Annotated in this window: 52 protein-coding genes (1 of these 52 running past the window's edge); 35 read left to right on the top strand and 17 right to left on the bottom strand. The window is 50.3% G+C overall.

Annotated elements, in window-relative coordinates; translation table 11 throughout:
* Nucleotides 1-2,087, top strand: the 3' portion of a protein-coding gene (ileS, locus tag Q1A54_RS15135) for an isoleucine--tRNA ligase (protein ID WP_299989921.1). It extends 1,267 nt beyond the left edge of the window; 2,087 of the gene's 3,354 nt are visible here — the last part of the coding sequence; its start codon lies beyond the left edge, outside the window; it ends in the stop codon at nucleotides 2,085-2,087.
* A gap of 94 nt (nucleotides 2,088-2,181) precedes the next feature.
* Complete coding sequence (locus Q1A54_RS15130; RefSeq protein ID WP_196116499.1) at nucleotides 2,182-2,802, top strand: lipoprotein signal peptidase; 621 nt, start codon at nucleotides 2,182-2,184, stop codon at nucleotides 2,800-2,802.
* Nucleotides 2,803-2,880: 78 nt separating this feature from the next.
* Here Q1A54_RS15130 and Q1A54_RS15125 read toward each other — a convergent pair whose 3' ends face one another.
* Nucleotides 2,881-3,543, bottom strand: a complete 663-nt coding sequence (locus Q1A54_RS15125; RefSeq protein ID WP_299989917.1) for an HAD family phosphatase — start codon at nucleotides 3,541-3,543, stop codon at nucleotides 2,881-2,883.
* Nucleotides 3,544-3,650: 107 nt separating this feature from the next.
* Here Q1A54_RS15125 and Q1A54_RS15120 point away from each other — a divergent pair, with 107 nt between their 5' ends.
* The 8 genes from Q1A54_RS15120 (at nucleotide 3,651) to Q1A54_RS15085 (ending at nucleotide 13,979) form a co-directional block, all read left to right on the top strand.
* On the top strand, nucleotides 3,651-5,495 hold the full coding sequence (locus Q1A54_RS15120) for an ABC transporter ATP-binding protein (protein WP_299989914.1): 1,845 nt from the start codon (nucleotides 3,651-3,653) through the stop codon (nucleotides 5,493-5,495).
* Nucleotides 5,496-5,838: 343 nt separating this feature from the next.
* Nucleotides 5,839-8,097, top strand: coding sequence for a ribonuclease R (rnr, locus tag Q1A54_RS15115; protein WP_299989912.1), 2,259 nt, complete (start codon nucleotides 5,839-5,841; stop codon nucleotides 8,095-8,097).
* 7 nt (nucleotides 8,098-8,104) lie between these two features.
* The gene (locus Q1A54_RS15110) at nucleotides 8,105-9,079 is read left to right on the top strand and encodes a polyprenyl synthetase family protein (RefSeq protein WP_299989909.1); all 975 of its coding nucleotides are present in this window, start codon (nucleotides 8,105-8,107) and stop codon (nucleotides 9,077-9,079) included.
* A gap of 216 nt (nucleotides 9,080-9,295) precedes the next feature.
* Nucleotides 9,296-9,925, top strand: a complete 630-nt coding sequence (locus tag Q1A54_RS15105) for a rhomboid family intramembrane serine protease (protein WP_196116478.1) — start codon at nucleotides 9,296-9,298, stop codon at nucleotides 9,923-9,925.
* Nucleotides 9,926-10,026: 101 nt separating this feature from the next.
* Nucleotides 10,027-10,500, top strand: coding sequence for a fasciclin domain-containing protein (locus tag Q1A54_RS15100; RefSeq protein ID WP_299989905.1), 474 nt, complete (start codon nucleotides 10,027-10,029; stop codon nucleotides 10,498-10,500).
* Between the two features lie 121 nt (nucleotides 10,501-10,621).
* A complete protein-coding gene (locus Q1A54_RS15095) occupies nucleotides 10,622-11,053 on the top strand; it encodes a hypothetical protein (protein WP_299989902.1) in 432 nt (143 codons plus the stop codon).
* A 190-nt stretch (nucleotides 11,054-11,243) separates the two neighbouring features.
* Complete coding sequence (locus Q1A54_RS15090) at nucleotides 11,244-13,022, top strand: SLC13 family permease (protein WP_299989898.1); 1,779 nt, start codon at nucleotides 11,244-11,246, stop codon at nucleotides 13,020-13,022.
* Nucleotides 13,023-13,190: 168 nt separating this feature from the next.
* Nucleotides 13,191-13,979, top strand: coding sequence for a DUF2490 domain-containing protein (locus tag Q1A54_RS15085; protein WP_299989895.1), 789 nt, complete (start codon nucleotides 13,191-13,193; stop codon nucleotides 13,977-13,979).
* 50 nt (nucleotides 13,980-14,029) lie between these two features.
* Here the strand turns inward: Q1A54_RS15085 and Q1A54_RS15080 are convergent, their stop codons facing one another.
* A complete protein-coding gene (locus Q1A54_RS15080; RefSeq protein WP_299989892.1) occupies nucleotides 14,030-15,886 on the bottom strand; it encodes an ABC transporter ATP-binding protein in 1,857 nt (618 codons plus the stop codon).
* A gap of 164 nt (nucleotides 15,887-16,050) precedes the next feature.
* Between Q1A54_RS15080 and Q1A54_RS15075 the strand changes: the two genes are divergently transcribed.
* The 3 genes from Q1A54_RS15075 (at nucleotide 16,051) to Q1A54_RS15065 (ending at nucleotide 20,243) form a co-directional block, all read left to right on the top strand.
* Entirely contained in the window at nucleotides 16,051-18,690 is a 2,640-nt protein-coding gene (locus Q1A54_RS15075) for a DUF3857 domain-containing protein (protein ID WP_299989890.1), read from the top strand.
* Between the two features lie 140 nt (nucleotides 18,691-18,830).
* Nucleotides 18,831-19,763, top strand: coding sequence for a hypothetical protein (locus Q1A54_RS15070; RefSeq protein WP_299989887.1), 933 nt, complete (start codon nucleotides 18,831-18,833; stop codon nucleotides 19,761-19,763).
* 27 nt (nucleotides 19,764-19,790) lie between these two features.
* Nucleotides 19,791-20,243, top strand: a complete 453-nt coding sequence (locus Q1A54_RS15065) for a hypothetical protein (protein WP_299989884.1) — start codon at nucleotides 19,791-19,793, stop codon at nucleotides 20,241-20,243.
* 611 nt (nucleotides 20,244-20,854) lie between these two features.
* Here the strand turns inward: Q1A54_RS15065 and Q1A54_RS15060 are convergent.
* From Q1A54_RS15060 to Q1A54_RS15050, 3 genes are read right to left on the bottom strand one after another with little or no spacing between them, the layout of a single operon-like run.
* Nucleotides 20,855-21,904 (bottom strand): glutathione synthetase, encoded by a 1,050-nt coding sequence (locus Q1A54_RS15060; RefSeq protein WP_299989882.1) that lies wholly within the window; start codon nucleotides 21,902-21,904, stop codon nucleotides 20,855-20,857.
* Nucleotides 21,905-21,929: 25 nt separating this feature from the next.
* On the bottom strand, nucleotides 21,930-23,804 hold the full coding sequence (locus Q1A54_RS15055; RefSeq protein WP_299989879.1) for a tyrosine/phenylalanine carboxypeptidase domain-containing protein: 1,875 nt from the start codon (nucleotides 23,802-23,804) through the stop codon (nucleotides 21,930-21,932).
* Nucleotides 23,789-24,598 (bottom strand): N-formylglutamate amidohydrolase, encoded by an 810-nt coding sequence (locus Q1A54_RS15050; protein ID WP_299989877.1) that lies wholly within the window; start codon nucleotides 24,596-24,598, stop codon nucleotides 23,789-23,791. The genes Q1A54_RS15055 and Q1A54_RS15050 overlap by 16 nt, the downstream gene beginning before the upstream one ends.
* 232 nt (nucleotides 24,599-24,830) lie before the next feature.
* On the opposite strand from Q1A54_RS15050, the gene Q1A54_RS15045 reads away from it, so the two are divergent.
* From Q1A54_RS15045 to Q1A54_RS15025, 5 genes are all read left to right on the top strand, one after another.
* Entirely contained in the window at nucleotides 24,831-25,013 is a 183-nt protein-coding gene (locus Q1A54_RS15045) for a hypothetical protein (RefSeq protein WP_196116437.1), read from the top strand.
* Nucleotides 25,014-25,076: 63 nt separating this feature from the next.
* Entirely contained in the window at nucleotides 25,077-26,654 is a 1,578-nt protein-coding gene (locus Q1A54_RS15040; protein ID WP_299989874.1) for a rhomboid family intramembrane serine protease, read from the top strand.
* An 83-nt stretch (nucleotides 26,655-26,737) separates the two neighbouring features.
* The gene (locus tag Q1A54_RS15035; protein WP_196116435.1) at nucleotides 26,738-26,947 is read left to right on the top strand and encodes a hypothetical protein; all 210 of its coding nucleotides are present in this window, start codon (nucleotides 26,738-26,740) and stop codon (nucleotides 26,945-26,947) included.
* A 6-nt stretch (nucleotides 26,948-26,953) separates the two neighbouring features.
* Nucleotides 26,954-27,325 carry a hypothetical protein gene (locus Q1A54_RS15030; RefSeq protein ID WP_299989871.1) on the top strand — a complete coding sequence of 124 codons (372 nt, stop codon included), beginning with the start codon at nucleotides 26,954-26,956 and terminating at the stop codon, nucleotides 27,323-27,325.
* A 179-nt stretch (nucleotides 27,326-27,504) separates the two neighbouring features.
* Nucleotides 27,505-28,236 carry a head GIN domain-containing protein gene (locus Q1A54_RS15025; protein ID WP_299989868.1) on the top strand — a complete coding sequence of 244 codons (732 nt, stop codon included), beginning with the start codon at nucleotides 27,505-27,507 and terminating at the stop codon, nucleotides 28,234-28,236.
* Nucleotides 28,237-28,308: 72 nt separating this feature from the next.
* Here the strand turns inward: Q1A54_RS15025 and Q1A54_RS15020 are convergent, their stop codons facing one another.
* The 4 genes from Q1A54_RS15020 to recF form a co-directional block, all read right to left on the bottom strand.
* The gene (locus Q1A54_RS15020) at nucleotides 28,309-29,688 is read right to left on the bottom strand and encodes a M28 family metallopeptidase (RefSeq protein WP_299989865.1); all 1,380 of its coding nucleotides are present in this window, start codon (nucleotides 29,686-29,688) and stop codon (nucleotides 28,309-28,311) included.
* Nucleotides 29,689-29,836: 148 nt separating this feature from the next.
* Entirely contained in the window at nucleotides 29,837-30,397 is a 561-nt protein-coding gene (locus Q1A54_RS15015) for an acyl-CoA thioesterase (protein ID WP_196116424.1), read from the bottom strand.
* A gap of 97 nt (nucleotides 30,398-30,494) precedes the next feature.
* Nucleotides 30,495-30,818, bottom strand: coding sequence for a DUF721 domain-containing protein (locus tag Q1A54_RS15010; RefSeq protein ID WP_299989862.1), 324 nt, complete (start codon nucleotides 30,816-30,818; stop codon nucleotides 30,495-30,497).
* Nucleotides 30,819-30,875: 57 nt separating this feature from the next.
* The gene (recF, locus tag Q1A54_RS15005; protein WP_299989859.1) at nucleotides 30,876-31,982 is read right to left on the bottom strand and encodes a DNA replication/repair protein RecF; all 1,107 of its coding nucleotides are present in this window, start codon (nucleotides 31,980-31,982) and stop codon (nucleotides 30,876-30,878) included.
* 132 nt (nucleotides 31,983-32,114) lie between these two features.
* Between recF and pdhA the strand changes: the two genes are divergently transcribed.
* From pdhA to ribH, 3 genes are all read left to right on the top strand, one after another.
* Nucleotides 32,115-33,161 (top strand): pyruvate dehydrogenase (acetyl-transferring) E1 component subunit alpha, encoded by a 1,047-nt coding sequence (gene pdhA, locus Q1A54_RS15000; RefSeq protein WP_299989856.1) that lies wholly within the window; start codon nucleotides 32,115-32,117, stop codon nucleotides 33,159-33,161.
* A gap of 118 nt (nucleotides 33,162-33,279) precedes the next feature.
* A complete protein-coding gene (locus Q1A54_RS14995; protein ID WP_299989853.1) occupies nucleotides 33,280-33,999 on the top strand; it encodes a tetratricopeptide repeat protein in 720 nt (239 codons plus the stop codon).
* 179 nt (nucleotides 34,000-34,178) lie between these two features.
* Nucleotides 34,179-34,655, top strand: coding sequence for a 6,7-dimethyl-8-ribityllumazine synthase (gene ribH / locus Q1A54_RS14990; RefSeq protein ID WP_299989850.1), 477 nt, complete (start codon nucleotides 34,179-34,181; stop codon nucleotides 34,653-34,655).
* A 91-nt stretch (nucleotides 34,656-34,746) separates the two neighbouring features.
* Here ribH and Q1A54_RS14985 read toward each other — a convergent pair whose 3' ends face one another.
* The gene (locus Q1A54_RS14985; RefSeq protein WP_299989846.1) at nucleotides 34,747-35,343 is read right to left on the bottom strand and encodes a DUF3575 domain-containing protein; all 597 of its coding nucleotides are present in this window, start codon (nucleotides 35,341-35,343) and stop codon (nucleotides 34,747-34,749) included.
* A gap of 347 nt (nucleotides 35,344-35,690) precedes the next feature.
* Here Q1A54_RS14985 and Q1A54_RS14980 point away from each other — a divergent pair, with 347 nt between their 5' ends.
* The 11 genes from Q1A54_RS14980 to recJ all read left to right on the top strand — a co-directional run bounded on the left by Q1A54_RS14980 (nucleotide 35,691) and on the right by recJ (nucleotide 48,871).
* Nucleotides 35,691-36,080, top strand: coding sequence for a TraR/DksA C4-type zinc finger protein (locus tag Q1A54_RS14980; RefSeq protein ID WP_007658330.1), 390 nt, complete (start codon nucleotides 35,691-35,693; stop codon nucleotides 36,078-36,080).
* A gap of 12 nt (nucleotides 36,081-36,092) precedes the next feature.
* Complete coding sequence (gene scpB / locus Q1A54_RS14975; RefSeq protein WP_196116414.1) at nucleotides 36,093-36,653, top strand: SMC-Scp complex subunit ScpB; 561 nt, start codon at nucleotides 36,093-36,095, stop codon at nucleotides 36,651-36,653.
* 90 nt (nucleotides 36,654-36,743) lie between these two features.
* Entirely contained in the window at nucleotides 36,744-38,558 is a 1,815-nt protein-coding gene (locus Q1A54_RS14970) for a pseudouridine synthase (protein WP_299989841.1), read from the top strand.
* 3 nt (nucleotides 38,559-38,561) lie between these two features.
* On the top strand, nucleotides 38,562-39,281 hold the full coding sequence (locus Q1A54_RS14965) for a type III pantothenate kinase (protein WP_299989839.1): 720 nt from the start codon (nucleotides 38,562-38,564) through the stop codon (nucleotides 39,279-39,281).
* On the top strand, nucleotides 39,274-40,569 hold the full coding sequence (locus Q1A54_RS14960; RefSeq protein WP_196116408.1) for a hypothetical protein: 1,296 nt from the start codon (nucleotides 39,274-39,276) through the stop codon (nucleotides 40,567-40,569). The genes Q1A54_RS14965 and Q1A54_RS14960 overlap by 8 nt, the downstream gene beginning before the upstream one ends.
* A 94-nt stretch (nucleotides 40,570-40,663) precedes the next feature.
* The gene (gene lptC, locus Q1A54_RS14955; protein WP_196116406.1) at nucleotides 40,664-41,200 is read left to right on the top strand and encodes an LPS export ABC transporter periplasmic protein LptC; all 537 of its coding nucleotides are present in this window, start codon (nucleotides 40,664-40,666) and stop codon (nucleotides 41,198-41,200) included.
* Complete coding sequence (locus Q1A54_RS14950) at nucleotides 41,200-41,373, top strand: hypothetical protein (protein ID WP_155800937.1); 174 nt, start codon at nucleotides 41,200-41,202, stop codon at nucleotides 41,371-41,373. The genes lptC and Q1A54_RS14950 overlap by 1 nt, the downstream gene beginning before the upstream one ends.
* Before the next feature lie 13 nt (nucleotides 41,374-41,386).
* Nucleotides 41,387-42,685, top strand: a complete 1,299-nt coding sequence (locus Q1A54_RS14945; protein WP_299989834.1) for a hemolysin family protein — start codon at nucleotides 41,387-41,389, stop codon at nucleotides 42,683-42,685.
* Nucleotides 42,686-42,759: 74 nt separating this feature from the next.
* Nucleotides 42,760-44,865: a peptidylprolyl isomerase gene (locus Q1A54_RS14940; protein WP_299989831.1), complete on the top strand. Its 2,106-nt coding sequence runs from the start codon at nucleotides 42,760-42,762 to the stop codon at nucleotides 44,863-44,865.
* A gap of 140 nt (nucleotides 44,866-45,005) precedes the next feature.
* Nucleotides 45,006-46,841 carry a tetratricopeptide repeat protein gene (locus Q1A54_RS14935; protein ID WP_299989829.1) on the top strand — a complete coding sequence of 612 codons (1,836 nt, stop codon included), beginning with the start codon at nucleotides 45,006-45,008 and terminating at the stop codon, nucleotides 46,839-46,841.
* Between the two features lie 314 nt (nucleotides 46,842-47,155).
* The gene (gene recJ, locus Q1A54_RS14930) at nucleotides 47,156-48,871 is read left to right on the top strand and encodes a single-stranded-DNA-specific exonuclease RecJ (RefSeq protein WP_299989826.1); all 1,716 of its coding nucleotides are present in this window, start codon (nucleotides 47,156-47,158) and stop codon (nucleotides 48,869-48,871) included.
* Between the two features lie 52 nt (nucleotides 48,872-48,923).
* Here recJ and Q1A54_RS14925 read toward each other — a convergent pair whose 3' ends face one another.
* Together Q1A54_RS14925 and Q1A54_RS14920 are read right to left on the bottom strand one after the other, a co-directional pair.
* Nucleotides 48,924-49,208 (bottom strand): hypothetical protein, encoded by a 285-nt coding sequence (locus Q1A54_RS14925; RefSeq protein ID WP_299989824.1) that lies wholly within the window; start codon nucleotides 49,206-49,208, stop codon nucleotides 48,924-48,926.
* 73 nt (nucleotides 49,209-49,281) lie between these two features.
* Nucleotides 49,282-50,145 carry a GH25 family lysozyme gene (locus tag Q1A54_RS14920; protein WP_299989821.1) on the bottom strand — a complete coding sequence of 288 codons (864 nt, stop codon included), beginning with the start codon at nucleotides 50,143-50,145 and terminating at the stop codon, nucleotides 49,282-49,284.
* Nucleotides 50,146-50,345: 200 nt separating this feature from the next.
* On the opposite strand from Q1A54_RS14920, the gene lptB reads away from it, so the two are divergent.
* On the top strand, nucleotides 50,346-51,077 hold the full coding sequence (gene lptB, locus Q1A54_RS14915; RefSeq protein ID WP_196116392.1) for an LPS export ABC transporter ATP-binding protein: 732 nt from the start codon (nucleotides 50,346-50,348) through the stop codon (nucleotides 51,075-51,077).
* Between the two features lie 113 nt (nucleotides 51,078-51,190).
* Nucleotides 51,191-52,690 carry a GH3 auxin-responsive promoter family protein gene (locus tag Q1A54_RS14910; RefSeq protein ID WP_299990328.1) on the top strand — a complete coding sequence of 500 codons (1,500 nt, stop codon included), beginning with the start codon at nucleotides 51,191-51,193 and terminating at the stop codon, nucleotides 52,688-52,690.
* 105 nt (nucleotides 52,691-52,795) lie between these two features.
* Here Q1A54_RS14910 and Q1A54_RS14905 read toward each other — a convergent pair whose 3' ends face one another.
* From Q1A54_RS14905 to gltX, 5 genes are all read right to left on the bottom strand, one after another.
* A complete protein-coding gene (locus Q1A54_RS14905; RefSeq protein ID WP_299989818.1) occupies nucleotides 52,796-52,999 on the bottom strand; it encodes a hypothetical protein in 204 nt (67 codons plus the stop codon).
* 39 nt (nucleotides 53,000-53,038) lie between these two features.
* Nucleotides 53,039-53,413, bottom strand: a complete 375-nt coding sequence (locus Q1A54_RS14900) for a hypothetical protein (protein ID WP_299989815.1) — start codon at nucleotides 53,411-53,413, stop codon at nucleotides 53,039-53,041.
* A 54-nt stretch (nucleotides 53,414-53,467) separates the two neighbouring features.
* Nucleotides 53,468-54,235 carry a TIGR00266 family protein gene (locus Q1A54_RS14895; RefSeq protein ID WP_299989812.1) on the bottom strand — a complete coding sequence of 256 codons (768 nt, stop codon included), beginning with the start codon at nucleotides 54,233-54,235 and terminating at the stop codon, nucleotides 53,468-53,470.
* Between the two features lie 44 nt (nucleotides 54,236-54,279).
* Nucleotides 54,280-54,648, bottom strand: coding sequence for a hypothetical protein (locus Q1A54_RS14890; RefSeq protein WP_299989809.1), 369 nt, complete (start codon nucleotides 54,646-54,648; stop codon nucleotides 54,280-54,282).
* 135 nt (nucleotides 54,649-54,783) lie between these two features.
* Entirely contained in the window at nucleotides 54,784-56,325 is a 1,542-nt protein-coding gene (gltX, locus tag Q1A54_RS14885) for a glutamate--tRNA ligase (RefSeq protein ID WP_196116385.1), read from the bottom strand.
* A gap of 165 nt (nucleotides 56,326-56,490) precedes the next feature.
* On the opposite strand from gltX, the gene Q1A54_RS14880 reads away from it, so the two are divergent.
* Complete coding sequence (locus tag Q1A54_RS14880; protein ID WP_196116383.1) at nucleotides 56,491-57,513, top strand: YihY/virulence factor BrkB family protein; 1,023 nt, start codon at nucleotides 56,491-56,493, stop codon at nucleotides 57,511-57,513.
* Nucleotides 57,514-57,671 lie beyond the last annotated feature (158 nt).

Below are 57,671 nucleotides of genomic sequence, written 5' to 3'. Positions count from 1 at the left end.
ACGTCCTGATTGCCATCAAACTGAAAGAAGAGGGCAGGGCCTTTAAAGTAGAGAAATACGAGCACACCTACCCGCATTGCTGGAGAACTGATAAGCCGGTGCTTTACTATCCGCTGGATAGCTGGTTCATCAAGACCACTGCTGTAAAGGATAGACTGATTGAGCTCAACAAGACCATCAACTGGAAACCGGAGTCAACAGGTACAGGCCGTTTCGGTAACTGGCTCGAGAATCTGGTGGACTGGAACCTGTCGCGCTCGCGCTACTGGGGTACGCCGCTGCCTATCTGGAGAACAGAGGACGGCGAGGAGGAGATCTGCATTGGCTCTATCCAGCAACTAAGCGACGAGATAGACCGTGCCGTGGACGCTGGCTTTATGGAGGCTTCCGTGGAGATAAACGACCTGCACCGTCCGTATGTGGACAACATCGTGCTGGTGAGCCACTCCGGAAAGCCAATGTACAGAGAGACAGACCTTATCGACGTTTGGTTCGACTCGGGCGCCATGCCTTATGCACAATGGCACTACCCGCTGGAGAACAAGGAAATATTCGAACAGAACTTCCCAGCCGACTATATCGCTGAGGGGGTTGACCAGACACGTGGTTGGTTCTTTACGCTACACGCTTTGGCTGTGATGCTGGAGGATAGCGTGGCTTACAAGAACGTTATCGCAAACGGTCTGGTGCTTGATAAGAACGGCAACAAGATGAGCAAGCGCCTTGGCAACGCCATCGACCCGTTCGAGATGATTGGCAAGTACGGCCCGGACGCTGTGCGCTGGTATATGATTGCCAATGCGCCACCTTGGGACAACCTGAAGTTCAACCCGGAGGGTGTTGTAGAGACCCAGCGCCGTTTCTTCGGCACGCTGCAGAACACGTATTCTTTCTTCGCGCTATACGCTAACCTCGACAACTTCACCTTTGCCGAGGACGAAGTGCCGTTGGAGCGCAGAACCGAAAGCGACCGTTGGATCATCTCGAAGCTGAATACGCTGGTTGCCGAGGTAGACACTTTCTTAGAAGACTACGACCCAACCCGTGCCGCTCGTGCGATACAGGATTTCGTGGTGGATGACCTGAGCAACTGGTACGTGCGCCTGAACCGCAAGCGTTTCTGGAAAGGCGAGTACAACGAAGACAAAATGGCCGCTTACCAGACACTCTATACCTGTCTGGAGACGATTGCCAAACTGGCGTCGCCTATCGCGCCATTCTACGCCGAGCAACTCTACCGCGACCTGAATGCGGTGAGCGGCAAGCACAAAGAGGAATCGGTGCATTTGGCTTACTATCCAGAGGTAGAGCATTCGGCTATAGATAAGGACCTGGAAGAGCGTATGGAGCTGGCTCAGACTATTTCGTCGCTGGTGCACTCACTGCGTAAGAAGCACTTCATCAAAGTGCGTCAGCCGCTGCAGCGTATCCTGATACCTGTGATGAATGACAAGACGCGTCAGCAAATTCAGGCCGTGGAAGACCTGATCATGAGTGAGGTGAACATCAAGCACGTGGAGTACATCGACGATACATCGGGCATTCTCGTGAAGAAAATCAAGCCGAACTTCAAGAAACTGGGTCAGGTCTTTGGTCCGAAGATGAAGCTGGTGGCCGCCGCTGTGCAGCAAATGAACCAAGACGACATCGCCCACCTGGAGCGTGAGGGAGGTATAGAGCTTCAGATAAGCGATGAGGAAACCGCCGTACTGACACCGGAAGACGTGGAAATCTCTTCGGAGGACATCCCAGGCTGGTTGGTTGCCAGCGAGGGCAAGCTGACTGTAGCGCTTGACGTGACCATTACCGAAGAGCTGAAACAGGAGGGTATCGCCCGCGAACTGGTGAACCGCATCCAGAACCTGCGTAAAGACAGCAACCTGGAAGTGCAGGATAAGATTCACATCGTGCTGCAGGCATCTGTAGCTGAGGTAAACGCCGCAGTGGAAAACTTCCGCGACTACATACAGGCCGAAACACAGGCATTGAGCTTGGAACTGGCTGACAACGTGGTAGATGGCACTATCTTGGAGGTAGATAATTACCAAGTGAATATCCGTATCCGCACCGAGGCGGTAGTTGCATAAATCAAAAGCCCTAGCTGTATAAATGGCTAGGGCTATACCTTATACCTTTATCCTGCAGTGACGAATAAACTTACTGCAGCCTAATTGACGAAACATGAAATATTGGAAGTACTACCTGGTGGCCCTGATTGTCATCATCATCGACCAAGCTGTGAAGCTTATCGTGCATTACAACATGGAAATGGGTATGCCAGGCGAAATCGTGCTCCTGGGCGATTGGTTGAAGCTGCACTATACTCTGAACCCGGGTATGGCTTTCGGCGTGCAGCTCGGCTCTGACTATGGCAAGCTGATTTTGTCATTATTCCGCTTGGTAGCGGTATTTGGTATTGCCTATTACATTTATCACCTTGTTCAGACGAAAGCTCCTAAAGGGCTAATCTGGTGTATCGGCCTGATTCTGGGCGGCGCCATCGGCAACTTGATTGACAGTACTTTCTACGGTGTGTTGTTTGATAACCATCCTTATGGATCCCCAACGCCTTGGTTCCATGGGCAGGTAATCGATATGTTCTATTTTGATATCTGGGAAGGTATCGTTCCAAATTGGGTTCCGATTTTAGGCGGCAAACCTATGTCCTTGTGGCCAATCTTTAATGTAGCAGACTCGGCTATCTTCATTGGTGTGCTGATCATCCTCTTTAATCAGAAGCGCTTCTTCGCGCACTATGATGAGCCAGCTAAGCAACCAGCGGCTGAGCAACAGGGATTCTAAGGTATAGGTATAAGTAAACAGAGAGGCGGCTGTTCCATGTGGAGCAGCCGCCTCTTTTTATTGTTACAAAAAGCAAGACTATAAGATACCCAACCGCTCCAGCCTTTCCTTTAAGTCCTCCGGTGAAGTGAAATGAATCGATTCTATCCCTAATTGCTCGGCAGCTTTGATATTGCGCAGGTTATCATCAATGAAAAGTGCTTCGGCTGGCTGCACCTTATACCTGTTGAGCAAGGTATGGTAAAAGCTGTGATTGGGCTTGCGGTCTTTCTCAGTACCGGATACCACGATGCCATCAAACCAACTAAGGAAATCATAACGTTCCAATGCAATTGGGAAGAGCTCTGCTGACCAGTTGGTGAGGGCGTAAAACTTGTGTTCACCACGGTTCTTCATCTCTCGGAAAATCTCGACAGTGCCTTCAATCGGGCCACCCAGCATTTCTTCCCAACGACCGTAGTAGGCTCTGATATGCTCTTCGTGCTCCGGATGCTTTGCGATCAGGTATTCATTGGCTTCCTGTATCGTGCGGCCGCCATCCTGTTCTTCGTTCCACTCAAACGTGCAGACATTCTCCAGGAAGTGCAGCATTTGTGCTTCGTCATCAAAAATCTTACGGTAAAGATGATGGGGGTTCCAATCGATCAATACAGCGCCAAGATCCCAAATGATGGTGCTTTTAGAATTTGTTTCAGTAGATGTACTGTTGCCTGTTAGCGTGTTTTCAGAAGTGTTTTTCATATGTTTTAGCGTCGATCTTAAATGTACTGCGAAAAACGAAAACAAGAAAGATATCGCAATCATTCAAAAAACCTTATTTTTACCAGAAGCACCTTATTCCTATACCTTTGTCTATACCTACGCCTATACTGCAGGTCACGGATCTGAAAACTACTTTCACTACACGCCAAGGTATAGTGCACGCGGTGGAAAGTGTTTCTTTTACAGTAAATGCAGGGGAGGCAGTGGCGATTGTTGGTGAATCGGGATCGGGAAAGACAGTGACGGCATTGTCACTGATGCAACTGCTTGACACGAATGCGCAGGTAGGAGGGAAGGCGGTCTTTCAGTCGCAGTGCCTTGGGGAGGTGGACTTGCTGCAGTTAGCCGAAAAGCAGTTGCAACAAATCCGAGGGCGTGAGCTGGGGATGATTTTTCAAGACCCGATGTCGTCGCTCAACCCCGTCTATACCTGTGGACAACAGGTGGCGGAGGTACTCTTGTGGCACCTTAAAATTTCCAAAAAAGAGGCGAAGGAACGTGTATTGCAACTTTTTGAGCAAGCTAAGCTTCCGAGGCTCGGGCAAATTTACGACAGTTATCCACACCAAATATCCGGCGGACAGAAGCAACGAGTTATGATTGCCATGGCCATGGCCTGTGAGCCCGCTATCCTGATAGCCGACGAGCCAACCACTGCGTTGGACGTAACAGTGCAGGCCCGCATGCTTTCGCTGATCGATGAACTGCGGGTGAAGCAAAACATGGCAGTGCTATTCATTAGCCACGACCTAGGCGTAGTGGCTGAAGTAGCTGACCGGGTGCTGGTGATGTACAAAGGACGTATTGTAGAGCAGGGCAAGGTGCTCGATATCTTTACCAACCCGCAGCACCCCTATACTAAAGGCTTGCTGGCCTGCCGCCCCACACTGAGCATCAAGTCGCAAGCCAAACTGCCGACGGTGGCTGATTTCATGGAGGAAGATGCGCAAGGTAACGTTCGCGAGAAGCAGCCGCAGGTATACGAACCGTCATTGGTGGATGTGGTGAATGCTTATGTAGGAACAGTCTCAGATATAAAACAACAGCGCGACAATAGCCAGAAACCCCCATTGCTGCAGGTGCAAGACCTGCAGGTGCATTTCCCGATAAAGAAAGGAATCTTTTCCCGCACCACAGGTCATGTAAAAGCCGTGGACGGGGTGAGCTTTGAAGTGAAGCACGGCGAAACGATTGCATTGGTCGGCGAGTCGGGGAGTGGTAAGACGACGCTAGGGCGAGCTATACTGCGGCTGGTGGAGCCCACAGTGGGTCGTGTGCTATTCGAAGGTAATGATATTGCCGGAATGAATGCGGAGACCCTGCGCCAAAACCGCCGCCTTTTTCAGATGATCTTTCAGGATCCTTATACCTCACTCAACCCCATGCACACCGTAGGCGAAGCTATCCTGGAGCCCATGCGTGTGCATAAACTGCACGGGAGCGACAAGGAACGCCGTTTGAAGATGGTGGAACTGCTTGAGAAAGTAGGGCTTATGGCCGAGCACGCGCAGCGTTATCCACAGGCCTTTTCGGGCGGGCAGCGGCAGCGCATCGCTATTGCACGGGCCCTGGCACTGCAACCCGAGCTGTTGATTTGCGACGAATCAGTGTCGGCGCTGGATGTGTCGGTGCAGGCGCAGGTCCTTAATTTGCTCAACGAACTCAAGCGCGATTTCAACATGACCTATATCTTCATCACCCACGACCTGGCCGTGGCCAAGCACATGGCCGACCGCATACTGGTGATGCACGAGGGGCGACTAGTGGAGCAGGGTATACCTGCACAACTCTTCCAGAACCCGCAACACGATTATACCCGAGCCTTGCTACAGGCTATACCTAGTGGTGAGCCCGAGGCCATTATGGCGGCGCAGGAGAAGCGAGCAACTCTGCAATCAGGTATAGCGCACTATCCGCACTATCAGATATAGCCCCATTGCCGTCAATTAAAGAGAAAGAATATCTTAATTGTCATCTCGACAGGATGGAGAGATCTGATTGATCTCAAGTGCTTGGCTATATTTCAGATTTCTCACTAGCGTTTGAAATGACAGACACTTGCTTAAGTGACGGCATTGGCTATAGGCCCCTATCAGGATCAATATACCTACCTATATAGCCCATATATAGACTTTTCTCTATAAATTCACCTGAAATTGAGTTGGCTTTAACCTTAGTCTGCCTTGTGGGCGTATAGAGGCTAAACTATTACAACCAATGATTGCAATGGCCTGAAGTGCGGTATACCTGTACCGGCCAATAGAAAGAAGATACATGAGAAGTAAAAGACCAAGCAAAAGCGGCAGAGATAAAGACAGCCGCAACGAAAAAGGCGGCTCCCGCAGAGGCGAGTCTTCCAGAAGAGAACCATCGGCAAGAAGCAGTTCGCGTAGAGGCGACGACCGCAGAGGTGGTGGTAAAGATAAGTCGGCCAAAGGCATCGTGCTGGAGATGTTCTCCAACAGCCCCGACACAGTGTTCACGCAGCGCCAGATTACCCGCAAGCTAGGCATCGTCGACAAAAAAGGACGTGACCAGTTGCAGGGAATACTAGTGAACCTGGTGCGCGAGAACAAACTGTTGCTGATTGACGGCGACAAGTACCAACTCAACCTGCGTGTGAACATTATCACTGGCCGCGTAGACCTGGCTAACAGCAAGTATGCCTACATTGTGTCTGAAGAGACAGAAGACGATGTGCGCGTGTTCCGCGAGCACCTAAAGTATGCTATGGACGGTGACCTCGTGAAAGTGGAAGTATTGCCGACCATGCAGGGAGGACGTGCTGAAGGTATAGTCGTGGAAGTGCTCGAGCGCTCTCGCACCGAACTGGTGGGCATCATGGAGCTTTCCAAAAACTTCGGTTTCGTAGTCCCTGACTTCAAGAAGCTTTACTTTGACGTGTTTGTGGGCGAACGCAACCTGAACGGGGCTGAAGCTGGCGACAAGGTACTGGTGAAGATCGTGGAATGGCCAAAAGAGCCAGGCAAGAACCCAACGGGTGAGGTAATCCGTGTGTTCGGTCCAGCGGGTGAGCACGAGGCGGAGATTCACTCAATCATGGCCGAGTTCGGACTACCGTTTGAATTCCCGGAGGCTGTGGAAGAAGAAGCCAATCAGATCTCGGACAAGCTACCGGCTGGCGAAATAGCCAAGCGCCGCGACATGCGTGATGTCACTACCTTCACCATCGACCCTGCTGACGCCAAAGACTTTGATGATGCCCTCTCCATAGAGAAACTAGAGAATGGCAACTGGGAAATCGGCGTACACATTGCCGACGTGACCCATTACGTGCACCCACGCAGCCTACTCGAGAAGGAAGCTTTCCACAGAGCCACTTCGGTATACTTGGTGGATAGAACCATCCCAATGTTGCCGGAGCGCCTTTCAAACGGCCTTTGCTCGCTTCGTCCGAACGAAGAGAAATTCACGTTCTCGGTAGTGTTTGAGATCGACGACAACGGCAAACTGTACGATACTTGGTATGGTCGCACAGTAACCTACTCTGACCGCCGCTTTGCTTACGAAGAGGCGCAGGAACGCATCGAGACAGGGGAGGGAGACTTTGCTGAAGAGATCAATGTCCTGAACAACATTGCCAAAAAACTACAGGCCAAGCGCTTTAAAAACGGTGCCATTAGCTTTGAAACCACGGAGGTGAAGTTCAAGCTGGATGAGAACGGCAAGCCACTATCCATTTATGTAAAGGAGCGCAAAGACGCCCACAAGCTGATCGAAGAGTTCATGCTGTTGGCAAACAAAAAGGTGGCTGAGTTTGTCTACAACAAAGGCAAAGGCAAGAAGCGCCCGACCATGGTATACCGTACGCACGGCTCACCGGATCCAGACAAACTGAATACTTTCTCTGTTTTCGCGCGCAAATTCGGGTATAAGGTGGACCCTGATGGAGATATCTCTGAGGAACTGAATAACCTGACACACGAAATAGAGGGCAAACCGGAGCAGAGCGTACTACAGAATCTGGCGATCCGTACGATGGCCAAAGCCAAGTATAGCACCGAGCCCGAGGGGCACTTCGGTCTGGCCTTTGATCACTACTCGCACTTTACGTCGCCGATTCGCCGTTACCCGGATATGATGGCACATCGCCTGTTGCAGCATTATCTGGACGGTGGTCAGTCGGAGGACAAAGAGGCTTATGAAGAGCGCTGCCGCCATTCTTCAGAAATGGAGAAACGTGCCGCCGACGCCGAGCGTGCCTCTATTAAGTACAAGCAGGTGGAGTTCATGAAGGACACCATCGGTAACCAATACAAAGGAATTGTGTCTGGTGTGACAGAATGGGGTATATTTGTGGAGATTGAAGAGAACAAGTGCGAAGGTATGGTGCGCCTGTCGAGTCTGAACGACGACTACTACGAACTGGACGCCAACAACTACCGCATCATTGGTCGTCAGTCGAAGCGCATTATCTCGTTTGGTGACGAGGTGATGGTCGAGATCGTAAGCGCCAATATGGCCGAGCGCACCATCGACATGGAACTGGTAGAAACCCTTAAAACACACTAACACCCCTGTGGATATCACGCAGCTTTCAACCCAGCTTAACCAAACTCTGAATACCCTCCGCTACGGCGACGAGCCTGCGGAATTGTACGAGCCTATCCGCTACATCATGTCCTTGGGCGGAAAGCGAATAAGGCCCTTACTGGTGCTTCTGGCTGCAAAAATGTATGATGATGATGTGGAAAACGTGCTATTGCCCGCTGCGGCGGTAGAGGTTTTCCACAACTTCACGCTCATGCACGACGACATCATGGACAAGGCCCCACTGCGCCGCGGCAACCCTACCGTTCATGAGAAGTGGGATGCTAATACGGCCATTCTGAGTGGCGACGTAATGCTCGTGCGCGCTTACGAAATGATGCTAGGTATAGAACCCGACAAACTGGGCAAGGTGTTGCAACTCTTCAGCAAAACAGCCGCTGAGGTATGCGAAGGCCAGCAACTCGACATGAACTTTGAGCAGCGTGAGTTAGTAAGCATCGAAGAGTATATCCAGATGATTACGCTCAAGACAGCTGTGCTTTTGGGTTTCAGTCTGGAACTGGGGGCCATCCTACAGGGAGCGCCAGACAGCGACGCCGAGCACCTGAAGCAATTTGGCGACAACGTAGGCATCGCTTTCCAACTGCGCGACGATTTGCTCGACGTGTATGGCGACAAAGATAAGTTCGGCAAGCAAGTGGGCGGCGATATCCTCTCAGACAAAAAGACGTTCCTGATGCTCACGGCTTTGGAGCAGGCTAACAACGAGCAACTGCAAACCATCTTAGACTGGCGCGACAAAACCGATGCCGAGACGGCCGAAGAAAAGGTGCAAGCCATTACCGCCGTGTACGACCAGCTCAATATCCGCAAGCAAACTGAACAGCAAATCGACCACTATTTCCAACAGGCACTGTATCACCTGGAGGCTGTGCAGGTGCCCATCGAGCGAAAAGCCACTATCCATGGTCTGGCTCTGCAGCTGATGGAAAGAGATAGTTAGTATTGTTAATTGTTAGATTGCTGGTTCGCAGGGAGCAGTTTTCAGGTAAAGTAAGTCTTGCAAATAATGACCTTATACCTGAAAGCCTAATCGAAGGCCCAAGTCAATTAATCGGCTTACAACAAGAATTTAGTGCCAGCCAAAATCAAGCGTTTGAGCATATAAGGAATTCTTAATTCACTCAAACGCTAACTCACTCAATCACTCAATAGAAAAATGAGCGTTACAGTTATCCTGATCATCATTACAGTAGGTATATCCTGGTATGCCTGGAAGAATTACGAGCTGATGCAGAACTGGATCTTCCATCCTTATTCTGTAGCCAGTGACAATTCCTGGCATCGTTTCCTGACATCGGGTTTCCTGCACGCCGATTACACCCACCTGTTCTTCAACATGTTCACGCTGTTTTTCTTCGGCAATGCTGTTGAGATGACGTTTGGCGCTATTTTCGGAGATGTAACCGGTATCCTGATCTACATGCTGATCTATCTGGGCGGCATTATCGTGTCGGATATACCTACCTTTCTGAAGCATCGCCACGATCCGTCTTACCGTGCCTTAGGTGCTTCCGGTGGAGTTGCTTCTGTCGTGTTTTCGAGCATCCTCTTTTACCCGACACAGGATATTTGCCTTTATGCTATTCTTTGTATACCTGGTTTCATCCTGGGCATTCTATACCTAATGTACTCTTACTTCCAGGGCAAGCGTATGGGCGATAACATTAACCACGACGCACACTTTTACGGTGCAGTGTACGGTATGGTCATAAGCCTGGCCTTAGTACCAAAGGCAGGTCCTTTGTTTATCGAACAAATCAGCAACTGGCGTTTGCCTTTTTTATAGGGGAAATATAATTGCACTTTATTGGCCTGATTCTTAAAAATTAAAATCAGGCTGACAGGCGGTGAATTCCGTATAAATGCAAAAGACAAGCATTTGTACGGATGAAATCGAAACTATATTATATATACCTGGGAGTAGTACTTATTCTAGCCTTTCTTCTGGTTAGTAAACCAGCCGCTGCGCAGAATGTCAGCCTGAAGCGTACCACTATTATGGAGTATGTTATTAACGAGCGGCCCTTGCTGGCCGAGCTTTTGACCACTGCAGGTATGGCTCCTGCTCTTTCTGGTAGCACCTCCTATACCTTATTGATGCCTCCTGAAGCACGCTTGCAAGAGCTGAAAGGCCAGTCTGTTGAGAAAATACGCTCTATGATGGCCATACACCTCGTCAAGGGGGTATTGGCCAGCACAGACTTCAAAGAGGGGAACTACTTACAGACTTATGGAGGAGAGAAGCTGTATGTGTGCCGTAAGAGAGATAACACCCTCCTGAATGGTGTGAAATTGCGCACCACAGACACTGCACTGCGAAATGGTATGGTGCACGAACTGGAAGGGATGTTACAACCTTAAAAACAGAAGATATCCTGTCTGAATTCTGGATTGCACCGTTTTACCCTTTATCAGCCTATTCATCCTTGAATAGGTATAAAGCATCTGGTAACCGATTGCGTATGCTATACGAGAACTCTTCATGGATAGTAAGACGCACCATACCGACCCAACCACCAGGCAATATGTAGCTCGCAACAGGTGCTATGAGATAGCCTATGATGGCATCAGGAACCGAATATACTACAGTATATTGGGCTTTTGGAAGAACACAGACAGCATACCTGATTTCCTGAGTGATTGGGACAAGGCACTGCAACTTGTCTCTGAAGGCTTTACGCTCCTTATCGATATGCGTACCATGATCACCCACCCGCAGCAACTCAATAGTCTGCATGAAGAATCGCGGCGCAAAATGAAAGCAATTGGAGTGAGCAAGATTGCCAATGTTATGCCTGTTGACAAAATAGCCAATTTGCAGGTAAGCGATTTAGCAACTCGCAGCCATTTACCGCTCCACACCTTTGAGACCTGCGAAGCCGCAGAGCAGTGGCTAAATGAGTCCGTGGTATAACACTGTGGTTTTCACTCAATTTTCTTTTCCTTCAGGTATTTTTTTCCTCTTCGCTTATCCTTACCTTTTGTAACCGTTTAGGTATAAATCTAGTTATAGCTACCAATTACCCCGTTTCGGTCAGGGTAATATAGCCTATACCTTCTGTCTGGCAGCACATGCGGCCAGTCCTGTTCTTAACTTTTCTAGCATGACGTACGAGATTGGCGTAGTTCTGTCTGTGATAGCGGTAGCTGTAGTGCTTTTCGTCAGCGAGAAGCTCTCTATCGACACGACAGCCATTCTGGTCATGTCTCTTTTTATGGTGCTTGGCGTGCTTACGCCTGCCGAAGGCCTTGCTGGTTTCAGCAATCCCGCTACCATCACCGTTGCCTGCATGTTCGTTATCAGCACAGCCATCTTTAAATCGGGTGCACTAAGCAGCGTTGGAGTATTGCTCACGCGGGTGGGGCGTCGTAACTATCTACTCTGTTTGCTGGCCGTGATGCTGGTGGCAGGTCTGCTTTCCGCGTTTATCAACGACACCGCTGTAGTAGCCCTGTTGATGCCCGTCGTGATACAGGTGGCACGGGACACGCGCATTAGCCCGGCCAAATTGCTCATGCCGCTCTCTTTTGGGGCACTGCTGGGGGGCGTATGCACGCTTATCGGCACCTCCACTAACATCCTGGTAAGTGGTATAGCCGAGTCGCAGGGTGAGGCACCCATTGGCATGTTTGAGCTCACTGCAGCTGGCGTCTGGTTCCTGATTATTGGGGTGCTGTACATGCTTTTGGCGGGTCGTTTTTTGCTGCCTAGCCGTAAGCTGGCCGATGACCTGACCGATGATTTTAATATGGGTGACTATCTGACCGAGATTGTTATCCAGCCTGAGTCTCCGTCGGCAGGTATGCCGCTCAGCAGTTCCAGCCTGGTGCAGAACCTGGACATAGACGTGCTGCAGATAACCCGCGACAAGTATTTGCTGAATGCCACACCCTACACCATGCTGCGTGTAGGCGATGTGTTGAAGGTCCGCTGCGACGTGGAGAAGCTCAAAAAGATGAAAGAGGAGAAGGGCATCAAGCTGAAATCAGAACGGAAGCTCAAAGAAGAAGACCTGAACAATACTTCCACAAAGCTTTACGAAGCGATTGTGACGCCTAACTCCTACATGGTAGATAAGTCCTTGAAGCAGCTTGACTTCAGAGCGCATAACCATGGCGCCACGGTGGTGGCAATACGACATCGCGACGAAATTTTGCACGAAAAACTGACCCACACCCGCCTATCGGCCGGTGACGTGCTTTTGATTGCCGCCGACAAAGACCAAGCCCTGAACCTTCGCAACAATGAGGACATTCTGCTAATATCAGAGACAGAGCGAAGCCAATACGATTACAGTAAGATCATACCAGTACTGCTGATAGGAGCTGGCGTTGTATTTACGGCCGCTACTGGGCTGGCGCACATTGTGCTGAGTGCCCTGGTAGGCGTAGTGCTGCTGGTGCTGACCAAATGTATTCGACTCGACGAACTCTACAAGGCCATTGAGTGGAAGGTGATCTTTATGTTGGCTGGAGTACTCTCCATGGGTACTGCGCTGGAAAAAACAGGAGCGGCCGGCCTGCTTTCAGGTTTTCTGGTGGACTCTATCGGCAGTTATGGGCCACATGCTTTGCTGTCGGCTTTTTTCTTTATCACGTTCATGTCTACCAACTTCATGTCGAACAATGCTACAGCGGCCTTGCTGGCACCAATCGCTATAGTGGCGGCTAAGGAGATGGGTGTAAGCGTACGACCTTTTCTGGTAGCGGTGACTTTCGCGGCTTCGCTCAGCTTCATGACGCCTATGGGTTACCAGACCAATACCATGATTTACGGGCCGGGCAATTATAAATTTGTAGATTACCTGCGGGTAGGCACGCCCCTGAACATTCTTTTTTGGTTGCTGGCTTCGCTTATCATCCCGTTCTTCTTTCCGTTTTAAAACTGTTCCACGTGGGACAGAAGAGCAGGCTAATCGTATACATACTGTTTATACCATACCTTCGTAACTATGGGAGAAGACCTGTTCCTGATTTTTCTGGCGATTCTGAGTCTGGCCTGTGTGATACTGGTGTGGCATTTCATGGCGGAAGAAGAATAATCTAAAACTTTGCCCATCCTTACGCTCTATATGACCTCACGCGTTTTATTCCTGGTTATTCTCCTGCTATTGATGGGTACATACGCCATGGGCCAGCCTGGTCAACGGCAGGTAACCCAGCAGCAGTTGATCTGGTACTCTTATAACAACACGCTCTTATTACATTCCAACTGGTCATTTGGCACAGAATTGCATGAGCGACGGTTCTTCAATCCTGACAAGCATCATCAGTTCTTGGTACGCAACAGCATTCGCCGGAAAGTAGGGGAAGGCTGGGAAGCATCTGCAGGTTTCACCTATTTCCTACAGAGCCCGAATGAGCCGGATGCCCTGGTGCGTCTTACCATCCCGGAGCTCCGGCCACACCTTCAACTTAACTACAACCAACCTCTAGGCAACTTGACCATTGCACACCGATACAGAGCAGAAAAGCGCTATTTCCGGAATGCTTCTGACGACAGGCTGACAAATGGCTATAATAGCAATTACAGGTTTAGGTATAGGGTAGGGATAGAGTATAAGCTGGCAACGATTCGTAACCAACCGCTCAAGCTGAAAGTGAATAACGAAGTCTTTGTCAATGCAGGGAAGAGAATATTATACAACAGATTTGACCAAAATCGCATCTATGCTGGCGTGAACTATGCTATCCTGGATAACCTGGAGTTTGAGGCAGCTTATCAGCATTGGTACCAACAGCGCAGATCGGGTTATCAGTTCTACAACAGGCACATCATCAATCTGGCCATCTATCACAGAATCGATCTTAGCAAAAAAAGCGATAAAGAAGCGCAGTAGCTATACCTATGGCAGTTTGAGTGTAGCCAGTCACGCGGTCGCGCTATACCTTACAGATAGCCCTTTGCCTGTAGCGTGAAGAGTTCCGCGTATTTACCATTCTGCGCCAGGAGCTCTTCATGCGAACCCAATTCTTTTAGTTGCCCTTGCTCCAGAAACAAAATACGGTCAGCCATGCGCACCGTCGAGAAGCGGTGGGAGATAAGCACAGCCGTTTTGCCGGCAATCAGTTCTGAGAAGCGAAGGAATACCTCGTGCTCTGCACGGGCATCAAGAGCGGAGGTAGGTTCGTCGAGTATGAGCAGCTGCGCGTCGCGCATATAGGCGCGGGCCAGCGCCACCTTCTGCCATTCCCCGCCCGATAGCTCTACACCTTTATTAAAGCGTTTTCCCAGCACCTGCTCATACCCGTCAGGCAGTCGCTGAATTACGGGGTCAGCCAGGCTTTTCTGCGCCGAACCCAGTATGCGGTCGCGGTCACTGATGTTGCTGATTTGGCCGATGGCGATGTTGTCGGAGGCAGTCATCTGAAAGCGCACATAATCCTGAAAGATGATGCCCACCTGGTGGCGGAGGTCGTTCAGGTCATACTCGCGCAGGTCAATGCCATCGAGCAGGATACGGCCTTCGGTGGGTTCGTAGAGTCGGGCCAGGAGCTTTACCAGCGTCGTTTTGCCGGCTCCGTTCTCACCCACCAGCGCCAGTTTTTCGCCTGCCCGCAGATGGAAGGAGAGGTGACGCACCGCCCATTTTTCGCTGTTGTGGTACTTAAAGCCGACATCCTCAAAGGTGAAGCCCTGCTGGATAGGACGTGGTATCTGCAAGGGATTGACAGGCGGGGTGATCTGGGGCTTGAGCTCCAGAAAATCAAAGAGGTCCTGCAAGTATAGCGCACTCTCAGCGATCTGTGAAAAGCGGGTCATGATGCCCTGCAGCAGGCCGCGCATGTTGCTAAACGAACCAGCCAGGAAGGTCAGTGTACCCACTGTAATAGCTCCTGCCACCGTCTGGAACAGGATGAAAATGTAGGCGCCATAGTAGGCCAAAGTACCCAAAGAGGAGAGGGCGCTTCCCCACACTGCACGTCGCACGATCAAGCTTTTATTTAGTGTATAGTAGCGGTCCGAGAGCTCTTTGAAGCGACTGGCCAGAAAGCCTGACAGGTTGAAGGTCTTGATCTCTTTGGCAGTTTCGTCGGAGGCACCGATGTAGCGCAGGTAGTCAAGCTCGCGGCGCTCAGGCGTCCAGGAGCGGGAGAGGGAGTAGGTGCGCTCGTTAAAGTGCGTTTCGCCTAGAAAAGAAGGTATAACCGCCACCAGCAGGATCAGGATGAGCCAAGGATTGAACGCAATCAGACCAACGGCCAGAAAGCCGATTGTGACCATATCCTGCAGCTGCGAGAGTACCTGCGACATTAGCACCACCCGCGTGATGGTTTGCCGCCTTGCTCGCTCCAGTTTGTCATAGAAAGTAGCGTCCTCAAACTGGGCCAAATCCAGCCGGGCGGCGTGTTCGATGAGTTGCACGGAGGTTCTGTTGGAGAAGAGGTCACCCAGCAGACTGTCGAGCAGCGTAATGCCCCGATTAATGATATCCGAAAGCACAGCCAGGCCCAGTTCTGCCGCAACCAGTATCCAAAGAAAACTCAGGTCGCGCTCGCCTGTCACATCGATCAGCCCAATCACCTCGTCAATGATCAGCTTGCCCACATACAGCATGGCCAATGGTATAGCCGATTTAACAAGGCGCAGCAGCAGGTTACCGATGGTCATACTGCGGCTCGTCTCCCATATCAGGCGGAAGAATTTGGGCAGATTCTTAAGGGCACCTACCTGCTCGCGGAAGCTTTTCTTGTCCTGGTTAGCTTTACTAGATGCTGCTCTTGCTCCTTTTTGGGGGGTATTCATGTATTTTAATTCAAATTATATTTTTGGTAATGGTCGCTCCTCATATACCTGTGGCATCACTTAATGTTCTGGCTTCCTTCTGCAAAATATATGTGGCCGGCTGGTTTTTGCCTGATCATATTTTAAGAAATAGTTATATATTTAGCTGAATATTCTTTTTGCGTATGGCCCACTTTTACAAACAAACTTTCCGTACATTTTGTCTGTCCGTCATCTTCCTGTTTTGCCAACTGGCGGCAAATGCGGTTCCCAAAACAATCTCAACGGCTCCCATACCTTTCTGGACGAAGCAAATACCCCTGCGTTTGCAAACAAACGTTGCTCCCGAAGATGTGAACGATGGCTACCATTACCTGCAACGCTCCATTCAGTGGGAAGTGGCGCGGGAGGAAGCCTATTTTCACAACACCTATAAGATTACGACAGAAGAAGGCGTACAGAACAGCTCTGAACTGCAACTCTCCTTCGACCCTAACCACGAAAAGCTATACCTGCACAAGGTAATAGTTTGGCGTAATGGAAAGCCCATCGACAAGCTGGATCTAAGCAAAGTGAAGGTCATTCAGCGGGAGCAGGGACTGGAGCAGCGCATTTTTGATGAAAGCCTTACTGCCCTTCTTGTTTTGGAGGATATTCGGGTAGGTGACCTGGTGGAGTATGCCTGGAGCATTAAAGGGCGTAACCCGGTTTTTGAGGGAAAGTTTTTTACTTCCTTTTATCTGCAGTTTTACGACCCGGTGGATGAGCTACTGGTGCACATTCTGATGCCTGAGCAGCGCAAGTTGCACTACAAACTTCATAAGACTGAACATAAACCGACTGTTGTTACGGCTAACGGTAACACCAGCTATACCTGGCATTTGACAAACTTGCCAGCCACCACCGTAGACAGTGATGTGCCTGGCTGGTATGATCCCTTTCCGGGCGCCATGGTCTCAGAATACAATTCCTGGAAAGAAGTAGTAGATTGGGCGCTACCCATGTACGAACTGAACGAGACGCCCTCCAAAGCGCTGCAGGCTGTAATTGACAGCATCAGGACGACAGCCAGGACAAAGGAGGAATGGCTGGTGTCGGCCTTGCGCTTTGTGCAGGATGAGGTACGCTACCTGGGTATGGAAGCTGGTATAGGTGGGTATAAGCCACGATCTCCCTCCCAAGTGTTTGCGCAGCGTTTCGGTGACTGCAAAGACAAGTCGCTGCTGTTGGCCACCATGCTCAAACACCTCGGCATTGAGGCCTACCCGGCTCTGGTAAACTCCAACTCCAAAGGGCAGGTCAAAAACGGCTTGCCATCGCCCTATGCCTTTAACCATTGCATTGTGCAGGTCAATCTGCGAGGCTCCAGACTCTGGTACGATCCTACCATCAGCAAGCAGCGCGGCACTTCGCACTCCAACTACATACCCGATTACCAGCAGGCGCTTGTGCTAAGCCCTGCCTCAAAGGGTCTGACAGAAGTTATACCCCCAATTGCGAACAATGGCGGTATAAAAGTGCTGGAAACGTTTCTGTTTGACGATGTAGGTGGGGCCGTCACGTTGCAGGTGAAGACAGAATACACCGGTTGGGAGGCGGACATGCAGCGCAGCCGTTTTGCGACTACCAGCCTAAAAGAAATTCAAAAGGCTTATCTGAACTTTTATGCCAACAATTTTCCGGATATAGAAATGACCCAACCCGTGGACTTCATTGACTACGAGCAGGGTAATAAGTTCACGATACTGGAGGAATACAGCATTGAAAATCTTTGGGAGGAACTGGAAGGTATGAATGGGCAGGTACGGGCGACCTTCTTTCCAAAAGTGCTACGTGATTACATTAACACGCCACGTACCAGCAAGCGCACCATGCCCATGGGCTTGTCCTACCCGGTAAGCGTGGAACATGAGATACAGCTGTTCCTGCCGGAGCCCTGGCCCGTGAGCCCAGAGGTCAAAGAAGTAAAAGACGATGCCTTTACTTATAAAAGTGTCGTTTCTTATGCCAGCACGGGCAACTTGCTTACGCTCCACTATACCTACAGCATACTGCAGGACCACGTATTGCCAGAGAACATGAGCGCATTCATGCGCAACCAGAAGATCATGCTGGATGACATGGGTTACAGTCTGAACTACAATACCAGCACGGCAGTTGGGGATGGTTCCGGTTTTAGTTGGATCATGCTGGTGGTGGCGCTATTGGCACTGGGAGCGGCAATTTATGGGGGCTATAGGCTATACCACTACGACCCGAACCCGGCACCGGGTTTTAGCTTAGGGGAGGCGGAGACTATTGGCGGCTGGCTACTCGTTCCGCTTATCGTTCTTTTCGTAACGCCACTGGGAGGTATAATAACAGTACTGCGCAGCAACTACTTTAATCAAACTATGTGGGAGAACCTGGTTCTGCCCTCCTCACAGACGTTCGCTCCCGAGTTGGCCGGCCTTATACTGGTTGAGCTGATTCTAAACATAGGTTTTGTGGTATTCAGTATACTGCTACTAATCCTTTTCCTAAAGAAGCGCAGTAGTGTACCTGAACTGATGAAAGCTTTCTATGTTGCGAATGCGTTGTTCGTAATAGGTGAATACGTGGCACTTGAATCCATGCATTTGCCATTCGAGATGGATAAAACCAGTCCTTCCCAAGCTGTCCGTGCTGTTATACTGGCGGCAATCTGGGTACCATACTTCCACTTGTCCCATCGCGTGAAAGACACCTTCGTAAAAATGCTGCATCCACCTTTGGAAGTGGAACATGATCATTCAGTAATAGAAATAGCGGACGAGGTAGAAGTGAGCAGTAATGATATGGGTTAGGCTTTTGCAAGGGTGATAAGAATTATAAGTAGCATCCTCTCAATATAGATTTTTACTATATTTTTTAAGTACAGGCATATCCTGCGCAAATACAGCACGATGTTTGAGCAGAATAAGGTTAAAACATTAAGTTAAAACCTATGAAACGAACTTTACTATTAGCGCTGGCCTGGAGCGCCCTCTCACTCGCGGGCTGCACATCATCCCTGTATCCTGAAATAGACGAGCGACTAACCACCATTCCAACACAGCCGCATAATAACGAAATTGAAGTATTCTTCAGAGGGGAGTGGCCACAAGAGGAATACATTAAATTGGCAGCAATTGAGGTACACGGAGGTGAAAACACGGCCTATATTGATATGATAAGGGGCCTGCAGATGAAAGCCAGGCGCTATGGTGCCGATGCGGTAATGGTGCAGGAGAATAATCTTACCGGGGATGTGTACTCTAACAGAGTAGGTAATATAGAAACTGCCAGGTGGTCTATATTATCAGCTGTAGCGATCAAGTATAGGAAGAATCTGGACACAGGCCTGATGCCCAAATACCAGCAGGTAGAGGTATACGATCGGGCTACAAATGCTTTCCAGCCAGTGCTCACACTCGCTTTCACCCCTGATGGAGTAATACAGGAAAAGGAAGAACTGCATGAGAATGCAGCTGTCATATATAACAATTACATTGGCAAGTACACCATGCAAAACCTGCGTCAGTCCGGGGCTGGCTGGTCGCATCGTACGCAGGAAGGCTACGTGGTAGAGCGACAACTCCACAGAGATGGTATGCTGCAAAAGAGTATGGAGTTCGACTACGATACATTCAGACGCCTAAAGCGAATCCGTATCAAAAGCCTGAAAGACATGTCGGAAGAGATAAATTATGCTTATGACGAGGAAGGCAGGCTAAGCCAGCGTACCATCCTGCGAAGCGACAGACCTTACATACAGGAGGAATATACTTACGACGCTAGTGGCAAAGCCAATCAAGTACTAATCTATAATACTAACTTGCCTGTAAAATCACCGCTTCTGCGCAGTACCTATACCTATTATACCTTGGAGGAAATCTGAAAGCCGGCTTCTGCAGTATAGTAGCCTATGACGCGCTACTTGCTGCTTTTCCTGACGGGCTTTGCCCATGCACTCCTGATCCTGCTTTACACAGATCTGACAGGTGATGAAGCGTTGTTTTACAGGAAAATGGGGCTAATGGCGGCGGTTCCCCTATTTGCTTTCGCATCGTGGCTCACGCTGTTCAGTATGCGACTGGGGGCACTGGTGTCTTTGCCTTCTTTACTGGTGCTTATTTACTGGAACCTCCGTACTGCCGAGCACAGCATGGGGCAGTATACGGTTTTTGATTCAGCGATCGCCATTACGCATTTGGTCGCCGGGTTGCTGGCTATGGTGACCCTGATGACTAGCCTGCGCTACGTTTTCAAGTCTAAGATACCATGGGGGAGAGGCACCCCCTCGCCAGGACTGGTGCTAAAACTGCTGCTGGCAGCTATACCTGCAACGCTGGGCGCAGCTTATGTGCTGTATGCCTAGTGGGAATGCTATAATCGGGAGCGAATAGGTAGAATGAAAAGGGATTTGAGTCAGAAAGGTACAGGGCTAAAATGAGAAAAGCCCCGTCAAAATGACCGGGGCCTTCTCTCACCTTAAAACAAACTAATCTAAACTTTAACTAACCTTATCTTTATACCTGCCGTGGCAGAATGTATATCATTTTTTCAAAACTGTGCAGGACACAGCTAATAAAATTCAAAAAAATCAGAGGGAGATTTGTGATTTTGGAAATTGCTTAACATATTAGCTTTCCGGTTATGTATCTCTCTCAAATCGGGTGCAAAATTATGATTTTGTTTTTCTAAAAAAAAGCAAAACGTATAAATATTTTTGTACTTTATGTATATGTCTGACTGTCAGGTATATAATTTTCAATTCTCCTCGATTTTCTTTCCCGTTATTCCTTAGCAGTAGCTCATTGTAACCTAGGCGTTGGTCTGGGTACGCTCTTTCACTAACCATGAAATGCTTGAAGCAGGTGTGAAATATCTGCTGCGCTTTGCCAAATCCTGTGCATAAAAAAGGCAGGCAAAAGATACGGCTGCGGACGCCGCTCTTTTGCCTGCCTTTTCCTTTGTCCTGGCTCTACTCTAAATCATAGCGACCGTCTTATTGTCGATCTGGGTGCCGTAGGTGTTTTTATAATGCACCTTACGTTCCAAGGCCTCAATTATAGGGGTAGAGAAGTCAACGCCTTCCAGCTCACTTACATCAGATAGGCCCCCGGGGCTGAACACATTTATTTCCATCAGTTTATTGCCTACTATATCCAGGCCCACCATGAACATGCCATCCTGTATCAGTTTAGGACGCACCAATTCTACGAGGTCCAGCATGGTCTGGTCTACTTTCACCGACTGCGCCGAACCACCTGCATGCAGGTTGCTTCGTATGTCGTCTTTGGCGCCCACACGGCGCAGAGCGCAGTATTTTCCTTTGTGCTGCAATGCCTCACCGTTTACTACAAACAGGCGCACATCGCCTTCAGTGGCCTGTGGTAGGTACTCCTGCGCAATAACGTAACCGTCGCGACTGATAGCCTCCACAATTTGGTTTAGGTTAGTCGAGTCGTTCTTCTTTACCATAAACACACCTGAGCCACCCGAACCCTGTAGCGGCTTCAGGATGATGTTGTTTTTCTGCTCCTGGAAGAATTGCTTTATCTCCTCCTTATCGCGGGTGATCAGGGTGCGGGGGCGTACGGCCTCCGGGAAGTGCTGGAAGTACATCTTATTCACCGCATCGGAGAGCGAAGTGGGGTCGTTGAGCACGATCACACCGTGGCGCAGGGCCAGTTGCCCGAAAATAATACCTGCATTCTGTGCCCAGGCTCTGCCTTCTCCTTCAGCAGAAGGGTCGTTGCGCAGCATCAGCACATCCAGGTCTGGAGCTGTAACACGTACCTGAATGGCCTTCTCGCCCTGTATGGCATCCAGGTAAGTGGCAGGTGATTTATACTTATGCTTCGGGTCAGCCTGCACGGCAGTGGCTCCCATGTAGCCATCAGGGTAGTAGGCAAGGTCTCCCACACCCATCAAAAACACTGTATGGCCCAGATTGTGCATTCGCTGGGCTAAAAATATGGTGGCATAGCCCGGTCTTTCTGTATGTATATCGTTAACTACGAATCCTATTGTCATGTCTATATATAAGTATTTGTTGGGATTAATTTTCCAGTAAGTTAAATACTGATATCCCTGCTTTTAGTTTTTGCAATTTGGGCTGTGCGGCCGGATCGGTGAGGTAGCGGGGCCGTATGGGAACGGGGCGCAGCACCTGGCGGTAAATCAATTCCTGCACAATGGGAATGTACTCCTGCCGGATCTTGCCGATCAGGAGCGGCTCCAGCTCGTGGCCTTCTTTGAGGTACTGCAAAAGGTGCACGAGCCCGCGCAGGTATACGGCATCTTTGGTGAGCCCGCCCCCCCGATGCACTCGCATGGTTACGTTAAAAGCCGTTTCCTCATCAAAGTTATATTCCTCTTTGAGGCGGCAGAAGTTGTCGGTGAAGCTGCAGCCTTTGGTGAGGTGGTGCACGGCCACTACCCGGGCGGCCAGTATGCGCAGCCGGTCCTGGTCGAGGCCGCCCACTAGGTACTCACTCAGCACAGCCAGTCCTTCCTGCAGCTCCTCGTAGCCCGGCACGCCCACATAGAGCTGCTGCAGTGGCTGTGCCTTTCCGTTAAAGTAGGTGAGGATGTGCGTGCCGACTTCGTGCTGAATCAGCGCCTGCGCCCTGTGCCGGGGGATTTTGGCATCAGTGCCGATGTTGAGTCTCCCTTTGGAAACGATCAACCCCACAATGTCTTTGCGAATGTCCACCCCTGAATCAAGCGCCGGATACTGATCCTTCAGAAAGGCTATCTCCTGCTCAGCCAGTGCGGCGAACTCGTCTACAGGTATAAGTGGCACGTCCTGTTCACGCATTGGCTCGGGTATAGCGGCCAGTATACCTTCGGCCACTTTGAGCAGCTGCTCGTCCACACCACCAAACAGCTGCAGACTGCTGTACAGAAAGTCAGGTGTATTGCGGTCGGCGAGCATGGTCAGGGTCTTGTCTAACTCGTGGCGCTTGTCGCGGAACAGGAAAGCCAGCGTTGGGTCCTCTACCTTCTCGATGGGTATATTGTAGAGCTTGCGCTTGAGCAGGTCGGCATCCATAGGCATCAGGCGGTAATGGAAGTTGGGCGCCTGCTTAAACTTCTTCTGGCGGAACTCTTCCCAGGCCTCATCAGCATTGACGGGTGTGACGAGCAACAGAAACCGGAACTGGTCGCTGATGGAAGTAAGCTGCTTGTCGATGCGCCAGACGGCGGGCACGACGGCTTGGCGGCCAAGCGCCTGAAAGTGTTTGGGCTGATGGGTAGTCTGGACCCGCACAAAGTCGAACACGGCCTTTTTGATAGCGCTCGATACATGGCCACGGAGCGTACGCTGCAGCATGGGGTATACCTGACCGGAGTTAGCCTGGCGATAGATAGGTTTCAGTTCCAGCCCGAGCATTAGGGTACTGTGCTGTTTCAGTTCTTCTTCGCTCATCAAGCTGTTGGAGCCTTCCAGCAAAGCCTGGTTAGATGCCGTGGCCACTGTGACAGGCAGGCCGCTGATCTTGATGCTGGCCAATTCAGTTTTGAGTGTGCGGATGGTGGCAGGTAGTGCCTGTTCCGGCCCGAGCACTCTGAAAGTCGGGCTGTCAGCGGCACTTATATCCGGTGCGGCAAAGAGCTCGAGCACCATGAAAGCACCAAACTCGTCGGCCATGGCTTTGGCAATCCCTCTTATCAACTGCCGCAGTTCGGGTGTCTGTTCTTCGCGGGCGATGATATAGGCAGCCTCGGCCTTTACAAAATCGGCGGTAGCATGGTCGGGCTGACCCGCCGGGTGGCGGTAAAGCACCAGAAAGGGCAGTGGCCTGTCGATGTGCAGCAAGCCGCCCTCAGGCAGCCGGCGCCTCACCCGGCGACTCCGCTTCAAAGTCCGAACGATGCCTTTTATGAATATGTCAGAGATCGTGTCGGGCATCATTATAAGGTTTTGCATACCTGCTCCCGCGCCTGCAGGACAGGTTCAGTCGTGCTTTGCAGTGCGCTTTTGATTTCCTGCAATTGCGCCTCGTCAGGTTTACCAGTCCACTCATCCATAAAGAACTTTTTGAACTCAATGGAGATGACACAGGCGCGGTCGGGGAAGGTATCGTGAATCCAGCGCATGAAGTGTCCGCCTTCGAATTTCACGTTCTCGCGCACATCCAAGTGGCGGCCCTGGTAATCGTATTGCTGCAGGCTTTGGGTAAAAGCATCTACGACTGGAGCCCATAGCTGGCGGTTCATGTTGCCGGTGCCAAGGTTTACTTCCGGGTTTTCCTGCGGGTCGGCCTCTGAGCCATTGGCTCCTTCGCGGCGGTGGTTGTAGGTATGCAGGTCGTACACCACAAAGCAGCCGTGCCGGTCGGCTATACCTTGCAGCATCTGCTTCACATCGGCATAAAACTGGTCGTAGCGGGCCAACGACTCCTGTGCCAGTTCCTCAGGCAACTCATCTTTCCAGACAGTGAGCCCCCAAGCATCTTCAGGTTTGCGGTAGATGGCTTTGTCGCGGGAGCGGTTCAGGTCCATCTCGAAGCGGGAGTTTAAACCAATGATCCGGTTGTCTGTTATACTTACCCAGCCCGCCGTATAAGGGTCTTCCTCGCGAAGGCGTTCATCGGAGTTTAGCGAAAAAAGACTTTGGATATTTTCGCGCACCTGGTGCCCGTCGTGTATAGCTGTGGCAATGAGAGGGCTATGCCCGGTAGTGATAGAATAATATGATTGTGCTTGTGTTGGGTCAGGCATAAAATCTTTTTGAAAACTTTTACCCGATATGGATCCCTAAGGTTATTTGATAGACTTATTTGTTTAAACCTTGATATTCAGTCACGAACAAATCATAGTTATCATGTAAAAGCTTAGGGTGATATAGTTGGCAGATTGACTTGAAATGAATAGATTTAAAAGACTATAACAAATTAAGATATTACAAAGTATAGCTATATACCAATTGTTTCACCATAAATCGGAAGTGCCTATGCGTCAGATTTACAAGAATACGCTATTAGCTATTGTGATTTTCTTACTGATTCTGCTGATGCAGAGCCTTAGGAATAGTGGCCTATACCTGGCAGAAACACTCCCACTGGGTTTATGGTATGCCATTGGGCTGACCGGCGCTTTGGTGACGGGCAGGGCAATGCTTGCCTATACCCGTTAGACTTTCAAGCTTGTATAATACGTCTGCTGCCTTATCTTTACAGAAAGAGAATAAGTTTTGCAGATGGAAAACAGCTATGCAGCAGTGGCCTCCGAAAAAGAGGACAATCAACTGCTGGAAATACTAAGGGAACATGCAGCGTATGAGCCGGAAGCTATACTGGCTGTGATCGCTGAGATTGAAAGAAGAAGCATAGAAGCCCCAGACCTGGAGCAGATAAAGCAGGAAACCCTGCAAGCACTGGAGTTGCGCGAAAAACAAGTCAATCCAAACCCCGCAGCTCCAACTTCCTTCACAGAAAAACTCAAAGACTTCTGGACACTCTTCGTGCCGCAGCGGCACTACTTTGTCACACCCATCCTGATCAATACCAATATCGTCATTTTTGTGCTGCTGGCGCTGGCAGGTATGCATGTGCTCTCACCAGAAGGGGAAGACCTCGTAAATGCAGGTGCCAACTTTGGGCCCTATACCCTGACGGGTGAGCCATGGCGACTATTTACCTCTATGTTCCTGCACATCGGCATCATACACCTGCTCGTGAATATGTACGCACTGGCCAGTATAGGCGGTGCCTTAGAGCCGCTGGTGGGCCGCAGGCAGTTTATCATAGCCTATGTGCTTTGTGGGCTGGCAGGCAGTCTGGCGAGTCTTTGGTGGGACCAACAGCGCATCAGCGCCGGTGCCTCCGGGGCTATCTTTGGCATGTTCGGTATGTTCATGACCATGGTGCTGCTGGAGCGGCAAATGACCTGGACTGAGAAAAAAGGCATGGTGCTCAACTTGCTTGGTGTGATTGTAGTGAACCTGCTTTTCGGCCTGAAAGGCGGTATAGATAATGCAGCCCACACAGGCGGGCTGGTACTGGGTATCGCTTACGGGGCTGTACTGATGCTGCGATCCGGCAGGTTTTTTACGCAGCACTACGACTTGAGGGGTAGTATCGTAACGGCGGCGCTGGTGTTGGGCGGTTTTGTGGGCCTATACCTGCAGATACCAACTGAGAATGCTAAATACCTAACCATATTGGACCGCTTTGGTGAGCGGGAAACCGCGGCAATGGTTGTGATGCAGGAAATGGAGCAGAATGCCAGCCTGATCAATGGTGGCAAATACCTGCAGGGCCTGGAGCAAGGTATAACTTTGTGGGACGAGAGTATCCAAGAACTGATGGCACTGCAGGAATTGCCTGCTCTGGGCGAACAGCAGGCAAAGGAGGTCGAGATACTGCTCAGCTATACGCAACTTCGCAAAACATCCTACTCGATGATGCGTGACGATATTCGTAACAACCGTCCTTGGATGCATCAGGAGCAACAACGGGTGCTGTGGGCCATCGGCACATTTGTGCAGGACTTAAACAACCTGCGCGAAGGCAAACCCGCTATGGCGCATGGAAACCTGAACCAAATGCCACTGCCAGATGCACTGGAAGAAGCCACAGGGCTTGATCTGGAGACAAAACCACTCATTGTGCTCGACGGGGAGGTATTGGAAGGTATAGCTCCTGATGAGGTAGAAGATTATGTGGACCATGACGAAATTGAGGCAGTATCGGTACTGAAAGGAGAAGAAGCCGTCGCAAAGTATGGCCAGAAAGCTAAAAACGGTGTGATTGAGATAATCACAAAGGAGCAGTAGCCTGGCTGATAACCCAATAGGCTCATATCAGGTACTTATAAAGGCGCGCTTCCATTTGACCACTAACTCAAAAAGCTACCTCCGTGCCTTACAAAGACATTCCCGAAAACAACATGATCATCTGCCCCCACTGCGGGCAGGAAGTGCCGCATAAAAACCGCTGCCCTAACTGCGGACAGTATCTGCCCAGGCGCGAAAAGAAGAAGTGGAAGATCCCGAAAATGACCCCGACGGAGATTTTCCTGGCCATCCTGGGCTCTATTATGCTGATGGTGGGTCTGATAGCCTTTTAGCCTGCCATGCACACGCTGCTGCATCCGGTCTTTCTGGTTTGTGCGCTGCTTTTTGTCGGTAACCAGGCGCTGGAACTGGCCGGCTTTTACTTTCCCCTGCTCTTCAGCTACCTTGACGATCTGCTGGCCATGCCCATCGTGCTCACCATCATACTGGCTGCTGAGCGAATCTACTTTCAGAATGACAAGTTTGTGTTGCCACTTGCCTGGTTAGTAGTGACAGTCGTGGCTTTTAGCGTCTTCTTTGAGCTTCTGCTCCCGCCCATCTACTCCAAACACACCGCCGACTGGCTCGATGTAATGGCCTATACCTTGGGAGCGCTGATTTTTCAGTTCTCGATCAATAAGCCTTTATCGCGGCCTTCTCACAGGCGTTAGCCTATACCTGCTCCTTACCTTTTTTGCAGCGAATTCTCAAAAAGTATGATTTTTTTCTGGTGCTCAAGCAACCTTTCCGGAATCTATGCATCTATTAGGCAGTAAGAAGCTTCAGAGAAGGTATAGCCTGCTGCTGAGCCGCTAAACTCTTAACCAAAACCATCAAGCAAAATAAAACTATGAACACTATCAACATCTACAGAACGCTTGCTTCATTTCTTATAATGGCCTTTGTGCTGACAAGCCTAACAGCAACGGCCCAAAATCGTCGCAACCTGAAGGGTGAAGGCGAACCCGTATCACAGAACAGAACGGTATCGGGCTTCAAAGGTATAAATGTGAGCGGTGGCTTCGCAGTAGAGGTAACCCAGAGTGGAAATGAGGGCGTACGCATCGAAGCGCAGGAAAACCTGCTTAACAGTATTCGGACAGAAGTAAAAAACGGTGTGCTCCACATTTATACTTCCGACAACATCAGTACAACCAAAGGTCTGAAGGCTTATGTGTCAATCAAAGAGTTAAACATGATCGATATAAGCGGCGGCGTGAAAGTAATGGGTAACTCTACTTTTAAATCTGATGCATTCAGCATGGACCTGAGCGGCGGCTCCAAAGTAATACTGGCACTCAACACTAAGAAGCTGACAGCCAACATGAGCGGCGCCAGTAAAGTAGAGCTAAGCGGCCGTGCCGATGAAATGCGCATGGACATGTCAGGAGCATCCAAAGTAGACGCGTCTGAACTGGAGGCCAAGAACGTGAATATAGAAGCCAGCGGGGCCAGCAATGTGAAAGTGTTTGCCCAGAACAAACTGAACGTAAATGCTTCGGGTGCTACTAAAGTTGCTTACAAAGGCGACCCTAGCGTATCGTCTAATGTGTCGGCCGCAGCCAAAATTTCTAAAATGTAAGAGAATACATCGCATAGAAAGCAGAAAAGGGCAGCCCGCTGGGTTGCCCTTTTCTTTTATGATATCTTATACCTATTGGCGTACTGGAACCGGCAGTACGGGCAGACTGGTATGACCCAGTTCGTCAGCAGCCTGTACGGCAAAGAAGTAGTTATCTTTCGAGTAAGGCAGCGTCACTTTCGTGTCTTTCACAAAAAACTTCTTATCCCAGGTCTGGCTGCTGGTTTCGCGCATCAGGATGTAATAGCCGGCTGGTTTTTTGCCTTTTGTCGGGGCTTCCCACTTTAGGTCTGTCTTATTGGTGAGGTTGGCAGTGAGTACGCCTACTTTCTCCGGAGCATGCGGTGCACGGCCCAGGTTTGCCATGGTGGCCAGGTTCACGGCTGTGTTCTTGCGCAGGTATTCGAAGTCCATGAACTCCGTAAGGTCGCCGAATTGCTTGCCGTTCTCTTTGCGCACATCCTGGTGCTGGTGGTCAAAGTCTTCATTCATCTCACTCATGCGCACCGCGGCATAGCCTTGCTGGTTAAATGGTGTATGGTCACCACCGCGCAGAAAGCGGTCCGGACGGTAACCGAGCACCACCTCGATCTGGTCAACGTAAGTCTCTCCGGTCATTTTCATGTAGCGGGCCAGGTTGCGGCTTGGGCCGTCGTTTTCAGAACCTAGGGTACGGCGCAAGCGAGTCTGTTCTTCGGTTTCATTGGAAGGAGTAGCTTCGCTGAAGACACGCACACGGGTATTGTCATGGATGCCCATCTCAGCAGAGTAGGAGTTGCCCACGATGTCGTTGTTGAGCACAGCCACCAGGTTCCAGCCCTCTTTTTTCACACGCTCTGCCATGTGACGGGAGCCGTACAGGCCCTGTTCTTCTCCCTGGAAAGCTACAAACACGAGTGTTGCTGGAAACTGACGCGAAGCCATCACGCGGGCCATCTCCATTACAATCGCCACACCAGAGGCGTCGTCGTTAGCACCAGGGGCTTTGCTTTTGGCGTCCATTACATCGGTAGCGCGAGAGTCAAGGTGCCCAGCCACAATGATCACACGGTCATCGTTCGGGTCAGTACCCTTGAGCGTGGCAACTACGTTAGCCATTTCCACATCCTGCGGTATGCGGCGGCCGTCGCCCTTTACGGTATAGCGGTCCATATCCACGGTCATGCGGCCGTTGGAGGCCTTGGCGTATTTCTCAAACTCCGACTTTACCCACTCACGGGCGGCGCCTATACCTCTTTTTTTGTCAGTGGTGGAGCTAAGAGAGTGGCGGGTTTCAAAGGAAACCATTTTCTCAACAAGCGCCCGCAGGTTGTCTGCCGACACTTCATTGACCATTTTCTGAATCTCTTCGTCGTGGGTAGCAGGTGCTTGCGCTACAGCGGTTTGGCTAAGGTATAGCCCTGCCAGCATGCAGAGCGCCAGCAGTCGGGTGAACTTTGTTTTGTAAGTCATTTGTGTTAGGTGAGTTCGATAAAGTGCTCGTTCGTTTAGTATTAGATTCTAAATATAAGCACCTTCAGGAAAGAATGAAAAAGAATAGCTGCACCAATGCCTTAGTCAGCACAGGTATAGCAGAAAAGTGAAAGTCACTCCAGCTAGCCTACAGCGTATAGGCTAACCGGCAACGCTCGCCTTCGAGCTTATAAAGTTCTGCTTCCACGGCGATGCCATGTTTAGCTTCGGCAAGCTCTGTTTGGTAGCGCTGGGCCAGTTCGCGGCGCTTGATGGCCTCCAGAAACCGGCGGGCATCCTCGCGGCTTTCCAAAGTGAGGCCGGGCACCTGGGTGGGTTTATCATCATCGCCTTTGGCCACCATCGTGAAGTATGAGGTATTGGTATGCTTGACTATACCTGTTTTCACGTTTTCAGCGATCACTTTTATACCTACCATCAGCGAGGTGTTGCCCACATAATTCACCGAAGCCAGCAGCGACACCAGCTCACCTACCTCTACAGGCTGCAGAAAATGCACGCCGTCTACTGTTACAGTCACACAGTAATTGCCGGCATGTTTGGCGGAGCAGGCATAAGCCACCTTGTCCATGAGCGAGAGCAGGATGCCGCCATGGATTTTGCCGCCAAAGTTGGCGTAGCTCGGGATCATGAGCTCGGTGAGGGTGGTGCGGGAGTAGGAAACAGGTCGGAATGCAGGTATAGCCATACGTTTGTGGAGTGAGTTATGGCAGGGTATACGGGGCTATACCTCAAAAGGGATGCAGAGACTGTAGCATTGAAGGTATAGCCAGCAGGTATAGCGCTTATAAAAACACCACTTCTTTCACGACCTCATCGCCCATGGTACGGTTGAGCAGGTCGACCACCTTGCTTTTGCTCATGTTGAGTTCGTGCTTAAGTGGGGCAGAGGTGAGGCGCACAAAGAGCTTCTGGTCTTTGAAGTAAAGCTCCTTGGTTTTCATGGCAATCGGTTTGCCCATGATTTCCTCCCAACGCTGCACCAGGTCTACCTCATTGAGCTTGCCCTGCAGCCGGTAGGCCTTCAGCAACCCTTTGATGCTGTCGCCGATGGTCTGCACGTCAGCCTTTCGCTTCGCAATCTCCTCTTTCTTCTTGTAGTAGCGCACGGGGTGGTTGGTTTTTGAATGAGTGGTGGAGTGAATGAGTGAATCAGAGATGCAAAATTAAGCAATCAACTTCACCGTTCCCTCCTTTACATCAAATCTACGGATACTTTCTGACAGGTTCTCGAGTATTTTATCTGTTCGTTCGAGATGCGTGTCAGTCAGGAAGATCTGGCCGAAGGTATGGGCGGCGACCATTTGCATGAGTTTGGTGATGCGCTTCTCGTCGAGACGGTCGAAGATGTCGTCGAGGAGGAGGAGGGGCTTGTGGTGCTGGCGCTCGTCCATTACCTCGAAGTGCGCTAGCTTGAGAGCAATCACATAGCTCTTCTGCTGGCCTTGGGAGCCAAAATTCTTCACGGGGTTGCCGTCCATCAGGAACACGAAGTCGTCTTTATGCGTGCCCACGGTGGTGCGCTGCAGGGCGCGATCCTTCTGCTCCGCTTGCTCCAGCAGTTGGGCAAAGTTGGCGCCGGGGAGTTGACTTTTGTAAGTCAGCGTCACGGTTTCGCTGCTATCAGAAATGTGGCGGTAGTGCTTTTGAAACACCGGCTCAAAGGTCTCCAGGAAAGCCATGCGCTCCTGCGCGAGTTGCTCACCCAATGGCACCAGCTGCTCGTTGAGGATGTGCAGGTAGTCGCGGTCGTAGTAGCGGCGCTCAGCAAACTGCTTGAGAAGCGAGTTGCGCTGCTTGAGGATATAGTTGTATTGGATCAGCTGCTCCAAGTAGGTATGGTTGAGCTGTGAGATCAGGCTGTCGAAGTACTTGCGACGTTCCTCGCTGCCTTCCCGGATCAGGTCCGTATCGTAGGGCGAGATCAGCACCACCGGGAAACGACCTATATGATCGCTCATCTTCTCATAAGCCACTTTGTTGTGTACGACCGTTTTCTTCTGGCCCTGCTTCAGGCTGCAGGTCACGGTGTGCTTTTCTTCATCGATCTTAAAGCGTCCCTTCACCATAAAATACTCTTCGCCCTGCTTGATATTGAGGGCATCGGAGCTGTTGAAGGCGCTGCGGGTCATGGAAAGGTAATGGATGGCGTCGAGCAGGTTGGTTTTGCCGCTGCCATTGTCGCCGATAAAGCAATTGATGTGCGGCGAGAAACTAATGTTAGCTTCGTCGTAGTTCTTGAAAAACAGCAGACTTAGATTTTCGAGGAGCATTAGTTTCTTCTTTGATTACTTTTTCCTTAATTTCGCAAGCTAAAACCCGACAGTAGCCTGATTTGCCGTCCATTGAGGCCCGAATCTCGCTAAAAAAGCTGTACGGACAACAATAACGATACACAAATACCCATGGCTGATACGAAAGAAAAGGCAAAAGCGAAGTCGCAGAAAGCAAAGGTACAGGCTGAACCAACATTTTCAAAAGAGACTTACATGTGGTGGTACGAGTCGATGAAACTCATCCGCCGCTTCGAAGAAAAAACAGGCCAGCTGTATGGCCAGCAGAAAATCAAAGGCTTTTGCCACCTTTACATCGGCCAGGAAGCCTGTGTGGCAGGTGCTGTAACAGCCCTCGAGAAAGGTGACAAATGGATCACTGCTTACCGTGACCACGCTCATCCACTAGCCCTCGGCACATCGCCAGGCGCTGTAATGGCTGAAATGTTTGCGAAAGCTACTGGTTGCTCTAAGGGCAAAGGTGGCTCGATGCACATGTTCGACAAAGAAGTAAACTTCGTTGGCGGGCACGGCATCGTGGGCGGTCAGGTGCCACTAGGCGCTGGTTTGGCCTTCGCTGAGAAGTATAACAAGACCGGCAAGCTGTGCATCTGCTACATGGGTGACGGTGCGGTACGCCAGGGTGCATTCCATGAGGCCCTGAACATGGCCATGACCTGGAAGCTGCCTGTGATCTTCGTAATCGAGAACAACGGCTACGCGATGGGTACTTCGGTAACGCGTACCTCTAACGTAAACGACCTGTACAAACTGGGTCATGCTTACGAAATGCCATCTGAGCCAGTAGAGGCTATGAGCGTGGAGAACGTGCACAACGCCGTGGCGAAAGCTGCTGAGCGTGCCCGTGCCGGCGAAGGACCTACTTTGCTTGAGTTCAAGACATACCGCTACAAAGGTCACTCTATGTCTGACCCTGCCAAGTACAGAACCAAAGAAGAACTGGAAGACTACAAAGGCCGCGACTCGATAGAATCTGTAAAAGCAACTATCCTAAAGAATGGCTGGGCGACAGAAGAGGAGCTGGACGAGATCGACGAGAAGCAGAAGCAGATCGTGGCCGAGGCCGTGAAATTTGCCGAGGAGTCTCCATATCCGGATCCTTCTGAGCTGTACACCGACATTTATGTGGAGCCGGACTATCCATATATAATGGACTAAATTCTAAATATTTAAGGATTAGGAATTAAAAAACATAAATTTGATGTTCTGATCTTATATGAGATTTGGAACGAATCGCTTTTAATTTCTATTTTTGAGTTCTTATTTCAATAAACTAATGGCAAAAGAGACAGTACAGAAGCACAGCGAGTTTGAGGAGCTGGTAGAAAATCCGGATGCGTTGGCAGAGCGCCTGACAACAGGATCTGAGGATTTCGTGAAGAAAAACAAAACCAAGCTGCTCGGTGTGTTTGCCGCCATTGCCGCTATCATTGTTGCAGGTTTCCTGTATTATAACCACCGCACTACTCAGAACCAGGAGGCACATGAAGCCATGTTCCAGGCAGTGTATTATTTCGAGGCAGACTCTTTGAACAAAGCCCTGAACGGCGACGGTCAGTATGATGGTTTGTTGAGTATTGCAGACGAGTACAGTGGAACTGAAGCAGGCAATCTGGCTAAATTCTATGCTGGTGTTGCATTGTTGAAGCAGGGTAACTTCGCAGAGGCGCAGTCGCACCTGGAAGACTTTAAGTCTGACGACTACCTGATGCAGGCACGTGCTTACAGCCTGACAGGTGATGCACTTTCTGAGCAAGGCAACTACAAGGAAGCAGCTGACCTGTATAACAAAGCTGCTAACCACAACAGCAACCCATACTTCTCGCCACAGTACCTGATGAAGGCTGCCGTAGCTTACGAAGCTGCCAACGACTTCCAGGCTGCTGCTAACACGTACGACAAGATCATCAAAGATTTTGTAACATCGGCTGAAGTAACAGACGCCAAGAAGTTTAAAGCACGCGCTGAGGCAATGTCTGGCGCAGCTGCCAACTAAGATCTGACAGGCTAACGCCTAACTATAAAAAGCGCTTTTGTCTCTTTGGCAGAAGCGCTTCTTTTTTTAAGTTCATGGGCTAGTGCAGAGCGCTATAAAGGTGTATGAAACGGTACTATACCTAATAACTTGTATCTGCAGGCTCAACAATCAACTAATTAACCATCAACAATAATCATATGGCGACTTCTCTCAAAAACCTGAACGCTTACAAGAAAGAAGGCTTCGGCGATATATCTGACAAGAAATTCGGTATTGTAGTGGCTGACTGGCACAGCGAAATCACGGATGTACTGTGTGCTGGCGCCATCGAAACACTACTGCAGCATGGCGCTAAGAAGGAGAACATTTTCCGGAACACAGTACCGGGCAGCTTCGAATTGACACTGGGAGCGCAGTTCCTGGCTATACAAGAAGAGATCGATGCGGTGATCTGTATCGGAGTGGTTATCAAAGGCGATACAAAGCACGATGATTACATCAACCATGCCGTGGCCAATGGGCTGACCAATGTTTCGCTTAAGTTTAACAAGCCGGTTTCGTTTGGTCTGGTTACGACCAACAACCTGGAGCAGGCATTGGACAGAGCCGGTGGTAAGCACGGTAACAAAGGTATAGAGGCAGCAGCAGCAGTTATTCACATGCTGAGCTTCTAATGACTCCGGTATAGGTGAGTATAAAAGAGGCCCCCGCTTATTAAAAGCAGGGGCCCTCTTTTATTTACTTGAATGAATGCAGGTATAGGGATTAAAAATTATAACCGATGGTTAAACCTGGCCGAACGCTGAATCCTCCTCCTAAAATCATATCGCCGATGATACCCGTATCAAAGTCCTCTTCGGTGCCAACATTCACCTTCAGGTTGCCCCCGTTGTAGCCGGCGCCTAAAAACACATCAAAAGTAAAGCCGCTGTTAAACACCCATTGATTTCCGATAGCCACGCCAGCACCTACTGGTTTATAAGTAGCACTGTAGTCGCGGCCTTCTTCATCCTGCTTCTCTACTGTTAATTTAAAACTCCTGATACGGCCATAGCCAGCCACATAAGGGCCCATAGGTGCCACCTTGTTTTCAGAGAAATAATAGCGCAACTCAGGTGTGAAGCCATATCCCTTGAACTGAATGTTAGAAATAGAAACACCTGTAACAGAGGCTCCCAACTGTGCGCTCAGGTTGTCTGTGATGGCATACTCCAGAAAACCGGAGCCAGTAAGTGCAAAGGCACTGAGAGGATTTACCTTGATAACAGCTCTCTTTGGCTGTTGTGCTTGAGCATAAGCATGTTGCGTGCCGGTAAAAAAAAGAGCCGCAGCGGCAAAGGCAAGTATTATTTTGTTTTTCATATATTGAAGTGAGTAATCCAAAACTTAATTAGCCTGGGTGTATTTCAGGCTGCCTGCAAGTTCCATTCCAGTATTGGAGCAAATCAAATAAAAGAGCGGAAAGACAAAATTATAATTAAAATAAAGAAGGCAGGTAGCAAATTATAGATATAACTTCTATTTTTGCACGAAATTTAGCTTAAATAATAACCTGAACATCAGAGTGGTTCGGTTTTTGGGCTTAAAATTTAAGCATTAAACTTAATCACCCTTGTTGCTGTTGATAAGCACGAGAGCGTTGCTCTTAACAGGGAGAGGTTTTTTAGCTTACCAGACAAGAAACTACAACCTAGTTCTAAGATAGTATAATGAATACAAACGAAGAGAAACAGCGGTATTCCCGTGAGGAATTGGCAGAGTTTGAAGCAATCATTCTTGAGAAGCTAACCAATGCGCGTAAGGAAGTAACGTTTATCAAAGAGACCCTGAGTCGCAGAAACGACTCTGGTACTGATAACACGGCATCTCCAACCAAAGTATTGGAAGATGGAGCAGATACAGCGGAGAAGGAAAGCCTGAACCAGTTGGCATCACGTCAGATGAAGTTCATCCAGCAGTTGGAGAATGCGCTTATCCGCATCAAAAACGGCACTTACGGTGTTTGTATCGTGACAGGCAAGCTGATCCCGAAAGAGAGACTGCGCGCCGTGCCACATACACAGCATACCATCGAAGCCAAGCTTCAGCGTAACGACTAGTACACTTATACCTTGAATATACTGCAAAACCACATTCAGGCACTGGTTTTTTGTGCCCAATCGCCAATAAGCATCGAAGAGATACAGCGCTGCCTTACGGAGTCGCTGCAAATGGAGGTGCTGGTGAGCGACGTGCTCGAAGCCGTTGAAAACATCAATGCGCAGCTGAATGATGCAGGTTTTGCTTTTCAGATATACGCTATCGGGGGCGGGTACCAGTTTCTGACGAAACCGGAGTACCAGGAAACGGTGAGCACCTATCTGAAGCATAAGTCAAAAAAGAAATTGTCAGCGTCTTCTCTGGAGACGCTGGCAATTATTGCCTACAAGCAGCCGATCACCCGCTCGGCCGTAGAGCAGATTCGTGGCGTGGGCTGCGACTATGCGATCCACAAACTATTAGAAAAAGAGCTTATCGAGATCAAGGGTAAAGCCGATACCATAGGGAGACCCGTACTATACGGCACGTCTCAAAAGTTCATGGATTACTTCGGTATTAACCACATCAAGGACCTTCCGCAGCTAAAGGATTTCGCCTCAGAAGAAAACATGATTGGCGAAATAGCCGATTAGCGAACCCCCATCATTCATTAGAGTATACTATTCTTATATATACTGCACACACAGGTACAGTAGCGATACTGCATCGATAATAATTATACAATGGCAACAGAAAACGAAAGACCATCCCGCAACAACGACGGAGAAGGCAGAAGATCGTCTGACAGAAACGAGTCAGGCAGGCCGTACAATGATCGCGGCGAAAAGAAAATCTTTAACAGAAGAGATAAAGGCGAAGGAAGAGATGGCGGAGAGCGCCGCTCTTACGGAAACGATAGAAGAGAAGACCGCGGAGACCGCAAATCATACGGCGACCGTCGCGAAGGCGGTGAGCGTCGCAGCTTCGGAGGCGACAGAGAGCGTCGCGAAGGTGGTGATCGCAAGCCTTACGGAGATCGCAGAGAGGGAGGCGAAAGACGCTCCTTCGGCGGCGACCGCGAGCGTAAGCCATACGGTGACAGAAGAGAGGGTGGCGAACGTCGCTCTTTTGGAGGAGACCGTGAGCGCAAGCCATATGGCGACCGCAATGAGGGTGGCGAACGCAGATCATACGGTGATCGCAAAGAAGGCGGAGAACGTCGCTTTGACGCTGAACGTGGCGAAAGGAAATCCTTTGACCGCGACAACAGAGAAGAAAGAGGCGAGCGTCGATCTTTCGGTGAGAACCGTGAAGAGCGAGGTGAGCGTCGTTCATATGGCAACGACCGTCGTGAAGGCGGAGAACGCAGATCTTTCGGTGGTGACAGAGAGCGTAAACCATACGGCGATCGTCGCGAAGGCGGCGAGAGAAAGCCTTATGGGGATCGCAGAGAATCAGGTGAAGGCCGTTCATTTGGGGGAGACCGCGAGCGCAAGCCATACAGTGACCGCAGAGAAGGCGGAGAAAGAGAAGAGCGTGGTGAACGCCGTAGCTTTAATGACCGCCGCGAAGGGGGTGACCGTGGTGAAAGACGTTCATTCGGAGGAGATCGCAGAGAAGGCGGTGAGCGTCGCAGCTTTGGTGATCGACGTGAAGGCGGTGATCGCGGCGAACGCAGATCCTTCGATCGTAAAGATAAATTCAGTAAAGGGGACGGAGAGCGCCGTGGCCGCAGTTTTGACCGCAACTCCGATTCAGAGCACAACCCGGAGACGCCAAACTACGACCTGCGCCGCTACAAAGACAACCCACGCATCAAGAAAACCAACCGCAAAGGTGAGGAGGAAGACGGAAGCATCCGTTTGAACCGCTATATCGCCAATGCCGGGGTATGTTCTCGTCGCGAAGCAGATGAACTTATCCTATCAGGTGAGATCAAGGTGAATGGTGAAGTTGTGACGGAAATGGGCTTCAAAGTACAGCCTTCTGATACTGTGATGTACGGTAAGAAAGTGCTGAACCGTGAGAAGATGGTGTACGTGCTGCTGAATAAGCCGAAAGACTTCATCACAACGACTGAAGACCCTGAAGGGCGCAAGACAGTGATGAGCCTCGTGGAGAAAGCTTCAAAAGAGCGTATCTTCCCGGTTGGCCGCCTGGATCGTAACACGACCGGTCTGTTGCTGTTCACCAACGATGGTGAACTGGCCCAGAAGCTGACGCACCCGTCTAACGAGATCAAAAAAATCTACCAGGTAGAGCTGGATAAGCCAATCACCAAAGACGATTTCCAGAAAGTAGTGGAAGGCGTGGAGTTGGAAGATGGCAAAGCGATGGTAGACGACGTGGCTATGCTGGGTGACTCCAAGAAGTTCCTCGGACTGGAGATTCACATTGGACGTAACCGTATCGTGCGCCGCATATTCGAGCACCTGGGATACGAAGTAGTGACACTTGACCGTGTGCAGTATGCCGGCCTTACAAAGAAGGACCTGCCGCGCAGCGAGTGGCGCTACCTCACCGAAAAAGAAGTGATCCGTTTGAAATACTTCATGTAATATATGCGCAGCATCGCTATTGACATCGGTAATACGGGGGGCAAATACGGCATTTTTGAAGATGATGCCCTTGTCTCGCAAGGGAGTTTCAAAGAGCAGGAAGGTTTACCGCAAGAGGTAGCATCCCAGTCCTTTGACCATGCCATTATCGCCTCAGTAAGTGTTGACGCAGCAAAGATCCAAGCAGGGCTGTCAGTGTCCGGAAGCATCGTATTGCTTTCGGCGCAGACAGCCCTGCCTGTTTCTAACGATTACAAAACACCGGAGACGCTTGGGGCAGACCGTATTGCAGCGGCTGTGGCGGCAAATTATTTCTTCCCGGGCCGCAATTGCCTGACCATTGATGCGGGTACGGCGATCACGTACGACTTCATTGATGAACGTGGTCATTACCAGGGCGGAGGTATAGCACCCGGCATCCAAATGAAATTCAAGGCGCTGCATAATTTTACAGGCCGCCTTCCGTTAGTACAAGGAATCCACGAAAACTTTCCTTTGATCGGGCAGACCACGCAGGAGTCACTGGAGAGCGGTGTGCTGGGCGGTACAGTGGCGGAAGTGGCAGGTATAATCAGCGTATATCGCCAAAAATCAGATAAACTGGTGGTTATACTTTGTGGAGGAGACGCAGGATTTTTTGAAAGTACCATAAAACACCCCATCTTTGTAATTCCTGAACTGGTCCTGATTGGGCTTCAAAGAATATTAAGACATAATGTATAAAACGCTCCGTTTACTTATTTGCGCATCCGTGCTGTGCCTGGCGCAGGGCGTGCAGGCGCAAAGCATCGGTAACTCGCCTTATTCCCGTTACGGACTGGGAGAACTCAACACAAACTTAGGTAACTTAAGAACGGCAGGCATGGGCGATGTGGGCGTAAGCACAGGCAACAGCTTCCATTCCAACACGGCAAACCCGGCACTGCTATACTACAACAGCATTACTGTATTTGATGTCGGTATAGCTGGCAGGTATAAAACCCTCAGAAACTCGACCCAGTCACAGCGAGATGGCGATGCCAACTTGTCTTACCTGACACTGGGAGTGCCTATTACCAAGCGCTGGAGCTCAGCCGTTAGCCTGAGACCCTACAGCTCGGTTGACTATAACATCAGAAACATGGGCTCGCTGCCTAACCGGCAGGAAGCAGTTGTGATAAACGAGTACAGCGGCGAAGGCGGGATTTCAGAGATCTACTTCGGGCATGGTTTCCGGATCGTGAATGGACTGACAATCGGAGCAAGCGCCTCTTACCTGTTTGGTACTATTTCTCAGGAATCTTCTTCCATCGTAGCTGATACCTCCATTAGCAACACCTCGCTGGAGCGGGTTGCCTATGTAGAGCGTACCCGTTATACTGATTTCCTTTTCAGAGCTGGAGCCAACTACCGTAAGAAAGTCGCCGATAAGGCTTTTCTGAGCGCGGGTGCAGTTTATACCCTGGGCGTGGACATGAATGCGAAGCGAATGTCTGCTTACGAGCGTCGTGACCTGGGAGATGCCCTTAAGGGAAGTCCTATGCTGCCTGACAGTGTAGAAACTTCCGTGAATGTTCCACCAAGTCTGAACGCTTCCATCAGCTACGACAATGGGTCTAACCTGACCATCGGTACGGAGTTTATGATGCAGGACTGGTCTGACTACCGCAACCTGGATGGGGAGCAGAGAATGGGCAACAGCTACAAAATCAGCCTGGGCGGAGAGTATACGCCTAACCCTACTGCCATCGACAGCTACCTGAAGCGCGTAACCTACCGCGCCGGTCTTCGCTATGGCCAGAGCCCGTATGTCATCAACGGAGAAAACATCAAGGACATGGCTGTTACAGGTGGCCTGACGCTCCCGATCGGGCGAGGCAATTACTTTGAGCCGCCTTACCAGTTCAACATAATGATGGGCTACGGCAAGAGAGGCACAACAGACAACGGCCTGATCGCTGAGGACTACTTTCAGTTCGGTGCGGGCGTGACAGTTAATACACGCTGGTTTGTAAAACGTAGGATAGAGTAAACTATTCCGACCTTAAAAGCATTATTAAAACAGGCCGTTCTGACGACGGTCTTTTTTAATTTTTAGTATCTTCACTTTAGATAAGTAAAAAAGCATGCCGAGATCTATTTTTTCAGTGCTGATCGCTTTGCTGGTCATGTTGACAGCTGCTTGCGGTACAGACCTGAGAGACCCGGACCAGGAAAAGAAATATGATGGCCCGTTTAGGGAGACAGCCAATGTGCTGACGCTCTACAGCGACTCAGCCAAGGTGCTCATCAGGCTGCAGGCACCCATGCAGGCAGACTACGAAAACGGCGATATGATTTTTCCGGACGGAATTGATGTCGAGTTTCTGGAAAAGGGAGAGAGCGTGACCTCTACGCTGCGGGCCAACTACGGCAAGCAGGAGCGAAACAAGGACCTATACCTGGTGCGGGGCAACGTGATTGTGCACAACCTGCAGAAGCAGGAAAAACTCGAGACAGAGGAACTTTACTGGAACAAAGCCAAAGCCCAGATCTATACAGACAAGTTTGTTAAGATTACGACGCCTGAGGAAATTCTGATGGGTCACGGTCTGGAGGCAAACCAGGACTTTACAAATTATAGAATCAAAAAAGTGACGGGCGTATTCAGCCTGAAGGAATAATGAACCAAAAACTGGTTAATACTATTTTACTATCGTTAGCTTTTGTGGCCATGGTGATTGGCGTGCACAGAAGTATACAAGAGTCTGATATAGCAGGCAATTACTGGATCTACATGATCGGCTTTATGCTGTACATCGTGTACCATTACCGCAAGAAGAAACAGACCGAATAGTCTGTAGCATCTTATGATAGACCCCGACCAGATACTGTTGTTGTTTGTTGCGCTGCTGGCCTGTGCTTTTTTCTCAGGTATAGAGATCGCTTTTACGGCAGCCAATAAGCTGCAGATAGAGCTCGACGAGAAAAACAACGTACTCTCCGGCCGCATCCTGACGCACCTGCTCCGGCATCCTGCCAGGCTAATGGGCACTACACTGATCGGCTATGTGATCTCGCTGGTGCTATATGGCTTCGTGATAGCAGGTATCCTCTATACCTTGTTTCAGGCCTTTTTGCCAGCTGCAATGCAACTGGCACCCCTTATACTGCTGCTTCAGGTGCTGGTAGCTTCGGTTATCGTACTGCTAACAGCTGAGTTTCTGCCGCGCAGCCTCTTTGCCATTAACCCAAACCGTATGCTGGATGTGCTGGCTATACCTATGCTGGTGCTGCACTATCTGCTATACCCTGTTGTGATCGTGCTGGTAAGTCTGAGCAAATGGATCGCTGAGCGGATACTGAAGATCGAGTTTTCAGACGAGCACCCGGTGTTTGGGGTAACGGACCTGAACGCCTACATCAAGAACAGGCTGTACAATCCGGTAGAGGAGGGAGCTCCGGAGGTAAACCAGGAGATATTTCATAATGCGCTTGAGTTTAAAAAAGTGCGGGTGAAAGAGTGCATGGTGCCCCGCACAGAGGTAGAGGCGGTCGAGGTGAACGAGTCGGTAGAATTGCTGCGCGACACATTTATCCAGACAGGGCATTCCAAGATATTGGTTTACGAAGACTCTATTGACAATATCATTGGTTACTGTCACCAGCTGGCCATGTTTCAGCAGCCACGCCAGATACGGGAGATCCTGTCGCCTGTGAGTCTGGTGCCGGAGAGTATGCTGGCCAGCGAGTTGTTTTTGCGCTTCGGCACCGAGCACCGCACCGTGGCGGTGGTGGTGGACGAATTTGGTGGCACGTCAGGCATAGTGACGGTGGAGGACGTGATTGAGGAGATCGTAGGGGAGATACAGGACGAGTACGACTACGAAGCCTTGCTTGAGCAAGTGTTCCCGGCAAAGCACCTATACCTGCTGAGCGCCCGCCACGAGATCGACTACCTCAACGATAAATACGAGCTCAACCTGCCGGAAGGGGACTTTGAAACCTTGGGTGGACTTATCTTCTCTGTACTGGGTGAGATACCGAAGCCGGGCGATGTGGTGGAACTGCGACCTTTCACAATCACGATCCTGTCGATGGATGATAACCGCATCAATGCCGTGAAGCTCTTCAAAGATCCAGACTTACAGGCAGATGGCGTATTTTAAACAGTTGCACACAAAATTTTGAATTTTTGCACGATTAACCTTATTTTGCACATCCTTTATCATTCGTATAACACATGGCATTAATTAACAAGATTAGAGAAAAGTCGGGTTGGGCTGTTGGCGCTATCGCCATTGGACTTGGCGTATTTGTAGTAGGTGGTGACCTATTAGGGCCAAACTCCAGACTTTTAGGTAATGATACGACTACCGTAGGCGAAATAGCAGGTGAGAAAATCGACTACCAGCGCTTCGATATGGTGTTCCAGCAGATCAAGGCCCAATACGAAGGACAGGTACAGCGTGCTGCCACCGAGAGCGAAATGGCCATGATGCGTGAGCAAGCCTGGAACCAGCTAATCTTCCAGATCGCCTTGCAGAAAGAGTACGATCGCCTGGGCATTCAGGTATCGGAAGAAGAACTGGCCGATATGGTACAGGGTAACAACATCCACCCATCTGTTCGTCAGGCATTCACTAACCCACAGACAGGTGAGTTTGACCGTACTCAGGTGGTGCAGTACCTGCAGAACCTGGACCAGACCGGTGGTCGTCCGATGTGGGTTAACTTCGAGCAGAGCATTCTCAACGACCGCATCCAGACGAAGTACAGCAACTTGCTGTCCAAGTCGGTATATGTAACAACAGCTGAAGCGAAGAAACACTTCGAGGCGCAGAACACGATCGCAAACATGAAAGTGTTGTATGTTCCTTACTTCTCGATCGCTGACTCTGCTGTAAGCGTGACAGACGCGCAGCTGAAAGACTACTACGAGCGCAACAAAGAGCTTTACAAAGTAGAAGATGGCCGTACGCTGGAGTTTGTGACCGTTCCGGTTGCTGCTTCTACCGAAGACATGAACTACTTCCAGGAGGAGTTGAAAGACCTGACAGCGCAGTTCACAGCCTCTACCAATGACTCGGCTTTCGTGAACACGCATTCAGACCTGCCATACGACGGCACTTATCTGCACACAGCAGAGTTGCCTGAGCAACTGCACGAAATCGCACCGCTTGAAGAAGGCAAGGTATACGGACCATACAACAATGGCGATACCTATGCTTTGTACAAGATTATGGATATCAGAGATGGTAGCGTAAACACTGCCCGTGCCAGCCACATCCTGATCAAGCCAGAGAACGATTCTCCTGAGGCTAAGCAGGCAGCCCTTGCCAAGGCAAAAGACATCCAGACGCAGATCAGAAACGGTGCTGACTTCGCGGCTATGGCTGCTCAGCATGGTTCTGACGGAACAGCTGCTACTGGAGGTGACCTGGGTTACTTCACAGAAGGCCGCATGGTGCCAGCTTTTGAAAAAGCTGTGTTTGGCGCTACAGCTGAAGGCCTGCTTCCAGCTCCGGTTGAAACAGAGTATGGCTACCACATCATTAATATAACGGCTCCTAAGTCGAAGCGTACTTACAAAGTGGCTGCCGTACAGCGCTCACTTGACGCCAGCGATGCTACCCGTGACCAGGCTTATGCAATGGCTGACGAACTGGCTGGTACCAGTGGCTCAACGCAGGAGTTCAGAGAGAACGTGAAGAAAAACGAAGCCCTTTCTGTAGAAGAGGCTGCTAACGTAGGCAAAAACAACGTGTTGGTAGGTAACCTGAGCAATGCCAGAGAACTGGTACGCTGGGCTTACTCAAAAGACACATCAGTAGGTGATGTATCACCTGTGTTCGAGATCAACGACCAGTACGTAATTGCTACTTTGACTGGCAAGCGCGAGAAAGGCTATGCCAAGATTGAGGACGTGAAAGAAGAGCTGACTGCCGCCGTTCGTAACGAGGTGAAAGCACAGCAAATCATCGCGAAGCTGAAAGGCGCGTCGGGTTCATTAGACCAGATTGCTGCTAACTACGGTCCGGATGCGATCATCAGAGACGCTGAGGAAGTATCGCTTGCTTCTGGTGCTATACCTGGCCTGGGCCTGGAGCCAGTAGCGATCGGTAGAGCGTTTGGCTTGAAGCCAGGCAGCCGTACTGCTCCTATCGAAGGACAAGGTGGTGTAGTAGTTGTTGAGTTGATCAACCTGACTAATGCTCCGGATGCACAGGATCTTTCCGGCGTGAAGACGCAGCTGGTAAACACCCGCACATCGCGCGTAGAAACCAACGCGTTTGAGGCGATCAAAGAGAAAGCTGACATCAAAGACAACCGTGTAAGATTCTTCTAAGACCTGCACAATAAGTATACGAAAAGGGCTGTTCCGGGAGGAGCGGCCCTTTTCTGTTTATGGCCAAACGAAAATTATTGGCTATCTTCATTTTCGGGTGATATGCCCATATCAAAAAGACCGCTTACACGTTGTAATAGATGATGCTTATACCTGTTCATACCTATTTGTCGCGCCTGCTGTTTGTGCTCCTGTTCGTGGTGCTGGCAGTGCCCTTTTCTATGGCGCAGAACCAGGAACTGGCGCTGGCACGGGAGTACCTCAGCAAAGGAGAGTACCAGAAAGCCGAGACCATCTACAGCAAACTGATCAACGACGAACGCCTATTCCATACGGTATACCCTGACTACCTGAAAACCCTGCTGGCGCAGAATAACCACAAAGAGGCTGAGAAGCTGGTGAAGCGCACCATCAAGCGCTATCCGGGACAGGTGAACTACAACATAGACTTAGGCATCGTATACCAGGCGTCCGGCGACAAGGCAGCTGCGGAAAAGCACTTCGACAAACTGATCGCACAGCTCAAGCAAGAGGAGGTGGTAGCTGCAGCCAGCGTATTTGTGCAGCACGAGCTGTTTGACCACGCAGAGAGAGCCTACCTGCGCGGCCGTGAGTTGAGTAAAAATCCTTATGAGCACAACCGTTCGCTCATAGCGCTCTATACCTTCCGGCAGAAGCACGAGAACCTGATCGGAGAGGCGCTTAACCTGTTGCAGGAAAACGAAAGTGATCTGATCTATGTGCAGAACATGCTGCAGAACAGCATGCAGGACGAGAAGGCCTTTGATGCGCTGGAGAAAGAATTGATTACCCGGGTACAGCAAAATCCCGACCTGCTGGCTTACAACGAACTGCTTATCTGGCTCTACATCCAGCGTCGTGACTTCTACAGCGCCCTGCTGCAGGCCCGCTCCGTGGACAAGCGCACGCGCAGCGGCGGTACCCGTGTGATGGAGCTGGGTGCTATCAGTGCCCGCAACAATGACTACCAGGGTGCCATCGAAGCCTATGAGTACATTATCAAAGAATACCCGGACGGTCCTTACTACCTGATCGCCAGGCAGCGACTGATAAACGCCCGCGAAGAGCAGGTAGAAAATACTTTCCCGGTTGACCTGGACAAGATCAGGGCACTGATATCAGACTATGAAGCGCTGCTGGCTGAAGTGGGACGCAATGCCCAGACGGTAGAAGTATTGCAGCACATGGCGAATTTGTATGCCTTTCACCTGGATGAAAAGGACAAAGCTATTGAGTTGCTGCATGAGGCTATCAAAACGCCACGGGCTAAGCCCGACTTTGTAGCTGAGAGTAAGCTCACGCTGGGCGATATATACCTGCTGAAAGGAGAGCCCTGGGAATCGACCCTGCTGTACTCGCAGGTAGAGAAATCGCACAAGGAGACGCCGATCGGGCACGAGGCGAAGCTGCGCAACGCCCGGCTTAACTATTACAAAGGCGACTTCGAACTGGCACAGGCGCACCTCGACATCCTGAAGCTGGCCACTAGCCGCGAAATCGCCAATGACGCCATGGACCTGAGCCTGCTCATCACCGACAACACCGGCCTGGACACCTCTACTGTGGCGATGGAAGAATATGCGGCCATCGAACTGCTCGTCTTCCAGAACAAGCTGGACGAGGCGCAAAACAGGTTGGATGCCATGCTGCAGAAGTTCCCGGGCCACAGCCTGACCGATGAGATTCATTTTCGCAAAGCCAGCATCTACGAGCGCACTGGAGCATTTGACAAAGCCATTGCGAGCCTGGAGAAAGTGGTGAGTGCTCCCGCCGATATTCTGAGCGATGATGCCCTGTACCGTATGGCTTATATCTATGAAGAGAGCCTGCAAGACACGCAGAAGGCACAGGAGTTATACAACGAGTTTCTGGTGAAGCACCAGGGCAGCATTTATGTGGCTGAGGCACGCAAGCGCTTCCGGAAGCTTCGTGGCGACGCGCCTGTAGTGAACTAGCGGATACTGATTTGATCCTGGGCTATACCTGATCTGACCAGGTATACGCTACAGGTAAGTGCGTATAGGCACGTTGCTATGAAAAGAAAATAAACAGGATCAGGATGAAGAGGATGAAGAATCCATACATGATCAGGTCGAGCGAGTAGTTCTTATACTGCTCATAAATTTCTCTGAGGCGTTTCATGATCTGGGGTATTGTGGAGCTGCAAATTACAAAAAATAGCGGAAAGGTGCTGTGCAATGGGCTGTGACGGACCCAAATCCTGTGTAAAATGACTACCTTTGCTTCGGGTTTATTTGTGAAGCAGCATATGGAGAAAAGGTGGGTATACAATAAAAGCGTAGCGCCGGAGGCAATTAATCAATTGGCCGAGTCGCTCCGGATCAGCACCACACTGGCCGATGTATTGTGCCAGCGCTCTATCTGTACATTCGAGGAAGCAAAAGCCTTTTTCCGCCCCAGCCTGCTTGATCTGCACGACCCTTTCCTGATGAAGGACATGCAACTTGCCGTCGACCGCATAGTGGAGGCACTGCATCGTTCCGAGCGCATACTGGTTTACGGCGACTACGACGTAGATGGCACCACCTCAGTGGCGCTTATGTATAGCTTCCTGCATTCACTTACCCAACCCGGCCAACTCGAATATTACATCCCCGACAGGTATAAGGAAGGCTACGGCGTATCCACGCAAGGTATAGACTATGCCGCTGAGCAAGGCTTTTCGCTTATCATCAGCCTCGACTGTGGCATCAAGTCGGCCGACAAAGTAGCTTATGCCAGATCGTTAGGTATAGACTTCATCATCTGCGATCACCACCTGCCCGACGAGGATATCCCGCAGGCGGTGGCCGTACTGGATCCGAAACAGATTGATTGCCCATACCCTTACAAAGAACTCTCTGGCTGTGGCGTTGGCTTTAAACTGATACAGGCCTTTTGCTTTCAGCAAGGTATCCCGCAGGAAGAGGCATTTAAGCTGCTCGACCTGCTGGTGGTGAGTATCGCGGCCGACATTGTGCCGATCACGGGCGAGAACCGTATTCTGGCTTACTTTGGCCTGCAGCTGATAAACGGACCAGGACCGTTGCGTCCGGGGTTGGCAGCACTGAAGGAACTGGCAGGTATAACCGGGGATATGGACATTACTAGTGTCGTGTTCGGCTTTGCGCCCCGCATCAATGCAGCCGGACGTATGGGCGATGCGAAGCGATCTGTGCGGATGCTGCTGGCCCAGACCAAGGCAGAGGCCTTTGAGATGGCCGACATCATCAACGAATCCAACAAAGAGCGCCGCGACAAAGACTCGAATATCACCAAAGAGGCGCTGCAGATGATTGCCGAGGACGAGTTTCTGCGCAACGCCAACTCTACGGTACTCTACAAGGAAAACTGGCACAAAGGTGTGATTGGAATTGTGGCATCGCGCTGCATCGATCACTACTACCGCCCTACGATCATCCTGACGCAATCTAATGGCAAGGCTTCTGGCTCGGCCCGTTCGGTGCATGGCTTCAACGTGCACGATGCCATTGAGAGCTGCTCAGACCTGCTCGACCAGTTCGGGGGCCATATGTATGCGGCAGGCCTTACACTGCCTGTAGAAAACGTGCCAGCCTTCAGACAGCGCTTTGAGGAGGTCGTGTCCCGCACCATTACCGAAGACCAAAAAATTCCGCAGATAGAAGTAGATGCGAAGATCAGACTCAATCAGATCACCCAGAACTTCTACAACATCGTGAAGCAGATGGAGCCTTTTGGACCGGGCAACATGAAGCCTGTGTTTGTGTCGGAATGTGTGTACGATACAGGCGCGGTACGTGTAGTTGGTGACAGTCACTTGAAGCTGCGCCTGACACAGGACGGCTTCTACGACATCGATGCCATCGGCTTCGGCTTTGGCGACTACTTCAAGTTCATCTCGAAAGGTATACCCTTTGATGTGTGCTACACCATAGAAGAAAACGAGTTCAGAGGAAATGTGACGCTGCAGCTACGCATTAAGGACATCCGGATGTTGAAGTAGTAAAGAGGAGAGTCGTACCTATCTCAGGTATAAGGAGAGGCTTAGCCTGACTTTAAAATGCGTACCCATATAGAAGAATCAGGCAAAGCGCGCACAGCCCTATACCTGATAACCCCAGCTTGACATACCGGCGCCTGAAGGCGAAATAGCCAAGTATAAGACCCATTGCTTCCACTGCAAACAGCGACATTGCCATAGGGAAGCTCAGGGGATAGCTTACCACAGTGTGCTGCATATCACCCAGGTCTACCTGGCTCTCTTCAGCCTGATAGTAGAAATAGGTAATCAGGGCTAGCCCGATCAAGCCGATCAACACAGAAGCAAATCCTGTTTTCATTAACCCAAGTTACAAAAGACCTATAAAACTTAAAACGGGCGCTGCAGTGTGATGGCAGCGCCCGTTTTATATGTTACGGTTCATCGATGTTGTTTGCCAGAAGCTTGACGGCAGGCAGTTGCTCAAGCTCGGTTAATATCACCTTCTCAGGGTATGGTATGAGCTTAGGAGGCACGCACATCAGGTTTAGGCTGTTCATATCGCCTGCAAAATAGTTTAGATCGATAGCAGCATTTATGCCTGCCAGCTTGCCCGTGTCGGTATACTGCCAGAAAAGCCACTTGTCTTCGTGGTGAATGTCGGGCTCAATGGTGTTATAGCGGGCAATCCAGAAATGATAGTCCTTGAAATGACCCTGCAGCCAGCGGCGGTAGAAATTCTGATTGGTGTAGATGATGGGTTTTACACCATAGTGCGCTGTAACGGCTTCGAGCCAGATGCGCATGTTTTTTCGCATGTCTGCGGGAGAGGTATGCTTTTCAATTACTTCCACATCCAATACAGGAGGCAGGTCACCTTCTTGCAGTTCCACTGTGTTGATGAACATCTCGATCTGGCCCTGCACCGGAGCGGCAGGTATAAAGAAGTGATAAGCACCGCGCTTGATGCCTACACGCTTCGTTTCCTCCCAGTTGCGGGCAAAGTATGGGTCCAACCTGTAGTCGTCCTGTGTTGCCTTTACAAACGCAAACGACACGCCCGCGTCCCGCACCTGGTCCCAATCCACCTCTTTCTGCCACTTTGATACGTCTATACCCTTCAGGCTTGAAGAGGTGATCAGCGTGGTTTTGGTGGTAGCCCCTGTGCTTTTGGCTGTGGCACCGTTGTTTTTTGTATTATCGGAATTTCCAGAAGGAAGACCGGTAAACAGCAACGAGAGCAATAAGCCAGAATAAGCCATCTTGTGGGCGGCCAGGTAAAGTAAAGAAAACATCATAAAGGCTGGTTAATCGGAATTCCAAACTAATAAGAAGACGCGACACTAACAACGGCTTGCTCAGAAAAATTTCATTTATAAAATTTAATTTTTTGAATATATCGGAAAGTGCATCTGCTGTTATACCTGCTCCGGACAGGTATAAAACTTGGCAGGATTACTGCATTGCAGGACGGGTCAAGAATGCTTAAATTAGCCCCATGATACTAAGAGCCGAAAATCTATATAAAAAATATAAGTCGCGCATGGTCGTGAATGACGTAAGCGTGGAAGTAAACCAAGGCGAGATCGTCGGGTTGCTGGGACCGAACGGTGCTGGTAAGACGACTTCGTTTTATATGATTGTAGGCCTTGTGAAGCCGAATGAAGGCCGGATATACTTGGACAAAGAAGATATCACAGATCTGCCGATGTACCAGCGTGCCAAGCGCGGCGTAGGCTACCTGGCACAGGAGGCCTCAGTGTTCCGGCAACTGACAGTAGAGGAAAACATCCTGGCCCCACTGGAGATGACCAATCGCCCGAAGAAGGAGCAACTGGAGAAGGTAGAGGAGCTACTGGAAGAGTTCTCGCTGACGCACGTACGCAAAAACAAAGGCATTGTGCTATCAGGTGGTGAACGCCGCCGTACCGAAATTGCCCGCGCCCTGGCTGTAGATCCCAAGTTCGTACTGTTGGATGAACCCTTCGCCGGTGTAGACCCAATTGCGGTAGAGGAAATCCAGAGCATCGTGGCCAAGCTCAAGAGCAAAAATATCGGCATCCTGATCACGGACCACAACGTAAACGAAACCCTTTCCATCACCGACCGCGCTTACCTGCTGTTTGAGGGCAAGATCCTGAAGTCAGGTACGGCCGAAGAACTGGCTGCCGACGAACAAGTACGCCGCGTATACCTCGGAAAACACTTTGAATTAAAACGGAAGATTTAGTCTGGAATAAGTATATTACAAGGCTAATGTTTGCAAGTTCAGTGATAGGAAAAGCAGTTTAAACCTTTAGCCATTATACTTTGGAGATAATCAATTCTATCGTGACGTGGGTGATGAAGAAGCGGATTCATGACATTGATCTGTTTCGGAAATACCCGCATGAAGTGCAGAACGAGCTGTTTCAGGACCTGATCAGTACGGCGAAAGGCACGGAGTTTGGCAAGAAGTATGGCTTCGGCGATATAAAGTCGGTGAAGACCTTCCAGGAGCGTGTGCCGATTGCGACTTACGAAGATCTGTATCCTTACATAGAGCGGGTGATGAAGGGCGAACAGAACATTCTGTGGCCAAGCAAGATTGAATGGTTCGCCAAATCCTCAGGCACTACCAACGCCCGCAGCAAGTTTATACCTGTCAGTTCGGAGTCGCTGGAAGACTGCCATTACAAGGGCGGCAAAGACATGCTCTCTCTCTACGTCAACAACTACCCTGACACTAAGCTTTTCACAGGTAAGGGCCTCTCTATCGGAGGCACGCATCATCCTAACGAGTTCAATGCCAAGACCTCCTGCGGCGACGTGTCAGCGGTGATCATGCAGAACCTGCCGATCTGGGCCGAGGCCATGCGCACGCCACCGCTCAAAGTAGCCTTGATGGACAAGTGGGAGGAGAAGATCGAGAAGATGGTGGAGGTAACCGTACTGGAGAACGTGACCAGCCTGAGCGGTGTGCCGACCTGGACTTACGTGCTCCTGAAGCGCATCCTGGAAGTGACAGGCAAAAAGAACATCCTGGAGGTATGGCCGAACCTGGAGCTCTTCACACACGGAGCTGTGGCTTTTGGGCCTTACCGGCAGTTGTTCAAAGAGATCATCCCTTCTGCTCAGATGCACTACCTGGAGGTATACAATGCCTCCGAAGGCTTCTTTGGTATACAGGACCAGCGCGACACGGAAGACGAGATGCTGCTGATGTTGGACTATGGCGTGTACTACGAGTTCATCCCGATGGACCAGTTCGAGGAGGAAAACCCCAAAACACTTACGCTGGATCAGGTAGAACTGGGTAAGAACTATGCCATCGTAATCTCGACCAATGCCGGTCTGTGGCGCTACAAGATCGGCGATACGGTACGCTTCACCAACCTCAGTCCATACCGCATCAAGATATCAGGCCGCACGAAGCACTTCATCAACGCCTTTGGCGAAGAAGTGATCGTGGAGAATGCTGAAGTAGCTATTACAAAGGCCTGCGAAGCAACTGGCGCCATTATCTCGAATTTCACAGCCGCACCTGTGTACATGCAGAGCGGCAAGCGTGGCGGCCACGAATGGCTGATTGAGTTCGAGAAAGAACCCGACAACCTGCCCCGCTTCACCCAAGTGCTGGACGAAACCCTACGCGAGATCAATTCCGACTACGACGCCAAGCGCCAGAACGACATCGCCCTACAGGAACCCACCGTGCATGCCGCCCCGAAAGGCACTTTCATGAACTGGCTCAGCAAAAAAGGCAAGCTCGGCGGTCAGCACAAGGTGCCAAGGCTCAGCAATACGCGGGAGTATCTGGAGGAGATAATGGAGGTTAGCGGCTTAGCGAACGTGAAGAATTAAACGCTCCTGTGATTTCTCAGCAGCGTTCGAAATGATAATAAAAATGCCCGGTAGGTATATCCTGCCGGGCATTTTCACGTCTAGCCTATACCTCAGGTATAGCCGCTATCTAAGCAATCCGTAAATCGTTACTGACACAGCGAAGCCCAATACCAACAGAAGTGCCACATTCAGGTATACGGGTACCGTTTTGCCTTTCACCTTTTTGTAGTCAAAGCCCTGCGCCGTTAACACCATCAATAGAACGAGGTTAATAATAGTCAACACACGGTTCAGGCTGTTCCAGGTATTCTTTATTTCTAAGGTCATCTTGTGCTTCTTTTCTGTCTGGATTAGTGAATCTAATAATTAAATTGACAACTTTCTGATATTTGTGACTGTCAATACAAGCCCCATGGCAAGCCCGCACAGTGAAAGTACAGAGCCAACCACTATCAGATGAATAGCACTTTGGGTAACAACTTCAAAATCATTAAACTCTGATAAAGTCGCTAAAAAAGCTACAAAGCTGACTGCTGAAGCGAATAAGCCCAGACAGGTGCCGGCGACTTTATTCTGCCATAATACCTGAATAGCAAGAGTGACCATAATGCCGAGGGCAATAAAACTGAAGCGCTGTATGGCAATTAGGTCCCCGAAGAACCAGAATGCAGCTAACCCGATGAAGTAAGTATAAGGAAGTACTTTACCCCCTCGTTTTTCCAACTTATGATGTATTTCCATTTATAAGGGCTCCCAAAAATTACTCATTCATCATTACTCATTATTAATTACCCCTTACTCCAGAAAGCTACTCATAAAGCCGCCTTCCTTCTTGGCATTCTCACCATGTGGCATTAGCGCTTCGATCAGCTTCTTCACAGGCATAGACTGTAACCACACTCGACCAGTGCCGCGCAATGTGGCCAGGAAAATGCCTTCGCCGCCGAAGATCATGGACTTGAGTCCACCGGCTCGCTGAACGCTAAAGTCTATACCTTGTTCAAAGGCTACCACACAGCCTGTATCCACGCGGAGGGTCTCGTTGTTTAGTTCTTTCTCTACAATGGTACCACCTGCATGCAGAAAGGCTAAACCATCACCTGAGAGTCGCTGCAGAATGAAACCCTCACCACCGAAGAAGCCGGAACCCAACTTCTGGTTGAAGTGCATGGCCAGCTTTGTTCCTAAAGCCGCTGCCAGAAAAGCATCTTTTTGCGCAATTAGGGTATTGCCACTGAGCTGCTGCAGGTCGAGGGGGAGGATGGTGCCGGGGTAAGGGGCCGAAAAAGCCACCCGGCTCTTGCCATAGCCACGGTGTGTAAAGTGAGTCATAAACAGCGACTCACCCGTGATCAGGCGGCTGCCAGCCGAAACCAGTTTGCCCAGAAAGCCTTGGCTCGGATTAGAGCCATCTCCCATTTTTGTTTGAAAGTCGATGCCTTCTTCCATGTATACCATGGCGCCGGCCTCGGCTATAACCGTTTCGTTGGGATCGAGTTCGATTTCGAGTACCTGTATGTCATTACCGAAAATGCGGAAGTCGATTTCGTGTGCGTTTCTCATAGTTTTTAGGACTTGATGTTCAGATAGACAAGATAGTAAATTATCTAATCCTCTTCATCGTCCTCGTCCTCATCTCCACGACCTTTTTTTCGACGGGCCTTCGGCAGGTCTTTGACGTCCTCGTCGTCCGAAACGGAGCTGGTGCCTTTCACGAAGTCCTCGTCGGTTTCCTCTACTTCCTCGCCCTCCTCAATATGAAACTCTTCTTCCTCTTTTTTTGCCTTCTCAGCGGCATCCCGCTTTACCAGTTTTTTGTCTTCCACATTCTTGTTCAGAAATTCATTGATCTGATCGATAGAGTAGTTCGACATGATCTCGCCCTGCTGGTTCACTTTGATCTCAAAACCCTCGAGGTCTTTGTGCACCCGCGTTTTCTTCTTAGAGCTTTTGTTCTCTTTTTTATTCTTAGCCATAATCTGGTCTTCATAGTTCTCACTGAAGTATAAGGCGAAACGGCTAAATAGTTACAGGCAGGTATAGCGGGGAGGTATAAAAAAAGCGGCTATCCCCTTCGGAGTAGCCGCTTATGTTCAGGTATACGGTATAGCCTAAGCTGTTGCGTACTGACTCAGGGCACTGATGGCCGCGTCTATACGGTTCTGTGTTTCCTCACGGCCAATTACCTCAATGATCTGCATCAGGTCAGGTCCAGCCTCAGCTCCTGTCACAGCCAGACGAAGCGCCTGCATCACCATACCGATCTTCATGCCGTGACGCTCCAGGATGCTTACCAGCAAGTCCTTCACTGTGTCGGCGTTGAAGTCGCTCAGGGTAGACAGTTCGTTGCGGAAATCAGTGAAAACGGCCACAGCCTGGCTGTTCCACTTCTTGGATGCCACTTTCTCGCTGTACTCAGTAGGAGCCACGAAGAAATAAGCCGCCTCACGCCAGAACTCCTGCGGGAAACTTACACGCTCTTTCATCAGACCGGCAATCTTCTCGGCTTTCTCAGGTGAGCACGTAATGCCATGCTCTTCCAATGCCTTCAGCAGGTAGCCTGCCAGTTCAGCGTCTGGTTTGGCGCGCAGGTATTGCTCGTTGAACCAACGTGCTTTCTGTATATCAAAACGGGTACCGGACTTGCCGATACGCTCGATCGTGAATTCATTTGCCAGCTCCTCCATCGAGAAGATCTCCTGCTGCGTGCCGGGGTTCCAGCCCAGGAAAGCAAGGAAGTTAATGAATGCTTCCGGAATGTAGCCCGCCTCACGGTATCCGGAAGATATTTCGCCTGAGAACGGATCCTCCCAGCGAAGCGGGAACACCGGGAAGCCCAGCTTGTCGCCGTCACGCTTGCTCAGTTTGCCGTTGCCGTCAGGCTTGAGCAACAGCGGCAGGTGCGCAAACTCTGGCATGGTGTCTTCCCAGCCCAGGTAGCGGTACAGCAACACGTGCAGCGGCGCCGATGGCAACCACTCCTCACCACGGATCACGTGTGTGATCTGCATCAGGTGGTCATCCACGATGTTGGCCAGGTGGTACGTCGGCATACCGTCCGACTTCATCAGTACTTTATCATCGATGGCAGAAGAGTGTACCATTACCCAGCCGCGAATAAGGTCTTTCAGACGCACTTCTTCTTTGCGCGGCACTTTCAGACGGATCACATACGGGTCGCCTGACTCCAGACGACGCTTCACTTCATCCTCTGGTAGGGTGAGCGAGTTTTTCATCGTCATGCGGGTGATGGCGTTGTATTGCGGCGTAGCTACTTTGGCAGCTTTCAGGCGCTCACGCATTTCGTCCAGCTCCTCAGCCGTATCAAAAGCGTAGTAAGCATGGCCGCTCTCGATCAGCTGCATGGCGTACTGCATGTACATCGGCTTGCGCTCCGACTGGCGGTATGGGGCGTAAGGGCCACCGTTCCATGGGCTCTCGTCCAGCTCAATGCCGCACCACTCCAGCGACTCACGGATATAATCTTCAGCACCTGGCACAAAACGGTTCTGGTCTGTGTCCTCGATGCGCAGGATCATTTTGCCGCCGGTTTTCTTGGCAAGCAAAAAGTTGTAAAGGGCCGTGCGAACACCGCCGATATGGAGAGGCCCTGTCGGGCTCGGGGCAAAGCGTACTCTAACTTCTCTTTCCATGTATGGTTATTTCAAAAAGGCATTGCAAATGATGCCACAAAGGTACAAAATAAATTCTCGTTTCGGTAAGGTGTTGCTTTCTCTGCCCTGTAGCTTTGATAAGAGCCTGCACAAACATAACATTTGATTTGCGTATCAGTTTAAGACAAGGCCAAACACGACTCCATGCCCCGCCAAACGCTCAAAAATATCTGGTGCCTGCTTAAAGAAACCAGCCTTGAGTTTATTGAGAACAACTCCTTCCAGAAGGGGGCTGCTTTGGCTTACTATACCATCTTCGCGCTGCCGCCTATTCTGCTGATCATCATCAACGCCACCGGATACTTCTTTGGTGAACAAGCTGTTTCAGGGGAAATCTACTATCAGATCAGAGAGATGGTTGGCTCGGAGGCGGCTTTTGCGGTACAGCGCATGGTCGAGAGCATCAACGATATCACCGATTTTAACCTCGCCACTGTTGTCATCGTTTTCACACTTTTCATAGCGGCTACGGGTGTGTTTGTTTCGCTGCAGGACTCGCTCAACGAAGTATGGTACGTGCGACCAGCCCCAAAGCGCGGCTACGTTAAGCTGATTCTTGACCGCTTCCTGTCCTTTGCCATGATTCTGGCCATTGCCATTCTGCTCATCGTATCGTTGCTGGCCAATACCATACTGGTGGCCATCGGCGATTTCCTGGCGGCACGGCTGGCGGGCTGGTTTGTGTATGTGCTGCGGGGTGTCAATCTGGTGTCAGGCTTTCTGCTCATGACCTTTATGTTCGGCTGTATCTATCGCTTTCTGCCCGACGCCAAAATAAGGTGGCGCGACGTATGGGTGGGAGCGCTGGTTACCTCTTTGCTGTTCGCCATTGGTCGCGAAATCATCGGGCTATACCTGGGCACGAGCAACATTACGTCCATTTATGGAGCGGCCGGTTCGGTTATTGTGATCCTGCTGTGGGTGTTCTATACCTCTCAGATCATCTTTTTCGGGGCTGTGTTCACGTTTGTTTACTCCCGCAAATACGGCTTCAACATTTATCCCGCTGAGTATGCCGTGCGCTTCATCCGGCAGGAAATAGAAGTAGGCCATACGGCCGTGAATGCTGAGCCGGGTAAGTTTACCAAGGACATTTATGGGGAAGAGGAAGCGAAGGAAGCTGCCAAGTCAGATGAACATGATAAGTCAATGGGGGAGGGGATTTGAGAGGGAGGTACAACGTGCTGGTATAGCAGGTGGTGAGTCGTAACCAACGGCTGGGCTAAACTGTGGCGCAGCTAAAGTTCAGGTGTGGTGTGCGCCCAGTATGGGCACCTGATACTAAAGGTATCATATTATTCCAGAGGGTGCAAGTCCCTTACAGG

The sequence above is a fragment of the uncultured Pontibacter sp. genome (genome assembly GCF_947502515.1).
GTDB lineage: Bacteria > Bacteroidota > Bacteroidia > Cytophagales > Hymenobacteraceae > Pontibacter.
Note: the sequence above shows the minus strand (reverse complement) of the source record. Positions and strands in the feature narration are given on the sequence as shown.

Excerpts from the sequence above, each read along its gene's own strand:
- Q1A54_RS15130 (WP_196116499.1), top strand. The coding sequence starts at position 2,182 with ATGAAATATTGGAAGTACTACCTGGTGGCCCTGATTGTCATCATCATC.
- Q1A54_RS15125 (WP_299989917.1), bottom strand. The coding sequence starts at position 3,543 with ATGAAAAACACTTCTGAAAACACGCTAACAGGCAACAGTACATCTACT.
- rnr (WP_299989912.1), top strand. The coding sequence starts at position 5,839 with ATGAGAAGTAAAAGACCAAGCAAAAGCGGCAGAGATAAAGACAGCCGC.
- Q1A54_RS15105 (WP_196116478.1), top strand. The coding sequence starts at position 9,296 with ATGAGCGTTACAGTTATCCTGATCATCATTACAGTAGGTATATCCTGG.
- Q1A54_RS15100 (WP_299989905.1), top strand. The coding sequence starts at position 10,027 with ATGAAATCGAAACTATATTATATATACCTGGGAGTAGTACTTATTCTA.
- Q1A54_RS15095 (WP_299989902.1), top strand. The coding sequence starts at position 10,622 with ATGGATAGTAAGACGCACCATACCGACCCAACCACCAGGCAATATGTA.
- Q1A54_RS15090 (WP_299989898.1), top strand. The coding sequence starts at position 11,244 with ATGACGTACGAGATTGGCGTAGTTCTGTCTGTGATAGCGGTAGCTGTA.
- Q1A54_RS15080 (WP_299989892.1), bottom strand. The coding sequence starts at position 15,886 with ATGAATACCCCCCAAAAAGGAGCAAGAGCAGCATCTAGTAAAGCTAAC.
- Q1A54_RS15075 (WP_299989890.1), top strand. The coding sequence starts at position 16,051 with ATGGCCCACTTTTACAAACAAACTTTCCGTACATTTTGTCTGTCCGTC.
- Q1A54_RS15070 (WP_299989887.1), top strand. The coding sequence starts at position 18,831 with ATGAAACGAACTTTACTATTAGCGCTGGCCTGGAGCGCCCTCTCACTC.
- Q1A54_RS15065 (WP_299989884.1), top strand. The coding sequence starts at position 19,791 with ATGACGCGCTACTTGCTGCTTTTCCTGACGGGCTTTGCCCATGCACTC.
- Q1A54_RS15060 (WP_299989882.1), bottom strand. The coding sequence starts at position 21,904 with ATGACAATAGGATTCGTAGTTAACGATATACATACAGAAAGACCGGGC.
- Q1A54_RS15055 (WP_299989879.1), bottom strand. The coding sequence starts at position 23,804 with ATGCAAAACCTTATAATGATGCCCGACACGATCTCTGACATATTCATA.
- Q1A54_RS15050 (WP_299989877.1), bottom strand. The coding sequence starts at position 24,598 with ATGCCTGACCCAACACAAGCACAATCATATTATTCTATCACTACCGGG.
- Q1A54_RS15045 (WP_196116437.1), top strand. The coding sequence starts at position 24,831 with ATGCGTCAGATTTACAAGAATACGCTATTAGCTATTGTGATTTTCTTA.
- Q1A54_RS15040 (WP_299989874.1), top strand. The coding sequence starts at position 25,077 with ATGGAAAACAGCTATGCAGCAGTGGCCTCCGAAAAAGAGGACAATCAA.
- Q1A54_RS15030 (WP_299989871.1), top strand. The coding sequence starts at position 26,954 with ATGCACACGCTGCTGCATCCGGTCTTTCTGGTTTGTGCGCTGCTTTTT.
- Q1A54_RS15025 (WP_299989868.1), top strand. The coding sequence starts at position 27,505 with ATGAACACTATCAACATCTACAGAACGCTTGCTTCATTTCTTATAATG.
- Q1A54_RS15020 (WP_299989865.1), bottom strand. The coding sequence starts at position 29,688 with ATGACTTACAAAACAAAGTTCACCCGACTGCTGGCGCTCTGCATGCTG.
- Q1A54_RS15015 (WP_196116424.1), bottom strand. The coding sequence starts at position 30,397 with ATGGCTATACCTGCATTCCGACCTGTTTCCTACTCCCGCACCACCCTC.
- recF (WP_299989859.1), bottom strand. The coding sequence starts at position 31,982 with ATGCTCCTCGAAAATCTAAGTCTGCTGTTTTTCAAGAACTACGACGAA.
- pdhA (WP_299989856.1), top strand. The coding sequence starts at position 32,115 with ATGGCTGATACGAAAGAAAAGGCAAAAGCGAAGTCGCAGAAAGCAAAG.
- Q1A54_RS14995 (WP_299989853.1), top strand. The coding sequence starts at position 33,280 with ATGGCAAAAGAGACAGTACAGAAGCACAGCGAGTTTGAGGAGCTGGTA.
- ribH (WP_299989850.1), top strand. The coding sequence starts at position 34,179 with ATGGCGACTTCTCTCAAAAACCTGAACGCTTACAAGAAAGAAGGCTTC.
- Q1A54_RS14985 (WP_299989846.1), bottom strand. The coding sequence starts at position 35,343 with ATGAAAAACAAAATAATACTTGCCTTTGCCGCTGCGGCTCTTTTTTTT.
- Q1A54_RS14980 (WP_007658330.1), top strand. The coding sequence starts at position 35,691 with ATGAATACAAACGAAGAGAAACAGCGGTATTCCCGTGAGGAATTGGCA.
- Q1A54_RS14970 (WP_299989841.1), top strand. The coding sequence starts at position 36,744 with ATGGCAACAGAAAACGAAAGACCATCCCGCAACAACGACGGAGAAGGC.
- Q1A54_RS14965 (WP_299989839.1), top strand. The coding sequence starts at position 38,562 with ATGCGCAGCATCGCTATTGACATCGGTAATACGGGGGGCAAATACGGC.
- Q1A54_RS14960 (WP_196116408.1), top strand. The coding sequence starts at position 39,274 with ATGTATAAAACGCTCCGTTTACTTATTTGCGCATCCGTGCTGTGCCTG.
- lptC (WP_196116406.1), top strand. The coding sequence starts at position 40,664 with ATGCCGAGATCTATTTTTTCAGTGCTGATCGCTTTGCTGGTCATGTTG.
- Q1A54_RS14950 (WP_155800937.1), top strand. The coding sequence starts at position 41,200 with ATGAACCAAAAACTGGTTAATACTATTTTACTATCGTTAGCTTTTGTG.
- Q1A54_RS14945 (WP_299989834.1), top strand. The coding sequence starts at position 41,387 with ATGATAGACCCCGACCAGATACTGTTGTTGTTTGTTGCGCTGCTGGCC.
- Q1A54_RS14940 (WP_299989831.1), top strand. The coding sequence starts at position 42,760 with ATGGCATTAATTAACAAGATTAGAGAAAAGTCGGGTTGGGCTGTTGGC.
- Q1A54_RS14935 (WP_299989829.1), top strand. The coding sequence starts at position 45,006 with ATGATGCTTATACCTGTTCATACCTATTTGTCGCGCCTGCTGTTTGTG.
- recJ (WP_299989826.1), top strand. The coding sequence starts at position 47,156 with ATGGAGAAAAGGTGGGTATACAATAAAAGCGTAGCGCCGGAGGCAATT.
- Q1A54_RS14925 (WP_299989824.1), bottom strand. The coding sequence starts at position 49,208 with ATGAAAACAGGATTTGCTTCTGTGTTGATCGGCTTGATCGGGCTAGCC.
- Q1A54_RS14920 (WP_299989821.1), bottom strand. The coding sequence starts at position 50,145 with ATGATGTTTTCTTTACTTTACCTGGCCGCCCACAAGATGGCTTATTCT.
- lptB (WP_196116392.1), top strand. The coding sequence starts at position 50,346 with ATGATACTAAGAGCCGAAAATCTATATAAAAAATATAAGTCGCGCATG.
- Q1A54_RS14910 (WP_299990328.1), top strand. The coding sequence starts at position 51,191 with ATGAAGAAGCGGATTCATGACATTGATCTGTTTCGGAAATACCCGCAT.
- Q1A54_RS14905 (WP_299989818.1), bottom strand. The coding sequence starts at position 52,999 with ATGACCTTAGAAATAAAGAATACCTGGAACAGCCTGAACCGTGTGTTG.
- Q1A54_RS14900 (WP_299989815.1), bottom strand. The coding sequence starts at position 53,413 with ATGGAAATACATCATAAGTTGGAAAAACGAGGGGGTAAAGTACTTCCT.
- Q1A54_RS14895 (WP_299989812.1), bottom strand. The coding sequence starts at position 54,235 with ATGAGAAACGCACACGAAATCGACTTCCGCATTTTCGGTAATGACATA.
- Q1A54_RS14890 (WP_299989809.1), bottom strand. The coding sequence starts at position 54,648 with ATGGCTAAGAATAAAAAAGAGAACAAAAGCTCTAAGAAGAAAACGCGG.
- gltX (WP_196116385.1), bottom strand. The coding sequence starts at position 56,325 with ATGGAAAGAGAAGTTAGAGTACGCTTTGCCCCGAGCCCGACAGGGCCT.
- Q1A54_RS14880 (WP_196116383.1), top strand. The coding sequence starts at position 56,491 with ATGCCCCGCCAAACGCTCAAAAATATCTGGTGCCTGCTTAAAGAAACC.